This is a genomic window from Paracoccus aestuariivivens (assembly GCF_009711225.1).
GTDB lineage: Bacteria > Pseudomonadota > Alphaproteobacteria > Rhodobacterales > Rhodobacteraceae > Paracoccus > Paracoccus aestuariivivens.
On record NZ_WMIE01000024.1, the window covers coordinates 1 to 53,849 of the forward strand.

Genomic DNA, 53,849 nt, shown 5'->3' on the forward strand with positions numbered 1-53,849 from the left:
GTCTCGAGGAGTTGCCGGTCGATGATTGCCATGAAGCCCGGGTTCCCGGCGCTTTCTCCGCGCGGCCGATAGTAGCGCCAGCGACAACAGGCGGCATTGCCGCCGGACGCCGAGACCCTGATGATCCCGCTACGGCGCTCCCGTTCGTGTTCGGCGTGGCCTCGAACCAATGACGGCTTACGCCTCACTCCAGAAAATGCCATCCAGAACAGAACAATAATTCGTCGGCTTGCGCCTATTCGGGTGCCCAACCGCATCAATGAAACCCTCAAAGAAGGCCCATTCATCGTCAGTAATAAGATTGCGCGCCAAGATATTGACCCACCTAGAGATAACCGTGAATCACACATCGACGGCCAGAGGAATCTCATTGGTCAATACCGCCTAAATCCCGCCAGCGCTGCAACCGGAGTGGAATACTTTGCAGACGCGGTTTGGTCTTGGCTACAGAGCAGCCCCGAAATTGCGACACGGTGTGGGTGGTATTTGGATCGGGGCCGCTGTTTCCGCACCGACAGTCTGCGCGGGCTTTCCGATACTTTGGGTGGTGGCCGCGATGCCCTCCGTAGTGCGAAGCAGCCGGAATGGGATCTTGATCGTTCAAGTTCCACGGACCCTTCATTGATCGGGTGAACGAAAACGGCGGGGGGCTGACGTACATTAACTGCTCGATGTCCCAGTTACCAGACCGACCACATCCGCCTGAGAACGCCGCCACTCGTGTGAGCCTATTGCGACATCGTATATGCGCCGATGTCGCACCGCGTCTTCCGGTCTTTGCCCTGATCGAAATTTCAGGCATGAAGTAATTATGAATATTCGGAGAGACACCATGCTGACACAGGACGGAACGGATCTTGTCGAGACCGAGGCAGGGCTGGGAAAGCAGCGCCTGCGCCTGTGGTTGCAAATGCTCAAGGCCGTGCGCCATGTCGAAAGCGATCTGCGCGAAAGGCTTCGTTCGGGCTATGATATGACGCTGCCGCGTTTCGACGTTCTGGCCGCACTATTGGCCGCGCCGGAAGGGTTGAAGATGACAGAACTGTCGCAGCAATTGATGGTGTCGAATGGCAACGTGACTGGCATCGTTGACCGGTTGGTCTCGGATGGTCTGGCCGAGCGTGAAACCGTTGAAAGCGACCGCCGCGCCTTTCGCGTGCGCATCTCGGAGCAGGGTGCGATACAGATGCGCGAAATGGCCGCGCAGCATTTGTCCTGGATCGATGAACTTTTTGCCGATGTCAGCGAGGCCGACGCGGCGCGCGGGATCTCGATCATGCTGGATATCCGGCACAAGGTGCACCGGTAGGTTGGTGCGTCAATCGCGGGGCCAGCGCTATGCAGGCCCCGCTTTGCCGGATCAGAGAATACCGGTCTCGCTTGCGACGCGGCGATAGGCGGCGCCGCCGGTGAAACCGCCATCGATCACGAAATCCTCGCCCGTCACAAAGCCCGAGGCATCCGAGGCGAGGAACAGGACCAGCTGCGCCACTTCATCCGCCTCGCCGCTGCGGCCCATCGGCGTCATGCCGATCATCGGCGCAAGATGGGGAGAGTTGCGGTTGAGGTCGGTCACGATCAGGCCGGGACAGACCGCGTTCACCCGTACGCCTTGGCGGGCATATTCCATCGCAGCGCTGCGCGTCAGGCCGCGCAGGCCCCATTTCGACGCGGTATAGGCCGGGTCATAATGGCCCGAAAAGGCGCTGTTCGATGAGATATTGATGATGCTGCCGCCCTGCTGCATCGCCGGGGCTGCGGCTTGGATGCCCAGAAACGCGCCGGTCAGGTTGACGTCCAGAACGCGTCGCCATTCCTCGGGGGACATGTCGCGGATGACCTTGCGATTGATGATCCCGGCATTGTTGACCAGAATATCCAGCCGCCCGGTCCAATCCAGCGCCGTCTGGACCGCTGCCGCCCATTCCGCCGCATCGGTCACATCAAGCCGTAGGAAGCGCGCCTTGTGGCCTTCGCCGGTCAGTCGGGCGGCCAGCGCCTCGCCCTCGGCTTCCAGCACGTCGCAAATCAGGACGGCGGCAGCCGCAGCGGCCAGCAGCTCGGCCTCGACCGCGCCCTGACCACGCCCGCCGCCGGTGACGATGGCCGTCCTGCCCTGCAGGTCGGTCATCGCCTTGAGGCTGCGCATCGCGTTCATGCCAGCACCATGCGCTGGCGCTGCACGCCCAAGCCCGCCGCGCCCAAAGTGACGACCTGCCCCTCGCGCAGGAAAGTCGGAGGCTTCATGCCCAGCCCCACACCCGGAGGCGTGCCCGTGGCGATGATGTCGCCCGGCTCAAGCGTCATGAATTGCGAGATGTAGCTGACCAGATGCGCGACGCCAAAGATCATCGTGCGGGTATTGCCGGTCTGGCGGCGCTCGCCATCGACATCCAGCCACAGATCCAGCGCCTGCACATCGGCGATTTCATCGCGTGTCACCAGCCAAGGGCCGATCGGGCCGAAGGTGTCGTGGCTTTTGCCCTTGGTCCATTGACCGCCGCGCTCGGACTGGAATCGGCGCTCGGAAACGTCATTGACCAGCAGGTAGCCCGCGACATGCTCCAGAGCATCCGCCTCGGCGACGTATTTCGCGCGCGTGCCGATGACGATGCCCAGTTCGACCTCCCAGTCGGTGCGGTCCGAACCGCGCGGGATTTCCACATCGTCATGCGGGCCGCTGATCGCCGAGACCGCCTTGGCGAACAGGACCGGCTCGGGCGGGGGCTCCTTGCCGGTCTCGCGCGCATGATCGGCATAGTTCAGGCCGACGCACAGGAATTTGCGCGTCCCCGCGATGGGCGGGCCAAGCCGGGGCTGACCCTCGACCAGCGGCAGGTCTTCGGCGGTCAGGGCGGCGATGCGGGCCAGCCCCTCGGGCGACAGCGCCTCACCCTCGATGTCCGGGATATGGGCCGAGAGATCGCGGATCTGGCCTGCATCATCCATCAGGCCGGGGCGTTCGGCGCCGGGCGCGCCATAGCGAAGCAGTTTCATCGGTATTTCCTTTCGGGCTTAGGCGCGCCGATAGCCTTCAAGTTGATCGTCGGGCACGTCGTCGAAATTCGTGACGAGATTGTCCGGCGTGCGACAGGTCAGCCAGACCAGTTCCTCGGTCGTGCTCATGTTGACTTCGACATGCGGCATGAAGGGCGGCACAAAGACGAAATCGCCGTCATGAAGGTCGACGAATTCCTTGTAATCATCGCCGAAATAGATCCGGCCGTGGCCCTTCAGGACATAGCCGCCGGTCTCGCAATGCTCATGGTGGTGGGGCGGAGAGCGGTGACCCGGCTCATTCGAGACGCGCCCGAACCAGATGTTTTTCGCGGGGGTATGCTGGGGGCTGACGCCGGATTTGCGCACGCAATCGCCCGATTGCGCGGTCTGTGCGTCAAGCTCGCTTGCGCGGGTGACGACCGGAACAACTTTGGTCATGGGTTCTCCTTCCCTATTGGCTGGGTGGTGTTCTTTTCAGGCGACCAGCGCGCGCGGGCCGCCCTGTTCATCGATTGCAACCATGATGAAGCGCGCGGTGGCGATCAGGACCGGCGCATGGTCGGGATTGGCAAGCCCCACCAGTTCAAGCGTGAACGACGTCCGACCGCGCGAGATTTCACGGGCATGGACCGCAAAATCAGAGCCGACCGGCAATGCCGCGTGAAACTGCATCTCTTGTACGGCGCGGATCACGCATTGCCCGGCAATGCCCCGTCCGGCGCGCCCCGCCGCGTGGTCGAATTGCGCCATGATCCAACCGCCAAAGACGGTATTGCCACGGCCCGCTTCGGCTGGGCGGGCAACCGTCAGGATCGCCGGGCGGCTGTCGGGACCGGGCCAGTTTGCGTCATTCATGGGGGATCACGGCGGTAGCCTCGATCTCGATCTTGGCGGCATCTTCCATCAGCGAGACCACCTGCACGACAGCCATGGCGGGGAAATGCCGCCCCAGCACGCGCCGATAGGCTGCGCCGATCTCTTTGAGATTACCGAGATATTCAGACTTGTCGGTGATGTACCACGTCAGGCGGACCAGATGTTCGGGGCGCGCGCCAGCCTTCGCCAGAACCGCGACGATATTCTTCAACACCTGCTCGAACTGGCCGACCAGATCGGTATGTTCGAATTGCTGCTGGGCGTTCCAGCCGACCAAGCCGCCGGTAAAGACCATGCGACCTTCGGCCAGCATGCCATTGGCATAGCCCTTGGCGGGGACCCAGCCCTCGGGGTCCAGAAAACTATGCGGAGTCATCGCCGTCATCTCATATGCCTTGTTCAAATGGGTCAGCATGTCTCGCCGCCGGAAATGGAAATTGCTTGGCCCGTGACCATCGACGAGCCGGGACCGCAGAGCCAAAGCACGGCCTCGGCCACCTCGTCAGGGGGCACCAGACGCTGCATCGGATTGGTCGCGGCCAGCGAGGCACGGGCCTCATCCCGGCTGCGCCCGGTCTTGGCCACGATCTTGTCGATAGAGCGCTCGGTCATCTCGGTATCCAGAAAGCCGGGGCAGATAGCGTTGACCGTGATGCCCTTGCGCGCCTGCTCCAGCGCGGCGGATCGAACCAACCCCAGCACGCCATGCTTGGCCGCCGCATAGGGCGCGACATAGGCATAACCCTTGAGGCTGGCGGTCGAGGCGATGGCAATAACCCTGCCCCAATCGCGACCTTCCATGCCGCGCAACGCCTCGCGCAGGGTCAGGAAGGTTCCGGTCAGGTTGGTGTCGATCATGGCGCGGAACTGCGCGAGCGTCGTGCGGGTCAGTGGCGCGCTGTCCGAGATGCCCGCATTCGCGACCACGATGTCGAAGGGACCGCGCGCGAACAAAGCTTGCGTGGCATTCTCGTCGGTGATGTCGCAGACCTGCGCCGTAATCCCCGGGCCTGATGCGGCGACCGCAGCCAGCGTTTCGGCATTGCGGCCGCAGATTGTCACCACAGCCCCGGCCTCGGCCAGCTTGCGGGCGATGACTGCGCCCACGCCCGAGCCGCCGCCGGTGACCAATGCGCTGTGTCCGGTCAGCCTCATGCCATGGCCTTTGCGCGTTCGGCCAGGGTATTGGCCTGCCGCCTGCCGCCTTCATAGGGCGCGGGCCAAGCCTGCGCGGTATCGCCCAACTCGACCGCCGCGTGCAGCGTCCAATAGGGGTCGGCAAGGTGGGGCCGCGCCAGCAGGACCAGATCAGCGCGCCCGGCCATCAGGATAGAGTTGACGTGATCGGGTTCATAGATATTGCCCGCGACCAACGTCGGGACGCCCAGTTCGTTGCGAATACGGTCGCTGAAAGGCGCTTGGAACATGCGGCCATAGACCGGCTTTTCGTCCTTGCTGGTCTGCCCGGACGAGACGTTGATCGCATCCGCCCCGGCCTGATGGAACAGCGCTGCGATGCGCACGGCATCCTCGGGCGTCACACCGTCATCGCCCATCCAGTCATGCGCCGAGATCCGCACCGTCATCGGCTTCGACGCGGGCCAAGCACCACGCATGGCGGCAAACACCTCCAGCGGGTAGCGCATCCGGTTCTCCAGATCGCCGCCATATTCATCCTCGCGCAGGTTGGTCACCGGCGAGATGAACGAGGCCAGCAGATAGCCGTGGGCGGCATGCATCTCGATCATGTCGAAGCCCGCGCGATCCGCGGTCTGAACGGCGGCGACGAACTGCGCCTTGATGCGGTCCATATCGGCGCGGTCCATCGCCTTGGGCGTCTGGCTTTCCGGCAGATAAGGCAGGGCCGAGGCCGAAATCAGCGGCCAGTTCCCCTCAATCAGGGGCTTGTCGATGCCTTCCCATGCCAGCCGGGTCGAACCCTTGCGCCCGGCATGGCCGATCTGGGCGCAGATTTTGGCATCGGTCTCGGCATGGATGAAATCGTTCAGGCGACGCCATGCGGCTTCCTGATCCGGGCCGATGCAGGGACAGCCGGGGGTGATCCGGCCCTCGGGGCTGACACACAGCATCTCGGTAAAGACCAGACCCGCCCCGCCCTTGGCGCGTTCGGCGTAATGCACGAAATGCCAATCGGTCGGATTACCGTCCACGGCCTTGTATTGCGCCATGGGCGAGACGACGACGCGGTTTTCCAGCACCATGTCACGCAGTTTGAAGGGCGCGAACATCGGGCGGCGACGGGATTGGCTGCCCGCGCGGCTTTGGAACCAGCTTTCGGCATTGCCCAGCCATTCCGGGTCGCGCAGGCGCAAGTTCTCATGCCCGATGCGCTGGCTGCGGGTCAGCAGCGAATAGGTGAATTGGGTCAGGTCAAGGTCCAGATAACGTTCGACCTCTTCGAACCACTCGGTCGAGTTCCGCGCTGCCGAGGTCACCCGCAGCACCTGCAGCTGCCGCGCCTGCTGGTAATCCGCCAGCGCCTGCGAAAGCCGCTTACCAGCGTTCAGTTCATCCGCCAGTGCGATCGCGCTTTCCATCCCCAGTTTCGAGCCGGACCCGATCGAAAAATGAGCCGTCGCCGAGGCATCGCCCAGCAACACAACATTGTCGAAGTGCCAGCTCTCGCAGGTGACGCGCGGGAATTGGATCCAAGCCGAGCCGCGAATGTGATTGGCGTTGGTCATCAGGCTGTGGCCGCCCAGATGGCGGGCAAAGATCCGCTCGCATAGCGCAATGCTGTCGGCCTGCGACAGGGTGTCGAAACCAAAGGCGAGATAGGTCTCGGGGCCGCATTCGACGATGAAGGTCGCAGTGTCATCGTCGAACTGATAGGCATGGGCCCAGATCCAGCCATGCTCGGTCTGTTCAAAGATAAAGGTGAAGGCGTCGTCGAATTTCTGCTTGGTCCCAAGCCAGACGAAATGGTTGCGGCGCAGGTCGATCTGCGCACCGAAGCGGTCGGCATAGGTCTTGCGCACCCGCGAATTCAGCCCGTCCGCCGCGACGACCAGATCATGCGAGGCCTTGAGGTCAGCGATCCGCACCTCGTCCATCTCGGTCTCGAAATTCAGCGTGACGTCCAGATCGCGGGCTCGTTCCTGCAACAGCAGCAGCAGTTTCATCCGCCCGATGCCGCAGAAACCATGCCCGCCCGAGGTCATGCTGTCATCGCCCCGCACGACCTTGATGTCGTCCCAATAGGCGAAGTTCTGGCGGATCATCGCCTCGCTGACGGGATCGTTTTCGCCGAAATTCCCCATCGTCTCGTCCGACAGGACGACGCCCCAGCCAAAGGTGTCGTCAGGGCGGTTGCGCTCGTATACGGTGATCTCATGGGCTGCATCGCGCAGTTTCATCGAGATCGCAAAGTAAAGTCCGGCGGGTCCGCCCCCGAGAATGGCGATTTTCATGGCGTGCTTCCCTATGGGCAAATGCAGGTGACGCGATATATTTTATATGTAAAGCAAAATCGTTCCAGCAATGTCAAGCGACACAAGGTCCGAAAATGCACGGACATGAGTGTCCATTGCTATTCTGGATCTCCACGCCGTGGCAGGGATTGACAGGTCTGCCTTGTCACCTATTCTTTAAATATAAATTAAAGCCGCGCCGTGAGTTGGCGTGTCCAGCCCTTCCTTGAAAGTCAGAACCATGCCCTTCACGATTTCCAAGCCGCTGCGGTTCGGCGATTGCGACCTGACCGGAATCGCCTATCATCCCGCCTATCTTTCGATGCTGGTCGATGTGAACGAGGCGATGTTCGCCTCATTTGGCGTCACATGGAAAGAGATCATGTTCGAGCGCAAGCTGGGACTGCCGACGCTCAGCATGAACATCCTGTTCACCAAGCCTGCGATGTATGGCGATGTCCTGACCTTCAATGTGCATGTCCGTGCGATTGGCCGGTCTTCGCTGGACCTTGAAACGGTGGTGACGGTGGGGCCGGATGTCATCTGGACGATCCGGCAGAAGATCGTGCTGACCTCGCTGGAAAACCACAAATCCACGCCCTGGCCTGATGATATTCGCGCGGGCCTGTCGCGATATCTTGAACCCGCGCTGGCCGAGTAGCGACCCAATGCCGCGCCGCGCCGCTTCGACCTTGCGGGCGGCGCGTTGCGGCCCGACCCGAACAGGGCCCATCCAGAAATCCGATAAATACATGGCATTCATCGAAGCAATTTTTGAAATGCCCTAGCGCCGGTTACTCCCTCCTCAAACGGAATTCGCGCGTCACTGTTCTGGCGCGAAGGTGGAGGAAGATGCGATGCGGATTATCGGACCGGATTACCTGGTTTTCGGGGTGGACGATCTTGAGGGGGCCAAGACCTATCTTCAGGATTTCGGCCTGAAGCCCGTGCAGCTGGACGCAACCGGCTGGCTCTACGAGGCGCTCGACGGTACCGGCGTCGTTATCCGCCACCGCGACGATCCCAGGCTGCCTGCACCGCTTCCGACCAAGAACATGCTTCGCCAGCAGGTTTTCGGGGTCGAGGATGCAGCGACGCTGGACGTCATCGAGGCCGAGATGTCGAAGGATCGCCGCGTTAACCGTCTGGCCGATGGTGCGATCGAATTTCAGGACGTGCTGGGTTTCGAGCTTCGCTTCCAGATCACGACACGACGCGAACTGAACATGCCCGCCGAAAAGATCAACGCCCCCGGCGCGCCTGCCCAGCGTGGTCCGAACGAGCTTGGCGTCTGGGATGGCATGCCCGCTTTGCCGCGCAGCCTGAGCCATGTTGTGCTGTTCGTGCCAGATATCGACAAGATGGTTGAATTCTACACCCGGCGGCTGGGCTTCGTGATCACCGACATCCTGACCGGAGCAGGGCCCTTCCTGCGTCCTGCGGCGAATGACGATCACCACACGCATTTTTTCATCCGCACGCCCGCTTATATGCAGGGCTGCGAGCATCTCGCCTTCCATATGGGCGGGCCGACCGAGTTGATGGTTGCGGGCGACCGCTTCACCCGCAAGGGCTATCAAAGCTTCTGGGGTCCGGGGCGGCACAAATTCGGCTCGAACTGGTTCTGGTACTTCAACAGCCCGCTGGGCGTCCATTTCGAATATGACGCCGATATGGACAAACATGACGACGCGTGGGTCGCGCGCGAGGCCCCGAACGGCCCCGAGGCCTCGCAGATGTTCCTGCTGCAATGGCGCGAGAAATGGGCTCCGGGCGGCGGCCCCGAAGGTGGACCCAAGGGCTGATGGCCCTGCTGCCTTTGTGCCATCGCGACGAAATTCCCGATGGCGCGGCGCGCGGCTTTCTGCCTTTGCCCGAGGCGCTGCGCCGCGTCATCGTGGTGCGGCGCGGCCAACGTCTTGACGCCTATATGGATTCCTGCCCGCATTACACCGGCGGCACACCCATGGCATGGCGGCGTGACGCCTATCTGAACGGTGATGGCACGCATCTGGCCTGCCACGCTCATTGCGCGCTTTTCGACATCGATACGGGCGACTGCGTGTCCGGCCCCTGTCTGGGACGGAAACTGACCCGCGTGACCCTGACCGAAGATCAGGTCGGCTATCTGAGCGTGCCTGCGCATGTCGCCGGTTGCGCCGCAAGGAAGGAATGACATGGCCGCAGCAAGTAAGGTTCTGGTCATCGGCGGAGGCTTTTCCGGCATGTCCGCCGCGATCATGCTGGCACGGGGCGGGATCGAAACCGACCTCGTCGAGATCGACCCCGGTTGGCGCAGCTATGGCGCGGGCATCAGCCTGCATGGCGCAACGTTGCGGGTGCTCGCGCAACTAGGGGTGATCGAGGCTTTCAAAGCCACGGGTTCGATGACCAACGGGCTGGTGGTACGCCTGCAGCAAAATGACCGCGTCATCGCAACGATCCCGACCCCGCCCATGACGGGAACCGGTTTGCCGGGCAACGCCGCGATCATGCGTCCGGCCTTGGCCGCCATCCTGTCCAAGGCGACGCGGGCCGCGCGCGTCAATGTCCGCCTTGGCTGCAGCTTCGAGACTATTTCGCAGGATGATGACGGCGTCGCAGTCAGCTTCACCGATGGAATCAGCGCCCGATATGACGCGGTGATCGGGGCCGACGGGCTTTACTCCAAGACCCGCCAGACGCTGATGCCCGACGCGCCGAAACCTACCTATGTCGGCCAAGCCGTCTGGCGCGCGGAACTGCCGACGCCGGAAGGAATCGAGACGCTGAATATGTGGCTGGGCAAGGGCGTCAAGGTCGGCATCAATCCTGTCGCGCAGGGCCGTTCCTACATGTTCTTGACCGAGGATCGACCCACGAATGATTGGGTGGACGAGGAGGATCTGCTGCCCCGCCTGCAGGCGCTGCTGGACCGTTTCCCCTCGCCGATCCTGACGGCAGTCAAACAAGGGCTGGGCGTTGATAGCAAGCTGATCTATCGCCCGCTCGAAAAGCTGCTGGTTCCCCAACCGTGGAATGTCGGCCGCGTCATGCTGATTGGCGATGCGGTCCATGCCACCACGCCGCATCTGGGCGCGGGAGCCTGCATTGGCATGGAGGATGGCATTGTTCTGGCCGAAGAGCTGCTGCGCAACGGCAGCGTGGCCGAGGCTTATGCCGCCCATCAGGCGCGCCGCTGGGACCGCTGCGAGATGGTGGTAACGAATTCGGCTCGCCTCTCCCAGATCGAGATCACCGGTGGCGACCAGGCCGAACATAACGCGCTGATGGGCCGTTCAGTCGTGGCCCTGAACGAGCCCGTTTAAGCCGCAACGTCAGAATTTTTCCGGCCACAACTCGACCGGACCCAATTCGAAGGAGCCTGCCATGGCGATGTTCAATTATTTCCCCAATTACGTCTGGAACCTGACGGTCTCGATCGCGCTGGCAAGCGGTGCCGAGATCGGAGAGATCATGGATATGTGTCAGCCGCTTCTGGATCAGGCCAGGTCGGGCGAGGACGCAGGAACCCGTGATTTCATGGTCGAATGGGTTCGCATGGCCGACAAGCTGACCGCGATCGCCGCCGAGGAAGAGGCGCAGGGACGGCTGTTCTCGGCAGGCGACAAGCTGAAGCGCGCGGCGCTTTACTATATTCTGGCCGAGCGGATGCAGGGGCAGGGCGATCCGCAGCGCATGCAGACCTATCGCAAGGGCCTGATGAATTTCCTGAAGGGCACCGAATATTCCGGCGAAAAGGTCCGCCGCTTCGAAATCCCTTATGGCGACAAGGCGATCCCGGTTCTTTATACCCCCGCCGAGGGGGGAACAGGTCCGGCTCCGGCGGTGGTCTATCTGAACGGCCTCGATAGCTGCAAGGAGTTGCTTTACTGGTCCTTCCTGCCGCATGAACTGGCGAAACGCGGAATCGCCTCGCTTTGCGTCGACCAGCCGGGAACCGGAGAAAGCCTGCGCCTGCAAGACATGCACGCGCATTTCGACAGCGAGAGATGGGGCACGCCGGTCTATGACTGGCTGGCAGCCCGTCCCGAGATCGACCCCGCCCGCATCGGCATTACCGGCATTTCACTGGGGGGTTACTACGCGCCGCGCGTCTGCGCCTATGAGCCCCGTTATGCCAGCGGCGCGGTCTGGGGTGCGAACCACAATTGGGCCGAGGTCCAGCAAAAACGCCTGAAACGCGAGGGCGAGAACCCCGTGCCGCATTACTGGAACCATGTCCAATGGGTCTTTGACGCGCAGGATATGGACGAATTCCTCGCCAAGGCTGAAGGCTTCAACCTGAATGGCCAGATGGAAAAGATCCGCGTGCCCTTCCTTGTCACGCATGGCGCGAATGACCGCCAGATCGGCCTTGATTACGCGCATCAGGCTTATGACCAGTTGGTGAATGCGCCGCGTCGCGAGTTGAAGATCTTTACCGACCGCGAAGGCGGGGTAGAGCATGTCGGGGCCGACAACATGACCTATGGCCGGAACTTCATCGCGGATTGGTTCGCCGAGACGCTGGGCGGAAGGCTGTCCTGATGCGCTTTGCGACCCTGCCCGACGGCACCCGCGACGGTAGGCTGCATCTGGTCAGTCGCGACAATGCCCGCTGCATCCCCGCCGAAGGGGTGCAGACCTTGCTGGCCCTGATCGAGGATTGGGACGCCCAGGCCCCCGCGCTGCAGGCGCAATATGCAGCGCTGAACGCGGGAGGCGGATCGGCTTTCGACCCGACCACGGCCCTCGCGCCGCTACCGCGCACATGGCAGTGGCTGGATGGCTCGGCCTATGACAGCCATGGCGAGCTGATGCAGAAGGTCTTCGGCCTTGATCCGAACCCCAAAGGTCGCCCGCTGATGTATCAGGGCATGTCGGATCGTTTCTATGGCCCTTATGCCTGTATCCCCCTGCCCAGTACTGACGACGGCATCGACTTCGAGGGCGAGTTCGGCGTGATCTGCGATGCCGTGCCGATGGGGTCGGATGCGCGCGAGGCGGCCTCCCATATCCGCCTGCTGGTCCAGATCAACGATTGGTCTCTGCGCGCCATTGCCCCGATCGAAATGAAGACCGGCTTCGGCTGGGTGCAGGCCAAGCCCGCCTGCTCGGTCGCGCCGGTCGCGGTGACGCCGGACGAACTTGGGCCGGCATGGCGCGATGCCCGCATCGATCTGCCGCTGGAGGTCACGTTGAACGGCGAGACCTTCGGTCGGGCCGAGGGCCATGCCATGAGTTACGGTTTCGATGAACTAGTTGCCCATGCCGCCCGAACCCGCGATCTGGTGGCGGGGACGATCATCGGCTCGGGGACGGTCTCGAACGCCAATTACCGCGAGATCGGCTCGTCGTGTATTGCCGAACGCCGCGCCATCGAGATCCTGGACGATAGCGCGCCACGCACCCCTTACCTCAGCTTCGGCGACCGCGTGGCGATGGAATGCCGCAGCCGTGAGGGCGCGCCGGTTTTTGGTCGCCTCGATCAGATCGTCATCCAAGGGGGGCGACCATGACCCGTCGCATCATCGACCTTTCCGTGACCCTGACCGACCGGATCGTCGCCGACCCGCCCGGTCTTGGTCCGCAGATCAGCTATATGGCGCATGGGGCGGGTGCCCGGGAATATGAGCAGATGTTCGGCATTCCCGTCGAACACCAGCTTGACGGCGCGGGCGCGGCGGTCGAGCGTCTGACGTTGACCACCCATAACGGCACGCATCTGGACGCGCCTTGGCACTACCACCCGACGATGAACAAGGGCGAACGCGCCATCACCATCGACGAGGTGCCGCTGGAATGGTGCATCGGGCCGGGGGTGAAGCTGGATTTTCGCCATATGCCTGACGGCCATGTAGTGACCGCCGCCGAAATCGAGGCCGAATTCGACCGTATCGGCCATGATCTGCGCTCTGGCGAGATCGTGTTGGTCAATACCCGCGCCGGTGCGATTTACGGCCAGCCCGACTATCTTGCCGCTGGCTGCGGTATCGGGCGCGAGGCAACGCTGTGGCTGGCCGAGCGTGGCATGAAGGTCTGCGGTACCGACGCATGGAGTTGGGACGCGCCGCTGAAAGCCGTAGCCGAAAAGGCCCGCGCCACCGGGCAATGGGAACTGTTCTGGGAAGGCCACAAGGCCGGCGCCGAGACGATCTATTGCCATATGGAAAAGCTCGCCAATCTTGATCAACTGCCCGATCACGGCTTTCAGGTTATCTGCTTTCCGGTCAAGGTCGAGGCCAGTTCGGCCGGCTGGTGCCGACCCGTCGCCATCATCGAGGAATGACGAACCGCTTTGAAAAACCGCCCCGCACGCATACCGCGTCCGGGGCCTTTGGTTGTTGTTTCGTGAATATCAGTTGGCCCGACGTATTTCGCTATCAAATACAAGAATTAGAATTCAGGTTATTGATGGCGCGATCATCATTGGCTAGGTCTGACGGAAATTGACCGAACGGATTCGGCGCGGCGCAGGCCGTTATCCCGAGAAGTTCGGGCCAGTTTCACCTGCCCCAGCGACGGGCAGGGCAAGAGGACTGTTCTCAGGGAGGAGAACCACGATGATCAGAACGGCAGTTTCTGCCGCGGCCTTGGCATGCGCCTTCGCGACCATGGCCAGCGCCAATGGCACGCTTGCGACGGTCCCGACCGACGGCATCGCGAACCAGCCCAATTACGTCCGCAGCTGCGATGAAAAGGGTATCGGGTATTTCTATGTCCCCGGCACCGAAAGCTGCATCCGTTTTCAGGGGCTGATCCGCTTCGAACCGGCGGCGGGGGACTCGCTGGACGACACCCAGAAACTAGAGACATACCAGTCCACCTCGCGCTTTACCCTGCGCGTCGGCTCGACCACCGAAAGCGATTACGGCCCGATCACCACCATGGCCGAGGCCCGCTTCAGCTATGTCGATGGTGGCACGCTGGGAGTGCGGCTTTACCGCGCCTATATCGGAATCGGCGATTTCCTGTTCGGGGCCGAAGAATCTGCCTTCGTGCGCGCGGCAGGGGATCTTGGCCGCGTCGTGAACAACTCGCTGCTGCCTGCAGGCGGCTACACGACCGGACAGCTGGCCTACAGCTTTACGCCGGCCGAGGGCGTCAAAGGTATCGTCTCGCTGGAGCAGGGCAGCGACGATTATGCCGATGTGAATGGCGAGATCGACGGCGACATGCCGAACATTGTCCTTGGCCTGCGCAAGGATTGGGAGAATTTCAGCCTGAGCGGAGCAGGGGCCTACGACTCTCCCAATGACGCTCTGGTTGCCAAGGTTCGCGTCGATTACCGGCTTGAAGGCCGCACCACCTTCTGGGGGCAGGCTGCCTTCAAGGATCTGGACGACGTCTATGCCGCGCGCGAGGACGGCACGATGGAGCGCCAGATCAGCAGCTTTTATGGGACTTGGGGCGGCAAATCCGCTGTCTGGGCGGGTGGGACCTTCGGCATTCGCGAAGATCTGAGCGCGAACTTCCAGATGGGCTTTGACGACGCGAATACCTTCGCCGCTTCGGCCAACGTGATCTTCGAGCCGATCCGAACGCTCTCGATCATCCCGGAACTGACCTATATTTCCTATAATGACGAGAACGACTATCGCGACGGCAATGATGCCGTCCAAGCCATCGTCCGGATCGAGAAGCTCTTCTAAAGGCTGCCTTTTCCCTTCCCTCTACTTGCCCGCGCCCGTTCAAGGCGCGGGCTTTTTCTTTGCCGCGCCGTGCTTGACAGGATCATACCGTGATAAATATAGAATACATATTCTAATTCGATTCAGAATCGTCCATGGGAGGACCAGATGCGCTTTTCCTTGTTCCTGAATGCCCGGGCCACCGCGCCCGAACAGGACCGTTTCGTGATGCAGGCGATGGGCGCGCATGCGCTTGCCGCTGAGGCTGCCGGCTTCGAGGCAATCTTCACGCCCGACCACCATTTCACCGGCTATGCGCCCTGGGCCTCGGACCCGATGATGTTCGCGGCATGGCTTGCGCCGCAATTCCGCAAGAAGACGACGCTGGGCTTCTCGGTGACCTCGGTGCCGCTGCACAGCCCCGTCCGCTTCGCCGAGCGCGTGAACCTGCTCGACCAGCTGAATGACGGGCGGGTGCTGATCGGCGTGGGCTCGGGTACCACGCCCGAGGAAATGATCGGCTTTGGCGTGAACTATCGCGAGGCCTCGGCCATCTCGGATCGCAACCTTGAGATCGCCGAGCAGCTTTGGGCCAAGGCGCCCGAGGACCCGCCCATCGAATTCGAGAACGGCCCGTGGAAGGGGCGCGTCGTCCAGCGCATCGCGCCCGCGCCCTACAGCAAGGGCCATGCGCCGCTGATGCCGGTGGCCTTCAAGGAGGCCTCGGTCCGGCGCGCCGCCGAACATGGCTGGCCCGCCTTCATTCCGGCCTTCGGCCCGCCGGTCATCAACAACCTCGAGCCGCTGAACCATGTAACCAAGCATTTCAGCAAATATCGCGATCTGCTGCTGGCGGCGGGTCATGATCAGGCGAGGCTGGATCATGCGCTTGGCTGGACCACGCATACCTATCAATGCGTCCATGTCGCGCCCTCAGCCGATCAGGCCCGCGAGGAGTTGGAGACCATCCTGCGCGCCTATCAGTACGCGGTGAACCGCGAGAACGAATTTGCGGCCAAGGCCGAGGCCGACGAGGCGAACAAGAAGAAAGACATCAATCTTGACGCGCTGACCGATGAATGGATCGCGACCTGGTGCCTTTACGGCACGCCCGATCAGGTGATCGAGCATCTTGAACCCTATGCCCGGCTTGGCATCGGCAACATACTTTGCGGCACCACCACCGGCCCGCTGACCGAACAGCGGCTGGCCCTTGCCGAGCAGACCGTCTCGCTGATGGGCCAGCATGTCATCCCGCATTTCGCGGCCCAGCGTCGGGCGGCAGCATGACGCGGCCTTTCATCATCGGTTTCGGCGGCACCACCCGCGCGGGCTCGTCCAGCGAAAAGCTGGTCCGCGCGGTGCTGACCGCCTGCGAAAACGAAGGGGCGCAAACGCGCCTTTTCGACGGGGCCTTCCTTGCCCGCCTGCCACATTACGCCCCCGAAAAACCCGAGCGCACCGTCGAACAGCGCGAATTCGTCGAGGCCGTGCGACAATGCAACGGGTTGGTGATCGGCACGCCCGCCTATCACGGCGGCATCTCGGGGCTGGTCAAGAACGCGCTGGACCTGCTCGAAGATCTGCGCGGCGATCCCCGCGTCTATTTCGACGATTGTCCTGTGGGGCTCGTCGTTTCGGCGGCGGGTTGGCAGGGCACGGGCATCACGCTTTCGGCGCTGCGCGACATGGTTCATGCCATGCGCGGCTGGCCGACGCCGATCGGGATTTCGGTGAACACTCTGGCGGGCCCGCTGTTTGACGCTTCGGGGGCGATTACCGAACCGCAACTGGATGCGACCATTGCAGGGCAGGCCAGCCAGATTATGCGCTTCACTTCGGCCTTTCGCGGCCCGCAGGTGTTGAAGGGGGCGGCGTGATGCGCGATCAGACCGAAACCGGCTTTTCGGATCAGGACAAGGCGCTTCTGACCGCTGGCGGCGCGATGTGGAGCACCGCTACGGTGGCGGGTTTGCCGCCACTCAACATGGCCGATGGCCCGATGGGCGTGGCGAGCGGTCGCGTGGATGAACGCGATATCGCCGTGCTGACCCCGGCCCCCGTCGCATTGGGGGCAAGCTGGGACGACGACCTCGTGCGCCGCGTGGGCCGGGTGGTCGGTGCCGAGGCGGCGCGTTCAGGTGTCGATGCGCTGCTGGCGCCGAACCTGAACCTGCCGCGCTCGCCCCTTGCCGGACGGGCTTTCGAGTATTTCTCGGAAGACCCCTTCCTGACCGGCGCGCTTGGCCGCGCTTGGGCCGAGGGGCTGCAATCGCAAGGCGTCGGCGCGATCCCCAAACACCTGACCTGCAATGACAGCGAGACCGAGCGCCACGCGGTCGATATCCAGATCTCGGAAGCCACCCTGCGCGAGGTCTATCTGCTGCCCTTCGAGATGGCACTGGCCGCGCAGCCCGCAGGTTTCCTGATGGCCTATAATCGCGTCAACGGTTCCTATTGCTCGGAACATGCGCTGTTGATGAACCAGATCATCAAGAGCGAATGGCAGTTTTCTGGGCTGCTGGTCTCGGATTGGTTCGGGGTCATGGAGGGCACCGCTGCCATGCAGGCGGGACTGGATCTGGAAATGCCGGGGCCGGGCCGGCAGATGGGTGGGCATTGTCTGGACATGCTGGTGCGCGGCGAAATCGATGCGGCGCGGCTGGACGATGCCGCGGCCCGCGTCGCTGCCACGGCGCGCCGTTTCGCGGGGCAGGGCAAGCCCGCCCCACTTGACCGCGCGACCCTGATCGAGGCCGCCGCCGCAGGTATGGTGCTGCTGAAAAACGAGGGGGCTGCCTTGCCGCTCGATCCGACCCGTCACAAGCGCGTGGCGTTGATCGGGCCGAACTGGACCGCCCCCTGCTATCAGGGTGGAACCTTTGCCAAGATCGCCGTCGATCCCAGCCTGCCGACCCCGCGCGAGGCTGTCGAGGCAGCGCTCTCGGATCGTTTCGATCTGCGCTTCGCACAAGGCTGCCTGCCTGAACCGATCCTGCCGCCCATGCCGGTGACGCCGGTCGGGCAAGACGATCAGCGTGGCATGTTGGTCAGCTACTTCGACAGCCACGACTTCTCCGTGGTTCCGATTGCCATCGAGATCCGCGACACCAATTCGCTGACATGGTTCGCACGGACCGGCATTGCAGCGGCGGTGGATCGTGCTGCGGGCGTCTGTGCTGCGGGCATCTTTACGCCACTGCATACCGGTCCGCACCGCATCTATGCTGGCGGAACCGGCGCAATCCGCGTGCTGGTTGATGGTGTCGAGGTCCATGCCAATGACACCGTCTACGCCCCCGCCGATATCATGGGGCGCCTGAAATCCGGCGAGGCTGATTGCGTCGAGCTTGATTTCCCCGATCTGAGCCCGCGCCGGATCCAGATCGAATTGCGCCATGTCCCAGCCCATGTGCAGGGTCTTTGGTACGGCATCGAAGGCCCCGACCGGACCGAGGCGCTTTATGCCGAGGCCGAAACCGTGGCCGCAAATGCCGATCTGGTGTTGCTGATGGTGGGCGAGACCTCGGATGCCAGCGTCGAATCCAAGGACCGGCAGGATACGCAGCTTTCCACGCGGCAGTTGGACCTGATCGCGCGGGTCCGTGCGTCCAATCCGGCCACGGTGGTGATCGTCAATGTCGGCCATGCGCTGGATCTGGGCTTTGCCGAGGATGTCGCGGGCCTGATGCTGGCACTTTATCCGGGGCAGGCGTTCGGACCTGCATTGGCCGAAGTGCTGGATGGACAGCGCGAGCCGGGCGGGCGGCTGGCCTTTACCATCGCGCGGCAGGACACGGATTATCCGGCCCTCAACCTGACCCCGCAACCTGACGGTCGCCTGTCCTATGACGAGGGCAGCCTGATCGGCTATCGCAGCTTTCTGGCAAATGGGACCACCCCGCGCTTCGGGCTGGGCGAGGGTATGGGCTATGCCGCCCCTGCATTGCTGGGGGCGAGCCTTGATAAGGATGGCGCTGTCCGCCTTCGCATGGCGAATGCCGCCAATCGCTCCGGCAAGGCCGTATTGCAGGTCTATGCCGCATGGCCCGAGGATCGCCATGTTGCGCTGGTGGGCTACGCTGCCCCTGTCGTTGCCGCGAACAGCGAGCAGTACGTGGAAATCGGTCTTGATCTGCGGCCTTTGCGGCGCTGGCGGGACGGATGCTGGCTGATGCCGCAAACCATCCGGTTCTATGCCGGTCTGTCACTTGACGACGCCCTGTCACGTCCGGAATTCGCCAGCCTCGCGATCTGAGACAGGCAACATGCGAAAGAAAAGGCCCCCGATCGGGGGCCTTTTTCATTGTCAGGACGCGGCAGCGGTGGCTTGCGGGCTTGGCCGATGGGCATCCGAGGGCAAAAGCCTGCTCAATCCCGCAATGACCAGCAGCGCTGCCACCTGCCATAGCGCTAGTAGCCAAATTGCCTCGGCCGCGTTCACCTCGCTGCGCGACAGGAAGAACCCGCCAAGCGAAGCGATGCCGATCGCCATGCCCAATTGCTGCGAGGCGCGGAATACGCCCGATGCAGCTCCGGCATGTTCGGACGGAATGCGGGCGAAGGCAAAGGCCGGCAGCGGGGCCGAGATCAGCCCCATCCCACAGCCGCAAAGCGCGAAACCTGCGGTCAGCAGCGCGTAATCCGAGCCACCCTGCCAGTCGCCCAGCACATGCGCCATCAAAAGGATGCCCGCGATCTGGCCTACGACTCCGATCAGGGGCATCTGCCGCCCCATGAGCGGCAGCAACCTGCGACCCAGTACGGCAATCGACAAAGCGGCGCCAACCGCGAAGGGGACGTGCAGCAGCGCGGTTTTCAGCGCATCGAATCCGAGATGGCTTTGTAACATGACCGAGACCGCGATCAGCAGCGCCCCTGTCACCAGTTGATAGATCATCGCGATGGACAGTCCCGCGACGAAGATCCCGCTGCGAAAGACGCTCGGGGGAACCAAAACCGCTTCTCCGGCGCTCTCGCGCCGCATCAGGTGCCATGCGGTAGCGGCCAGCAGGATCATACCCAGCAAGGGCATCAGGCGCAGCCAGATCGGCCAGCCAAGCGCTGGCCCTTCGATCAGCGGAAGCAGGAATGCCGCAAAGGCGGGGACGATCAGCGCCGCTCCGGTCAGGTCAAGGCGCGGCCTTTGTGCCGAGCCACCCTCGGGCAGCACGCGCAGGGCCAGAACCAGCGCCACGGCAACGACCGGCACGTTGATCAGGAAGATCGGTCTCCAGCCCAGTCCGAAAATATCGGCGCGGATCAGCACACCGCCCAAGATCGGACCAAGAATGCCCGCAACCCCGCCCAGAAGGCCAAAGATGCCCATCACCTTGAAACGCTCGTGCGGGGCGTAAAGCACCTGCACCAGCGACAGGATCTGTGGCCCCATCAGCGCACCCGAAGCGCCCTGCAATATGCGCATGCCGATCAGCGTCCGCGCATCGGGAGCCAAGCCGCAGCCCGCCGAGGCCAGTGCAAAGCCGATCATCCCCAGCATGAACATCCGGCGATAGCCGAAAATATCACCCATCCTGCCGCCGGGGATCAGCATCACGGCGAAGAAAAAGGCATAGCCCGCCGAGATCCATTCGATCTGCGCGGTCGTCGCGCCAAAGCTGTCCCTAAAATGCGGGATAGCTACGTTCACCACCGATCCGTCGATGATTTCCAGCATCAGGGCCACCGTGACGACGGCGACCGCCAAAGTCCTTTCCCGGTCCGTCACCGGGCGCTCGTCCGAGCGGGTCATGTTCTCACCATTTTTTCGATTGAGGCGGCTCTGCACCCTGTTGACAGCCAAAGCGTGCCTGCCGTAATACGAATAAGTATTCTAATTCATGTCGCAAGACAAGGTTTTTCGGCCGTCGGGGAGGGGCGGGCGATAGCCCTCTTGCCTGCTGACCCAGCGCCTTCCCCGCATATCCATCGGAGAACTCTCATGTTCCTCTCTGCCTGCGTCGAATGGCTATATCAGGATATCCATCCCCGCCTTGCCGACCGTGTCCGCGCCGCCAAGGCCGATGGTCTGGACCATGTCGAGTTCCATCTGTGGCGCGACAAGGACATCGACGATGTGGCCAAGGCGCTGCGGGAAACCGGCGTGCGCCTGACCAGCTTCGTGGTCGAACCACGCCGCAGTCTGGTCGATCCGGCCCAGCACGGAGAGTTCCTGCAAGCGGTGCGCGAATCGCTCGTCACCGCCGCGCGCCTAGGTAATCCGCCTCTGGTCGTGGCCTCGGGCTTTACCCGCGACGGCGTCTCGCGAGAGGAACAACGTGCCGAGGCGGTCAAGGCGCTGAAACAAGCCGCAAGCCTCGCCGAAGCGGCGGGCGTGATGCTGGTGCTGGAACCTTTGAACACCAAGGTCGAACATCCCGGTATGTTCCTGTCGAGCACAAGCGAGGGGCTGGACATCGTCGAGGCAGTGGGCAGCCTGAACCTGAAGCTGCTGTTCGATCTCTATCATTCCGCGGTCATGGAGGAGGATCTGGAACAGGTCCTGCGAGGCCGCATGCATCTGGTCCACCATGTCCAGATCGCCGACATGCCCGGTCGCAACGAGCCTGGCACTGGCGTGATCGACTGGCAGGACCAATTGGGACGCCTGCGGGCGCTGGGTTACTCGGGCGCGGTCGGGCTGGAATACAAGCCGACCTTGCCTGCCACGGAATCGCTCAAGGCGGCGCGTCAGGCGACGGGCCTCTGACCGAGAGGGCGGCCAAGCCGCCCGCCTCACATCATCAGCGGAGAAATTGATGACATACGACATCAAGCGGGGCGTCAGCCTTTACAGCTTCCAGAACGACACGTTCCTTGGGCGCATGAACCTCGAGGATTGCATTCGCACCTGCGCCGAAATGGGCGCGACGGGGATCGAGATCATCGGCGAGCAGACCTTCTGGGGTTGGCCCGAGGTCGGCGTCGCCCCCGAAAAGATCGCGGAATGGCACGCGCTCATGGCGAAATACGGAACGACGCCGGTCTGCCATGACTTCATGCTGGACTATAAACGCTACAAGGGCCAGCCGATGCCCTTTGCCGAGCAGGTCGCAAGCGTCAAGAAGGACATCGAATTCGGCGCGCTACTGGGGATGAAATTCATCCGCTCGCTCGTCTCGGTCGATCCCGAAGTGCTGGTCGCGGCCGCCCCCTTTGCCGAGGAAAAGGGTATCAAGATCCTGCTTGAGGTCCATGCGCCTTTGCATTTCGACCATCCGTGGATTCTGCGCCATGCCGAGGCCTATGAAAAGGCCGGGACCGACGCGCTGGGATTCCTGCCGGATATGGGCGTGTTCCTGTATCGCTACCCCCGCGTCTGGAAGGAACGCTTCATCCGCAATGGCGTGCCGCGCGAGGCCGCCGATTTCATCGAAGCGGGCTTCAACGATCGGCGTCTGGCGGAATATGTCGTCAATGACGTGATGCTGAAATGGGGCCCCGGCCCGCAGATGGGCATGGTCGAAACCCTGCGCCACAACGCTGCCTTCAGCCCGAAACGGATGCTGGATTTCATGCCGCGCATCCATAACATCCACGCCAAATTCTACGAGATGACCGAGGATCTGGTGGAATTCTCGATCCCCTATGATGAGGTCTTCGCGGTCCTGAAACAGGGCGGCTACAAAGGCCATATCTGTTCGGAATACGAGGGCAACCGCTGGGTCGAGGACGCGCAAGAGGTCGAAAGCGTCGAGCAGGTCCGCCGCCAGCAACTGATGTTCTGCAACCTTCTGGGCGAGACCATGCCCCAGACCCTCGTCGCCTGAAAGGACAGACCATGTTTGATCACCGCATCATCTGCGAAGAAGGCTTCCGCAATGTCTCGGACGCGGGCGAGGTCACCGGCTTCGAGTTCCTTGCCCGGCTGCCCTATTACCGCGGCCTCGGCCTTTCCATGGTCGAGAACCTTGCCGTGACCGTTGATGGCGAAGAGATCCCGCGCGAGGATGTCCGCTTCTCGGTTCGTGGCCGCAGCTGGACGCTGGATGAGCTTGAGACCTGCTATGACGACCGCTGGAACTTCGGCGAAAAGGCCACGATCACCGTCAAGCGGGCAGGGGGGCTGCCTGCCGGTCGGCACAAGCTGAAGCTGGCCGAGCGGCTGCGGATTTCCTATCTGCCCTTCGTGCCGACCACCACGTTCGAAACTGAACTGGAACTGGCTGCCTGAGAGTGGCTTGGCGGCGCCCGATGCGGCGCCGCCTATCCCTAGTATCGGCCCAAATCTTCGGCCACGACGATTTCGCCGTCGAAACCCTGTCTGATCTTGTCGATCAGCCCGTCGAGATCCTGAACCTGAAACGCGCCGGGTACGAAGTGGGTCAGCACCAGCTTGCTTGCGCCTGCGTCCTGCAACATCTGAGCGATCTCTTCCGGATCAAGATGGTTCTTGCCGATATTGTCGATGATCCCTTGCCGCAGGTCCGTGGGGGCATTGGCGAGATTTTTTTCCAGAACGGGCACAATGTCGTCCATGCTCACGATCTCCGAAATAACCACATCTGCGCCCTTGACGAAGTTTGCGAGGTTGTCGCTGGCTCCGGTATCGCCGGTAAAAACATAGGTTCTGTCCTTGGTCTCGGCGCGAAAGGCTACTGCCTCGGGCATACGGTCCAAGTCGATCACCGGCGAAACCTGATAGTGCGAAACCGAAACAGCACTCACCTTGATGTTCTCATCCTCGTAGACGGGTATCGCGGTTTCGCTGGGAATAATGTCGCTGGCGACCGCCGCCCGAGTCATCGAAGGCTTGGGCTTTCCACCGACGGGGAATGAGGCGCGCTCGATCTCGGTGCTGGCAGCCAGAAGCTTTTCGACCAGATCCACCGTGCCCTTGGCACCATAAACTGGCAGCGGCTTCCCTTCATTGTCGAAAAGCCAATGCGAGATCATCAGCGGCTGCAGATCGGCCACATGATCCAAATGGTGATGGCTTAGGAACACCGCCCGCAGCGAAGGGACTGCCAACCCGGCCTTGGCCATCTGTCGCAGCGTGTCATTGCCTGTGTCGAACAGATAGGTTTGACCATTCACCACAAGCGCATTTGCGATCTGCGCCCCCTCGGCATGGATTGGTGGACCGCCCACCGTCCCCAACGTAATCCATTCGGTATTTTCTGCCCCGAGTGCCGGTACGCCGATGCCGATCGCAATCGACAGGAACGCGGCTTTTATTCGTTTTTTAGGCAAAGGTCCTCTCCTTCTTCATGGTCAGGTGCGGGTCTAGCCGCGGTCACGACGCGGCGGAAACGCATGTTGTGAATGGGCCGATTTGGCAAAATGATGCCTGCTTGCCCCAGATTGAATAATGCAGGTAGAAATCTGCCAAATAATAAAATACGAATTCATATTCGTGTCTACTGGGGGAGAGGATGCGTTACAAAAAACTCGATATGAACCTGCTTGCAGCGCTGGATGTGTTGTTGCGGACGCGCAGCGTATCGATGGCGGCGGACGAGATGTTCATCACCCAATCCGCAATGAGCAACGCATTGGGGCGACTGAGGCAGTATTTCTCGGACCCGCTTCTGGTTCAGGTCGGCCGACAGATGGAATTGTCACCGCTGGCGCTGAACCTGCAGGAACCGCTGCGCGATATCATCATGCAGGTCGATGGCTCGATCATTTCCAGCCCCTCGTTCAAGCCAGCGACCAGCGAGCGCGAATTCAGTATCGTGCTGTCGGATTATTCGCTCGCTGTTCTGGGCGAGCGGCTGACGCGCCGGATCGTCGCCGAGGCTCCGGGGATCCGGGTGAATTTCCGCCCACAAATGGCCTCGCCCGCGAAGCTGTTGGAGCGTGGAGAAGTGGATTTACTGATCATTCCCGACTCGATCGCAATGGACAGCCATAGCAGCGAGCCGTTGTTTGATGACCGTTTGGTGGTTCTGGCATCGACCGAATACGAGGGCCCCGATCATCTGGATCGTGAGCGCTTCTGCAAGGCGCGAATGGTCGTGATGGAACCGTGCTTCGGACAGGAAAGCTATGCGATCATCGCGATGCGCAATGCCGGATTGGAGCCACGCAGCGCGATCTCGACCTTCGGCTTCACGTCGATCGCGGATCTGGTGCATGGCCCCGATCATCTGGCCCTGTTGCAAGAGCGTCTGGCATTCCGCGCGGCGGCATCGGGCCGTTTCCGGCTGCTGGAACCGCCCGTCGCATTCCCGCCTTTGCGCCAGACCGTGCGCTGGCACAGGCACCGCTCGCGCGATCCGGGGCTGATCTGGCTGCGTGGCTTGCTGAGGGATTGCGTCGCAAACTGAGGCTCAGAGGTAAAGCCCGTAACCGACGATAGTCGGAGATTCCGGCTTTGCCTCGGCCACCAGCGGCGCGTAACCGGCCCCCGACAGGGACAGAAACCGCATGATCCGGCGCAGGGTATTGTCATTCCGGGGCAGGCCGCTGGTAATCGTCGCTTCAAAGGTCTTCATCGTCTCACCTATAGAAACTTGTGACCCCTCCCTGCCGTAAGTCATAGAGCAGACTGCGAGAAAATAGAAATATAGATTCTGAATACTAGTTTTGCACGGACTGCATGCCATGGGTGGCCAGATAGGCAAGCAGCATGCAGTTGGTCTCGAGTTTGAGCCAATCCCAGCTCATCTGGTCGATCTCGCCGCGGGTCGAGCCAAGGCCAAGGAAGTTGCCATAGGTCGAATAGGACGACATCAGGCAATAGCGGAAGATCTGATCGGGGTTCTCGGACTGCAACTGATCGGCGCGGGTCATCAGCAAGGCGACGATGCGCTCGACGAATTGCCAATAGGACTTGCTGCCGGTCTCTGAGATGACGGGATCATTGATCGCGCGGATCATGAAGGCGCGCAGAAGCGGGGCATTGGCGCGGAATATCTCGGCGATGCGGTCAAAAAGCAGCGGCACCATCCGTTGCAGCGGCATTCCCGCCCATGCCGGATCGGAGATCAGTTTCTCATGTGCGGCGTCCATCTCGTCCAGCAGGGTACGATGGACGAAATGCGCCAACTCGTCCTTGCCGGTGAATCGCCCGTAAATCGAGCCGATCGAGACTCCGGATTCCGCCGAGACCTGTTGTAGTGTGAACCCGTCATAGCCGTTTTCCGCCATTAGCTTGCGCGCGGCGGTCACGACCTTGGCTTGGCTCAGGCGGCTGCGCTGCTGTTTCGGTTCGCTTTTCAGTCCTGCGCTCTCGGCCATGTCGTCTTTCGTCACTGATATCATCGGGTTCGTTCGGGTAAGATATTAGAACATCCGTTTCATTATTCAACACGCGATATTAAAAAGGCCGCGACGAGTTGCCGCGGCCTTCCAATTTCAGACACTGGATCAGGCTGCCTTGGCCAGTCGCAGTGCGCGTCCCTGCTTTGAGGCGGCAAAGGCGAACATCAGCGCCGCAACGATCAGTGCGATGGGGCCGATGACGCGGAACGGGTACAGCACGTCATCGCCGGCCCAGCCACGAAGCGCGCTGAAGATCAGCGGGCTGACGAACATGCCCGCGAAAAACGCGCTGGACCAAGCCCCCATGGCGCGGCCGCGATGCGCGGGACCAAACAGCGATGAGACCCAGAAGATCATCGCGCTGACAGCCATGCCGGCTCCGATCTGCTGGATAAAGGCCGACGCCCCCATGCTGACCTCGTCTTTTGCGAAGCCGACACCCAACATGCCAAGGCCGATGAAGGTCATGACAAGGCCGAGAACCTGCTCGGGGGTCAGGCGCTTCGAAGCGAAGCCAAAGACCAGCGCCCCGATCGGAACCGCCAGTGAGACGACGGACAGGATCATCCCGATGCGTGCAGGCGAGGCACCATTCAGCGAATGGAAGGCCGAACCGCCGTTGATCGTGTAGATGTAATAGATGATCGCCAAGGCAAAGGTGATCGAAACCACGGTCGCGACGCGCGGCCAGGGGAAGGTCGAATCGTCGATTTCGGGCTCGTCGGCGTGGCGGGCGACGGTCTCGGGTTCGAACATCCAGACCAGCATGGCAAGAAACAGCGGGAAGGACACGGCGTAGATCCAGAACGCGCCGTTCCACTGGATTGCAGTCAGATAGCCCGAACCCGCCATGACGGCGCTGGCGGCCAGCGGCCCGATCACGCCCTGCACGGTCAGCCAGAAGCGGCGCTCGCGCATTCCGAAATAATCCATCATCATGGTGTTTGCGATGGTCAGCACGATGGCCTCGGCCAGACCAACGCCCAGACGGCTGATGAAAATCGCAACCAGATCATGCAGGTAAAGCGGCATGGTCCCGCAGATGCCGTACAGCAGCGTCGAACCCAGCAGCAGCTTGCGCCGCCCCACCGCATCCGCCGCCCAACCTACGAATGGCGCCGAGATCGCGATCATCAACCCCGGCGCGGTCAGCATCAGGGGGATCAGCGTCATCGCATGGGGCGTCTGGGAAAAATGCTGGATCAGCGTCGGCACGGCGGGCACCAACGAGATTATCGCCATGATCGGCAGGAACGCGGTCAGGGCCATGACGATGCCCTGTGGCACGCCTGCCTTTCTTGGCGTAACGATGGACGGGTTGGCAGTGTTCAAGACATTCTCCTCCTCTTGCCTTGATACCGTTTCCTCTGCGGCACAAGAACAACAATTTCAATTCTAATTTTTGCGCGGCTGTTACTTTCCGTGGCAATCTTCCGGCTTATCTGCACCACGGGTCGCGGTCCTGTCGGATAAACTAGCCAAACCGGAGGGCCGCACTGAAATGGGAAAACGGCATCCAGCTATTCAGCGCGTGAATGCAGGCGCCGGATCAAGCTGCTGAATGGCAGTATGACCCGAATGAATTACCGCTTCGGTGGGCAAGGCGTTAAGGCCGAGGCAAAGGAATGCGGGGGAGGGACAGGATGTCCGAGCGTTTTGATGTTGTGATCGTGGGCAGCGGCCCGGTTGGCGCGGCCTTTGCGCGACGACTGGCCGAAACGACCCGGATGAGCATCCTGATCGTCGAGGCGGGCCGCGACCTGATGGGCAGCGGTGGGACGAATATCCGAAATCTCGCGCCAGCTGATCGCGAGATCGCCTATACCGAGGCGCGGGATTTTGCGTTGGCCCGTACCGACGGTCTTGCGATCCCAGATGCCGCGTTGAAGGCTCGTCCGGGAACCTTCCTTTTGCGCCATGACGCATTATCCACACCCGACGATCGGGGTATGCCTGCGGCGGCGATGTCCAGCAACCTTGGCGGCATGGGGGCCCATTGGACCTGCGCCTGCCCGCGTCCGGGCGATAGCGAACGGATCGGTTTTATCCCCGATACGGTGATGGACGCGGCTTTTGATATCGCAGAAAGCTATCTGAACGTCATTCAGGACGGCTTTCCGGCCAATGCCACAACCTCGTTCGTGGTCGAGGCCCTCCGCCGCGATTTTGGTGCGGATCGCGCATCGGACCGCCAGCCCCAGCCGATGCCGCTTGCCTGCCGCAAGGGGCAAGGCGGTCCGATTTGGTCAGGAGTGGATGTTGTTCTTGGGCCGCTTGACTCGCCCGAGGGACGGGCTGCGCGCCGAACCACGCTGCTGACCGAAACCCTGTGCCGAAGGGTCGTCATGGACGACAACCGGGCAACGGGTGTGGAGTTGCAAAACCTGACGACCGGCGAAATCAGCGTGGTTGAGGCCGGTTTCGTCGTCATCGCCGCCGATGCGCTTCGTACTCCGCAGTTGCTGTTTGCTTCAGGCGTGCGTCCTGATGCGTTAGGGCGCTATCTGAACGACCAGCCGCAGGTGATTTCGCTGATCGAACTGGCTCCTGATCGCGATTGGCAGGGCGATTCCGCCCGCGAGACGACCGATCAGCGTGATAATGTTACCGGCGTCAGTTGGCTTCCCTTCAAGGACGGTAATTTCCCCTTCCATGCGCAGTTGATGCAGATGGATACCTCGCCCATTCCGCTAGAGCCCCGTGCCGATGGTAATGGGCGCCCTGTGGTCGGCCTCGGGCTGTTTGCTGCCAAGGAAATCCGCGCCGAGGATCGCATCGTCTTTGACGGCGAGGACGCGCTCGGTCTGCCCAGAATGCGGCTCGAATACGGCCTGACGGCGGCAGATCGAGAAAAGCTGCGGCTGGCCTCGGATATCGTGGCCGCGGTGGGGGCGTCACTGGGGCAAGTGATCGGAGATCCGATCGTCCTGCCCGCCGGAACTTCGCTGCATTACCAAGGTACGCATCGCATCGGCCCCAGCGACGATGGCACGAGTGTCTGCGATCCCGCGTCAAAGGTCTGGGGCACGAGCAATCTTTACCTTGGCGGCAATGGCAGCATTCCGACCGCTACCGCCTGCAACCCGACGCTGACAGCCGTGGCTCTGGCGGTAATCGCCGCCGACGATATAGCATCCCGACATGCAGGCTGATGGTGATCGTTCAGAGCGCGGCCCTTGCCCGCATTTTCGGCTAATCTGACCACAACCGAGCCGCCAGAGCTTCCGATTGAGCCGCATGGAGGCCTGATCGAGGCGCTGGCGGCATTGGAAGTCACTCGTCACGACGGACATCGGGCCGGCCTTGTGGTTCTGGCGACGGGCCTTGCTAAACAGGGCTTTCCGTCTTTGACGGTCGTGCATTCGAACGCGAGCTTTTCGTGGCCCATCTTGACGAGATATTGGCTCAGCCCATGGCACCTATGGCCGTGTCCGTCTGGACGCGCGATTCGATCGCTGTTTTGGCGGCGCAAAGGAGGAGGGCCAGATTGTATTTGCGACGATCCAGACACCGGGTCGCGCCGAGCACCTGTGCCGTTTCCAGCTCGATGATTTCGACTACATCAACATCGATAGATTTTATTATAAACTGCCATAAGTTATCTCAGTTTTTCCGAATATTTCTTGCTCCGGTATCGGCTAGCCTACGAGCTAGATTATGGACAGATCCCGTTTAGACGCGGTGGCGCTGACGCAGGCGGTGCCGATGGCAATCCGCTCGTGCGCCCAAATTGCTTTGGAACAGTTACAACGCCATGGCAGCGGCCCGGCAATCGGATTTTGTGTCTCGACCAGCCATTTCGATTTCATGGCATGGTTTTTTCAGCGATGCCGGTTTGGGTACCGTAGCCGTTCATTCCGGCTAGCGATCGGAACCGCGCGCCTCGCCGCTCGATGTCCTCGGCAAAAGTGAGTTGGACATCCTTTTGGCCGAGGACATGTTGCGCCCGACGGAAAGCACGATCCTGTTTCTGCAGCAGCGGGGTCGGGGATCGCGCCGTTTCGGTGACAAAGTACTGCGGAAGATCGGCTATATCGGCAACCATCGCTCGTTTCTGACCAAGGCACGGGTGCTGCTGGGCGCGGGCAGCAACGATGCCGAAGCCTGAATCGTGTTATCCGGACTCGGATGGGTCAGCGTCCCGCAGCGGCCGAGCTTGCTCGTACGGGTTTGCTTCCGTGCATACCGGTCACGGCGGTTGGTTCGCCTATGTGCGCGAAATGGGTGATGCGGTCCCGGCAGCCGCGCAGGCTCACAGGACACTTCTCCTGACCCGACCATCTCTTGTTGTTGTTCGCGCTTCTTTTCAATCTTGAGCAAGGTGAGAGCAAAGATCGCCTGATCCAGATGGCCATGCAAGTCTTGTCACGTCGCAGTCGGTCAGTCGGCCCGGATCGTCTGGAGGCTGCATGAGTGCAATGGTCACCGAGCCCCGAATTTAGAAGTGACGGGACAGACTGATCTTGCGGCGTCCTGCGGCAGCAGAACTCACCGATCAGGCGCGGGATTTGACCGATTGGCGGCTTGCGGATCTTGCCAGTGCGTCCAACGTACGGCACGGTTTGGACCAAGCCGCGGCAGGGGCAGCATTCTATCGGGCCGAATACCCATACATCCGGTGCGTCTGTTCGTGCGCATCCAAAAACTGCTGGGCAGGGCGGCCGCGCCTTTTCCCTGTCTTGGCTTGCCGCACATCGCGGGCGGGCACGGGGAAAAACCGATCACCATAGAATGGGATCTGCCAGAGTCGGCGCCTGCGCATTTTTGTCAGATGCTGAGCCTGCCTGCGGTTGAAAATCGCGGCGGCTTTGGGCGCGCCCGACACATTGCGATCAAAAGCTGGCGTTTGCGGCGCGGGCTTACCGAATTAACCTCTCCAGTGCAGCGCGTCTAGCAGCAGACGGAAGGCCGGAGTGACCTGCCGTCTGCTGGGGTAGTAGATGTGATAGCCCGGAAATGGTGGACACCAATCCGCCAGAACTCGGATCAGTCGGCCCGCCTCGACATGCGGTCCCAGATGGTCCGAGGGCAGACAGACCAACCCGCGCCCGGCCAAGGCTGCCTCGACCGCGAGATCGGAATCCGTGCAGGTGAATTGGCCATCAACCCGGACATTCAGCGTGCGCCCTGCTTTCTCGAACTCCCAGACATATAGCCCTCCGGCTGTCTGCATGCGCAGGTTGATACAATTATGCGCGGTCAGATCATGCGGAGTCCGTGGCGCCGGACGGACGCGGAAATATTCGGGCACCGCCGCGACGATCATCTGCAATTCCGGCCCGATGCGCAGACCGATCATGTCCTTATCCAGACTTTCGCCCAGCCGGACTCCTGCGTCGAAACCCTCTTTCGCGATGTCGGTGAAGCGGGCATCCACGCTTAGTTCGACCTTGACGTCAGGATAGTCGGCCATCAGGCGGGAAATGACCGGCATCAGGATCCGCCGCGCGGCCGCGCGACTGGTCGTCAGGCGGATCGTTCCGGCGGGGCGACTGCGCATTTCGTCAAGCTGTACGAGTTCTGCCTCGATCCCGTCGAAGGCCGGACGTAGCGTGTCGACCAGCCGCTGACCCGCTTCGGTCGGCGAGACCGAACGTGTCGTGCGGGTCAGCAGCCGGACGTCAAGCCGTTCCTCCAGCCGCCGCACCACGGCACTGATCGCACTTTGCGACGTGCCCAGCCTTGCGGCGGCGCGGGTGAAGCTGCGTTCCTCGGCGACGGCGAGGAAGGTCATCAGATCGCTCATCTCTTCGCGGCGCATTTATATTTCCTGAAGATAAGTTCAATCCAGATCTAGCATTTCAGTTTCGGGTCCGCAGCCCGTAACTTCATCGGCATCTGACCTGACGCGCCGACCAGCGCCGGAACGCGACACGACAGTGCCGGACCCGATGAAAGGAAACCCAGATGAAGACCCGCAAACTTGGCCGCAATGGCCCCGAAGTCTCGGTCCTTGGTTATGGCTGCATGGGGCTGAGCTATGGCTACGGTCCCGCAATCGAGCGCCCGCGTGGCATCGACATGATCCGAGCCGCCTACGCGCGCGGCGTGACCTTCTTCGACACTGCCGAGGCCTATGCCCAAGGCGCCAACGAAGACCTGCTGGGCGAGGCGTTGGCCCCGATGCGCGATCAGGTCGTGATCGCCACGAAATTCGGCTTTCAGGATGGCGACCCCGCCAAAGGGCTGGATTCGCGGCCCGAACGCATCCGCGCTGTCTGCGAGGCCGCGCTGAAACGTCTGCGCAGCGAACGGATCGACCTGCTCTACCAGCATCGCGTCGATCCGAACGTCCCGATCGAGGATGTCGCCGGCACCGTCCGTGACTTGATCGCCGAGGGTAAGGTCGGGCATTTCGGCCTCTCGGAAGCGGGGGTAGAAACCATCCGCCGCGCCCATGCCGTCCAGCCCGTCGCCGCGCTGCAAAGCGAATACTCACTGTGGTGGCGCGAACCCGAGCAGGACATCCTGCCCTTGCTTGAGGAACTCGGCATCGGCTTTGTGCCCTTTAGTCCTCTGGGCAAGGGATTCCTGACGGGGGCGATAGACGCCTCGACCAGTTTCGGGGCCAGTGATTTCCGCAATTCGGTGCCCCGTTTTTCAGAAGAGAACCGCCGCGCCAATCTGGCGCTGATCGACCGCATTGGGGAAATCGCCGGGGCCAAAGGCGTGACCAAGGCCCAGATCGCACTGGCATGGCTATTGGCGCAGCGCCCTTGGATCGTCCCCATCCCCGGCACCACCAAGCTGCACCGGCTTGAGGAAAATCTGGACGCGGCCACGGTTACGCTGGACCGAAGCGACCTTGCCCGCATCGCTGACGCCTTGCAGCAAATCGAAATCGTGGGCGCTCGCTACAACGCTCACGCTCAGGCCCGCATCAACCGCTAAGGAGAGAACCATGTACGCAACCGTCATGCACGGCCCCGGCGATGTCCGCTACGAGCGCGTCGAGGACCCCAAGATCCTGAAACCCACCGACGCCATCATCAAGCTGTCCGCGACCTGCATCTGCGGCTCGGATCTGTGGCCCTATCGCGGGTTGCAGCCACAAAACGGCCCCTCGCATATGGGCCATGAATATTGCGGCGTCGTAGTCGAGGTCGGTTCGGAAGTCCGCACCATCAAGCCGGGCCAGTTCGTCGTGGGCAGCTTCTGCCTGTCGGACAATACCTGTCCGCATTGCCAGTTCGGCTTCCAGTCCTCGTGCCGGAGCCGCGAATTCATGTCCGGCGCGCAGGCCCCTTATGCCCGCGTCGCGTTGGCAGATGGCACGCTGGTTGCCACGAACGAGATGCCCGATGCCGACATGATCCCGCATATGCTGGCGGTCTCGGATGTGCTGGGCACGGGCTGGTATGGCGCGGATGCCGCGCAGGTACTCAAGGGCGGTACGGTCGTCGTCGTCGGTGACGGCGCGGTGGGCTTGATGGGTATTCTCGCAGCCAGCCAGATGGGAGCGGGCCGGATCATCGCCATGAGCAGCCACAAGGACCGCCAGAAGCTCGCCCTTGAATTCGGCGCGACCGATATTGTCGCCGCCCGTGGCGAGGACGGCATCGGCGAGATCATGGAGCTGACCAATGGGGTCGGCGCGGAATCCGTCCTTGAATGCGTCGGAATGGAGCAATCCATGCAACAGGCCATCGGCGTCTGCCGCCCCGGCGGCACCATCGGCTATGTCGGCGTGCCGCATGGCGTCACCTTCGAAGGCCGCGATATGTTCTTTGCGCAAAAGCGCATGCTGGGCGGCCCCGCTCCGGTGCGGCGCTTCCTGCCCGACCTGATGGACCGCGTGCTGCAAGGCAAGATCCAGCCCGGCAAGGTCTTTGATCTGGTGCTGCCGATCGAACAGGTAGCCGAGGGATACAAGGCCATGGATGAGCGCCGCGCCATCAAGACCATGCTACAGGTCGCGGAATGACTGACCTTACCGTGGTCATCGGCGCCGGGGGCATCGGCCAGGCCATTGCCCGTCGCATCAGCAGCGGGCGGCATATCCTTGTTGCCAATCATACGCAGGCATCCGCGGATGAGGCCGCGGGTACCCTCGCCCGGGCCGGGTTCGAAGTAACGGCGATGCAGGCCGATATCTCGGACCGCGCGGCGGTTCAGGCGGTGGTCGAAAAGGCGCAGGGGACCGGCCCGATCAAGGCGCTGGTACAGGCTGCGGGGGTATCGCCCTCGCAGGCCCCGATCGAGGCGATCCTGAAGGTCGATCTCTAGGGCTCCGCCGTAGTCCTTGAGGAGTTCGGCAAGGTCATGGCCGAGGGTGGCTCGGGCGTGGTGATCTCGTCGCAATCGGGCTATCGAATGCCCGCGCTCAGCGCCGAACAAGATGCGGTGCTGGCGACAGCCCCCACCGATGACCTGCTGGCGCTTGATTTCGTCAAGAGTGTCTGCGATACGCTGCACGCCTATCAGATGTCGAAGCGTTGCAATTCGCTGCGTGTTCGCGGCGAGGCGATCAACTGGGCCAAGCGCGGCGCGCGGATCAATGCGATCAGGCTGCCAAGTGGATTGAAGAGAACGCGCCTCGCATCGCTGGGCGGTTGTAATCGACAACTCGGAAAGCTGCGAATTTCTGAAGTGAGCGCGGCTTCGCTGCGTCCTACGAAAGCATCCGGCGATGGACCGCCAAATTCGCCGCGCGGATCGCTCATGGCCGTCGTCGCCGACAAGCGTCGCTCGGCGATGTGGGGCACTTGGACGAGGTGCTGGTGAAGACCGTCGGCCGGAGATTCTGTCTGTGGTGGGCGGTCGATCAGCATGGCGTCCTGCTGGAGAAAATCCCGCAGCGCAAGCGGGATACGCGGGCGGCCAGACGCCTGCTCGCCAAGTTGATGAAGCGGCAGGATTTTGTGCCAAGGTGCATCGCGTGACGGATAAATTAGCGTCATACGGCGCGGCCCGGCGCGAGGTTTGGACCATCGCTCTCACAAGTGTCTCAACAACCGGGCCGAAAACAGCCACCTGCCATTCCGGAAACGGGAACGAACAATGTAGGGCTTCCGCTCTCCTGGCGGATTGCAGCGCTTCGTGTCGGGTGAAATCCGCCATCCGCAATCGCTTCTCCGTCCCCGCCAGCCGTAGCGCTATCACCACCCGTTCGAGGTAGAATCAGATTCTAGGCGCGGGAAGGGCCGGTCAGGACGCACCGATATCGATGAGAACGGATTTTTCCCGTCGGTTCGCGCGATAGGCAGCGCGGCCCAGATCCTTGCCAAGGCCAGAGTTGCCAAAGCCGCCTGTGGGCAGAATGTGATCCCAAGACCTCCCGTAACGATTGACCCAAAGCGTCCCGGCTGGCAGTGCCTGTGTCATGCGCAGGGCGCGTCCCAGATCGCGGGTGAACACCCCGGCCGCGAGGCCGTATTCGGGATGCGCGGCCAGCGACAGCGCCTCGTCTTCCCCGTTGTCAAAGGTCTGGATCGTCAGGACCGGGCCGAAAATTTCCTCTCGCACCGCGGGGGAGGCGGGGTCCACTCCGGCGATAAGCGTGGGCTGGTAGTAACTGCCGGCGCAGTCCATCTTGCCACCCCCGATGAGGCATTCGCCGCCTACGGTCCTTGTGCGCGTGACAATGTCATCGATCCGCCCGATCTGGAGCGTCGAAATGATAGGTGAATAGGTCGAGGTTTCGTCCCAGGTCGGGTGGGCCAGCGCTCCGGACATGCGGGTTTGCAGTTGTCCGACTAGATCTTCGGCAACGGAGCGGGCGACGATGAGCCGGCTTCCCGCGACGCAGACCTGTCCGGCATTGCCCATGATGTTGCGCGCGATGCAGTTTGCGGCCAATTCAATGTCGGCATCGGCAAAGACGACCTGTGGCGACTTGCCGCCCAGTTCCAGAGTCATCGGTTTGATGCCATTTTGTGCCACATTCCCCATGATGGCACGACCTGCGCGGGTCGATCCGGTAAAGCTGATCTTCGCGGCGAGCGGATGCCCCGCCATGGCGACGCCGGTTGTCGCGCCATCACCCAGCACGACGTTCAGCACGCCGGGGGGCAGACCGGCCCGCACGGCAAGATCGGCGATGAACAGCGTGGAATGCGGCGTCATCTCGGAGGGCTTGATGACCACGGCGTTGCCTGCCGCGAGCGCCGGACCAAGCTTCCACGCCGCCATGATAAGCGGAAAATTCCACGGCGCGATGGCCGCGACGACACCATATGGCTCGGTCAGGATCATGCCCATCTGATCCTCGGCCGTGGGGACAAGTGCGCCCCCTTCCTTGTCGGCCATTTCGGCAAAGAAGCGGATTTGCTCGGTCGCCATCGGAATGTCGACCTCGCGAACTTGCGTGATGGGTCGGGTCGAGGACAGCGCCTCGATCCGTGCAAGGGGTTCCGCGTGCGCATCGATCAAATCGGCCCAAGCATGCAGGACCTTGACCCGCTCTCTTGGACGGACTTTGCTCCAGCCGCTGGAGATCCGGGCGCGGGCAGCGCTTTGCATCGCGCGGTCCACGGTCTCGGGACCGGCAATCGGGCAGGCCGCAAAAGCGATGCCATCCGAAGGGCGGAACAGTTGGATTTCGGTGCTGCCAGCGGTGGCTATGAAGGCGCCGTCGATGAAGTGGCCCTGCGGCAGTGCTACCGCTGCGGGATCAAAGGTTAGACCCATCTGCCCGTCCTCAATTGTAATGTGCGCCAGCGTTCAGACCGATGGTCTGACCGCTGATGAACCGGCTTTCATCCGAGGCGAGGAACAAGGCGATGCCGACCATATCTTCCACGCTGCCTTTCTTGCGGATCGCTTGCGAGGCGATGACACCTGCCCATTGATCCTCGGTGATTGTCTTGCGGGGGATCTCGGTCGCGATGCCATGTGGACTGATCGCGTTCACGTTGATGTCCCATGGGCCAAGCTCGGTGGCCAGCACGCGGGTGAGGCCCACGACTGCGGCTTTCGAGGCGACGTAATGGGCGTAGCCCGCCCGTCCGGTATCCACGACCACCGAGGACATGTTGATGATCTTGCCGTACCGCTGCGCCTTCATCGAGGGGGTGACGGCGCGAGCGGCCAGAAAGACGCCTCTGGTGTTGATGGCGAACATGCGATCCCAGTCTTCGACTGCGATCTCGTCGAACGGCGTCAGGGTCAGGGTCGAGAACAATGCGGCATTGTTGATGAGTACGTCGATCCGGCCAAAGGCCTGCAATGCGGTTGCCGCCATGTCCTGCGTGCTGGCCTCGTCCGCGACATCCGTCACAGTCGAGATTGCACGGCCATTTGCAGCAGTGATCTCGTTGGCCACTGCGGCACCGGTCGCGGGGTTCAGGTCGGCAATGACGACAGCGGCTCCTTGCTGTGCAAAGGCATGCGCATAGGCACGCCCGATGCCTTGACCAGCGCCGGTGATGACGACAACACGATCTTTGTAAAGCATTCTCATTCCTCTCAGACAGCAGGGATCACCCGCCAGCAGCGGTGGTTCCGAAAGTTAAAACGAAGAGAGCGGTTCCGGCCGTCAGCCGTGACCAAAGATGGATTTGACTTCGAGGTAGCCCTCGAACCCGTATCGGCCCCATTCCGAGCCGTTGCCCGAGGCCTTGTAGCCGCCGAAGGGGGCTGCGAAATCCGAGGGGGCACCGTTGATATGCACCATCCCGGCGCGCAGGCCGCGGGCAAAGCGGCGTGCGCGATCAGGGTCTGCCGAACTGACATAGGACGAAAGGCCATATGGCGTGTCATTCGCCAGACGCAGCGCATCGGCTTCGCTGGTATATCCCTGAAGGCACAGCACTGGACCGAAGACTTCCTCGCACAGAATCCGCATGTCGGATGTCAGGCCGGAAAACACCGTGGGGCGGACGTAATAGCCCTTGCCAAGCCCTTCAGGTCGTCCCGGACCGCCTGCCACAATCCGCGCGCCTTCGGCGATGCCCGAAGCGATCATCGCCTGAACCCGGTCGAACTGCGCGGCATTGGCGACCGGACCCATGAAGGTTTCAGCATCTTGGGGATCGCCGACCCTCAGCGCGTTGGCGGCATTTGTGGCAAGCGCTTCGGCCTCGGCGAGACGGTCCTGCGGCACAAGCAGCCGCGTGGGGGCGTCGCAGCTTTGACCGCTGTTCGCGAAGCAGGCCCGCACCGCCGCAGGGACGGCTTTCGCCAGATCGACATCATCGAGCAGTATGTTCGGGGATTTGCCGCCCAGTTCCAGATGCAGACGCTTAACCGTAGTGGCCGCAGCCTGCGCGATGGCCGTGCCTGCCCTGTTCGATCCCGTAAAGGACACAAGATCCACCGCCGGATGGGCAGAGAGCGCCGCGCCCACGCCGTCGCCCGTGCCATTGACAAGGTTGAATACACCCGGAGGAAGTCCCGCTTCGTCCAGAATTTCGGCAAACAGCAGTGCCGAGAGGGGGCTGAGCTCCGATGGCTTCAGCACCATGGTACAACCAGCTGCAAGTGCAGGCGCAACCTTGCAGGCGATCTGGTTCATGGGCCAGTTCCACGGGGTGATCAGCGCGCACACCCCGATGGGCTCGCGTGTGACAAGGGTCGTGCCCATCTGCTCATCTGGATCGAAGCCCTCCAGAACGCGGACGGCCTCTTGCAAGTGGGCCAGACCGGATGCCGCCTGCGCCCGCAGTGCAATCCGGCTCGGTGCGCCCATCTCTGCCGTGATCAAAGCGGCCATTTCGGGCATCCGCCGCTCGTAGGCGGCGCAGATCCGTTCCAGTAGGGCGATCCGCTCTGTCCGGTGTAGCGCCGCCCATGCCGGAAAGGCCCGTCCGGCGGCAGATACCGCCTTATCGACATCCTTGGCCGTGCCAAGAGCCACGGTTGCAATTCTGGTTTCGGTTGCCGGGTCAACCACGGCACCTTGCGCGCCGCCAGGCGCAGGGCACCACCTACCGTCGATGTAGAAGGCGTCGCAGTGGAGCGATGCAGTCAGCCCGGAGCATTCGTCATAAGGCATGATCAGCGCGCCGCGACGACGATCACTTCGACATCAAGGCCGGGGCGGTTCAGGGGTGCCTGAAAGCAGGCCCGGCCCGGTGCCTGTCCCGGTGCAACCCAAGCATCCCAGATGGTGTTCATCTCGTCAAAGCCCGCCATGTCGGTCAGCAGGATGGTTGCCTGCAGGATGTTTTCCTTGGTGCTGCCGGCGGCGGCGAGATGGGTGTCTATATTAGCGAGAATTTCGGCCATCTGCTCACGGACAGGGGCGCCGGCTGCGGTCTTGGCCACCTGACCGGCCAGATAGATAGTTTCGCCACGGGCAATGTTCACTTGCGACATGCGGGGGCCGACACCGAGACGTTCCACAGCGGAAGGATTGGTCATTCTGGTTCCGATCAGTTTGGGAGGAGGATGGGAAGGGGTGAGGAAGGTTAAGTCGTGGCTTCGGTCTGAAGCGAGGCCAGAAGGGTAGGGCGGTTCTGTTCAAGAAATCCGGTGCTGATCTGGCCCGAGATCATCCCGTCATGGGACAGGCAGGCGATCATCAGTTCGATGTTCGTCTTCACGCCGTCGATCCTGATCGCGCGAAGTGCCTGCCGTGCCCGCGCAAGTGCGGCCTGCCGGTCCGGCCCGTGGACGATGGCCTTGGCGATCATCGGGTCGTAATGGGGGGTGATCGTATCCCCCGAGCCGTAAGCCGCGTCGATGCGTAACCAATCGGCGGCAGGAGGCAGGTCGAAACGGTCGATCACCCCGGGCGAGGGTAGAAACATCCGCGCCGGATCCTCGGCGTAGATCCGGCATTCGATAGCATGGCCCGTGCTCGCGACCTGCGTCTGGTCCAGCCGGTCAGGCGCGCCTGCTGCAAGTTCGATTTGCATGCGGACGAGATCTGTTCCTGTAACTGCTTCGGTGACGGGATGCTCCACCTGAATGCGGGTATTCATCTCGAGGAAGAAGAACTCGCCTGTTGCGACGTCCAGGATGAATTCTACCGTTCCCGCGCCCCGATAGCGCGTCGTGCGGCACAGACGCAGCGCAGCTTCTGCCATAGCGGAGCGGGTCGCGTCCGGCAGGTTGGGGGCGGGACTTTCCTCGATCACCTTCTGGAATCGGCGCTGAAGCGAGCAGTCCCGTTCGTGAAGGTGGATCGCGGTGCCGTCGCCGTAGCCGAATACCTGCACCTCGATATGGCGGGCCAATGGGACATACCGCTCAAGGTAGATCGTGCCGTTGCCAAATGCCTTTTCAGCCATCGAGCGCGTGGTTTCGGCGACTTGAACCAGCTTGTCCGCGGTGTCGACACGGCGCATGCCGATCCCTCCGCCCCCGGCCGCCGCCTTGACCAGAAGCGGGTAGCCCACCTCCTCGGCAGCGGAGACAAGACCCGTAAGATCGTCGGTAAACCGCAGGCTGCCGGGCACCACCGGTACGCCGGCGGCACGGGCCAAATCACGCGCGCTTTGCTTGTCTCCCATGGCGCGGATCGACTCGGGCGTGGGGCCTATCCAGACCAGACCGGCGGCCTCGACGGCTTCGGCGAAGTCCGCGTTCTCGGAGAGAAAGCCGTAACCGGGATGAATCGCATCGGCACCGCAGGTCGTGGCGGCCTCGAGCACCAGATCGGTGCGCAGATAGCTTTCCCGCGCGGGCGGCGGGCCGAGGCGCACCGCCTCGTCGGCCTCGGTCACATGGGCAAGGGTTGCATCGGCGTCTGAATGGACAGCCACGGTGCCGATCCCGAGGATACGGCATGAGCGTTGGATACGACGTGCTATTTCGCCGCGATTGGCGATCAGCACCTTGCGAAAAGGCGCAGACATAGGATTTCCCTGTTCAGATGTGGCAGCGGATCTTGCGCCCGCTTTTTGCCGACACGATGGAGGTTATTGGCGCGACGGCGCCCTGCCGGCAGAGGCCGGTGGTGTCACGACCCAGATGACGCGCGATTCCTCGTCGGAATCATTGTCGACCCGGTGCCGCAGCATGCTGGAAAAGCGGAAACTGTCCCCTTCGTTCAGTTCATGGATGTCGTCACCGATCAGAAGCTTGATCTTCCCCTTGATGACGACGCCGGCTTTCTCGCCCTGATGGTTGTAAAGTGCGCCACCCGAGGTACCGCCCGGCTCGAACCGGAACTCCCACATCTCCAGCAGGCTGGCGCCGGGCGGCATCAGGAACATCTTGTTGATACCCGTTGCCTTGAGGTCGAGGCAGTGGCGTTGATTGGCACGGACGATGAAGGGGTTCTGCGATTCGGGCACGGAATCGCCAGCGAAGAACTCGGTGATCGGCACGTCCAGCGCCCCGGCCAGCAATCGCAGGGTGCGCAGCGACGGCGTTGCAAGGCCGCGCTCGATCTGGCTGAGCATCCCGATCGAGATCTGCGCTTGTTCGGCCAGCTGCCCCAGAGACCAGGAGCGCCGCAGCCTTTCGCTACGGACAACCGCACCGACACGCGCGTCTTCCTGCGCGTGCAACTCATCCGCTGTGGGTTCTGATGTTCCGGGCTGGGTCTCAACAGCATTGGCTGCGCGGCCAGTGCCGCGCTTGCGCTTGGTTTTTTGAATATCGTCGTTGCTCATGGGTCCTCTGCGGCAAGCGTGAGGTGCGGGGTTGTTCCGGCTCGTATGGGGCCGATTGCATCGCTTGCTAGAAATATTAGCAACACTAAAAAATTTAAGTCAAGTTTTGACTGTGTTTAAATTTTGAGGTTGACAGAAAATTTTACTGTTTCGAATATCCGAGCATGGATTTTAACCATATCGAACCCTTCGCCTCGACCGAAGCATGGTTTGATCCGCACGAACACGAAAAGATCGGATGGCGTAAGATGCTCCCAGAGAATCTGAAATCCGCGCGGCGGATGAAAAAAGGAAATAGATTCGAAGACTTCCAGATCGGCAGGATCTTCGAACACCATTGGGGGCGCACCGTCCGGGCAAGCGAGTCCATCTTGTTCTCGACGCTGACGCTGAACTTCAATCCCACCTATTTCAACAAGTGCTATGCCGAAGCCTTGGGCCATCAGGAATGCCCGGTTAACCCATGCTTCGTCTTCACTCTGGTGCAGGGGCTTTCGGTCGAGGATCTTTCCGAGCCGGGTGGTGCTTTTCTGGGCATTGACGATCTAGAGTACGGCGCTTCGGTATATCCCGAAGACACGATCACTGCCCGCAGCACGGTGAAGGCGCTGCGTGCCTCGAATTCCAATCCCGGAACCGGGATCGTCACCTGGCATACCGAGGGGTTCAATCAGCGGGGCGAGCGGGTCATCAGCTTCATGCGTACCAATCAGGTGCTGCGGGCCGAGGTGGCAGCATGACCGGTATGACCGAGGACCGTCAGGCCATTCAGGATGCCGCGCGCGAGTTTGCCCGGCGCGAGATCATGCCGCACGCCCCGACGCTGGATGCCGCTCAAGCCGATATCCCGATGGCCATGCGCGACAAGCTGGCCGAGATGGGCTTCTTCGGGATTTTGATTCCGCAGGAATATGGCGGGCTGGGGCTGGGCTGCTATGAATACTGCCTGGTCTCGGAAGAACTGGCACGGGCCTGGATGTCGGTCGGCTCGATCATCGTGCGGGGCAACCTGCTGATCGGTAGCCAGTTCATGAGCGAGGAGCAGCGCCGCCGCTATTTGCCCCGAATGGCGATAGGCGAGATGGTTGGCGCTTTCGCGATGTCGGAGCCGAACGCCGGTTCCGATGTGGCGGGGCTGACCACCCGCGCGGTCAAGGATGGCGACAGTTATCTGATCACCGGCAACAAATACTGGTGCACCTTCGCCAAGGAGGCCGACTTCCTGATCGTGGTCGCGCGCACATCGCCCGCACCCGAGGGAAAGCGGCACCGTGGTCTGTCGATGTTCATGGTGGAAAAGCCACGCGGTGCATTCCCCGCGGGACTGCAGGGGGCGGCAATCCCCAAGATCGGTTATTTCGGGATGAAGACCTATGAATTAGCCTTCGACAACCTGCGGGTGCCCGCCGAAAACATGATCGGTGAAGAAGGCAAGGGTTTCTACTACGCTACGCAGGGGTTGGAATGCGCCCGCGCGCAAACCGGGGCGCGGGCCGTGGGCGTCGCGCGTGGTGCGCTGGAAGACGCCGTCACATATTCCCACGAGCGGGCGCAGTTCGGAAAGCCGATTTCGGCGTTTCAGGAAACCCGTTTCAAGATCGCCCGCATGGCGACCGAGATCGAGGCCGCGCGCACGCTGGTCTATGATGTGGCCGACAAGATCGATACGGGCCTGCGCTGCGACCGCGAGGCGGCGATGGCAAAGTATTTCGCCAGCGAAATGGCCGAACGCGTGGCGTCCGATGCGCTGCAGATCCATGGCGGCGCGGGCTACACCAAACTTCATGACGTTGAACGCCACTGGCGCGACGCGCGGTTGACCAAAGTGTTCGAGGGCACCTCGGAAATCCAGCTGCGCGTGATCTCTGACAGCATTTTGGGGAGGGGCTGAGATGCTCGATACCGAAGCCCTTACCGGCAATGAGACCTATTTCGAGAACTTCACCGTCGGCGACGTGATGAAGCACGCGCGTGGCAAGACGGTAGAGCCGCTGGAGAATGTCCTGTTCACCAACCTGACGATGAATACCGCAGCCGCGCATTTCGACGAAGCCACGATGGCATCGGCACCCTTCGGCCAGCGGGTGGTCTACGGTGGGGTCACCGCTTCGCTGATGATCGGGCTTGCCAGTCAGGACACCTCCGAGAACGGCCTGTCCGAGCTTTCAATGACCGGACTGCGGTTCAGGTCGCCGGTGTTCCATGGCGATACGGTCTATGCCTTCACGCAGGTTCTGGCCGTCGAGGGCAGTGACCGCGAAGACGCGGGAATCGTCACCTTCCACCACTGGGGTGTGAACCAGAAGGATGTCGTCGTTTGCGAATGCCAGCGCCGCGTGCTGATCAAGCGGCACAGCCACTGGGGCAAACGCCGGTGATCGGGGCGCTTTCCGATCTGCGCGTGATCGACCTGACACATTTTCTGGCTGGTCCCTACTGCACGCAGATGCTGGCCGATCAGGGGGCCGATGTCATCAAGGTCGAGCCGCCGGGTGGGGACGTGACCCGAACCTTCGGGCCCTTCCTGCCCGACGACGATTTGCAGGCCTTTGCGGGTTACTTTGGATCGGTCAACCGGAACAAGCGGTCGATCACGCTGGACATGAAGTCCGAGGCTGGACGCGAGGCCTTGCTGCGCCTGATCGACGGGGCCGATGTGGTCGTCGAGAACTACCGCGCGGGCGTCATGGAACGGCACGGCCTTTCCTACGAAACGCTGACCGCGCGGAACCCGCGTCTGGTCTATGCCGCCGTACGCGGTTTCGGCGACAAGCGCGGCGGCGAAAGCCCCTATGGCGACTGGCCTGCCTATGATGTGGTGGCACAGGCTTTCGGTGGCATCATGGCGATCACCGGCCCCGAAGGAGGGGAAGCGACCAAGATCGGTCCCGGCGTGGGCGATATCATCCCGGCGATGTTCGCGGCTTTTGGCGTTCTGGCGGCTGTGCTTCATGCGCGGCGGACCGGACAGGGGCAGTTCGTCGATATCTCGATGGTAGATTCGATCCTCGCGATCTGCGAGCGGGTAATCCATCAGCATTCCTTCGCCGGAGTCGTGCCTAAACCGCAGGGCAACCAGCATCCGTTTCTGGCGCCCTTTGGCACTTTCCCGACACTCGACGGGCTTTGCACCATTACCGCCTATGACGACCGGATGTTCGGCCTGCTCTGCGATCTTCTGGAACTGACAGATGTGCCGCAGGATGTCCGTTTCTCCACCTGGCAGACCCGATACGAAAACCGCGTTGCTCTGATCGATGTGATTTCGGCCGTGACGCGGCTGAAGACCAAGGCCGAGTTGATGACACTTCTGGGGGGCAAGGTGCCTTTCGGGCCGGTCTATGACGTGTCCGAGATCGTGCAGGATCCTCATTTCATCGCGCGGCAGATGATCGTGCCGGTCGACCAACCGGGCACCGACAAACAGGTTTTGCTGGCCGGTATACCGGTGAAGCTGACCGAAACGCCAGGTGCTGTGCGCAGGGCCGCACCGGTTCTGGGCCAGCATACCAATGAAATTCTGACCGAGGCGGGGTTCTCCCCCGACCGGATCGAAACAATGCGGCAGTCGGGTGCCTTTGGGCCCGTTGTGCGCAAGACGAAAGAGAGAGCCTGATGAATACCTCCCTTCGCCCTCAACGTTTGCGCCGGGTTCAGTTGGCTGTTCCCGGATCCTCGGAAAAGATGATCCGCAAGGCGGCTGCATCTGATGCCGACCATGTCTTTCTGGATCTGGAAGATGCCGTCGCCCCCAGCCAGAAGGTTGAGGCCCGCAAAAACGTCGTAGAGGCGCTCAACACGCTTGATTGGGGCAAGAAGACCCGCTGCGTCCGCATCAACGATCTATCGACCAAGTATACATACGAGGACATCATCACCGTCGTCAGCGGTGCGCGTGAAAATGTCGATACCTTGATGCTGACCAAGGTCAAATCGGTCTCGGACGTGCTGTTTGCCGACACGTTGTTGCGTCAGCTGGAAGAGACGCTGGGCCTGACCAAACGCATCGGGCTTGAAGCCCTGATCGAAGAGGTCGAGGGGCTGCAGAATGTGGAAGAGATCGCCAAATCCTGTGACCGGCTCGAGGCGCTGATCTTCGGCATGGGCGATTTCTCGGCATCGATGGGCGTTTTGATCAAGCCCGATGGCAAGGTCGGCCCCTATCCGGGCGATGTCTGGCATTATTCACGCTTCCGCATGGTCATGGCCTGCCGAGCGGCGGGCATCGATCCGGTTGACGGCCCCTATGCCGATTTCCGCGATCCCGAGGGCTATACCGAGGAATGTTCTCGGTCGCTGACGCTAGGATGCGTCGGCAAATGGGCGCTGCATCCCGCCCAGATCCCGCTGGCCATCGATGTCTTCACTCCGGATGCCGATGTTGTTTCCCGGGCCCGCAAACTCGCCGCCGCCTATGACGAGGCGTCCAAACAAGGGCTGGGCGCCATCAACTTCGAGGGGACGGTCGTCGATTTGGCCTCGATCCGCATGTTCGGGGCAATCCTGAAACAGGCCGATCTGATCGGCATGTAACCCGCTGAAAGAAAAAGGGGGAAGGCGGCAAAGATCGCCACCCTTGTCTACCAACATAGAGGATAGATGATGAACCTGACACGACGTAAATTGCTGGGCACCGGCGCGGCTGCGCTTTCCGTTGCCATGATCGCGCGACCGGACGTTGCGCGCGCTGCGACCACGCTCAAGATGTCGATCGATACCGGCCCGGGGCACCACCGGACCGTTGTGACCGAGCGCTGGGTCGAGATCGTTAACAAGGCAAGCGGCGGCGAACTGACGATCGAGCTTTATCACTCGGCACAGCTGTTCAAGGATTCCGACCTGCCTCGCGCCTTGCGTCAGGGTGCCATCGACATCGGCATGCCGGGCAATTGGGTTCTGGGCGGCGTCGATCCGAACAACGATATCTTTCTGATGCCGATGTTCTTCGGGGTTCCGCAGGACAAGATGCACCTGATCAGTGATGGTGAAGTGGGGGCCAAGCTGGGTGCGAAGCTGGAAACCAACCTGGGTGTCAAGATGGTTGGCCGCTGGCTGGACCATGGCTACAGCGATCTTCACGCCACCTATCCGGTGCAGGGCAGTCAGGATCTGAAGGGCAAGCGCGTCCGCAGCTTTGGCGGCGCCGGCACCGAAGCCCGCATCCGTTATTTCGGCGGCGACCCTGTGCTAATTCCGTGGGCAGATGTGCCTTTGGCGTTGAGCCAGGGCAACTTCGACGCGATGTATTCGGTTTCGGCAGGGGTCGCCTCGTCGAAGCTGTGGGAAGCGGGCGTGACGCATACCGTGGTCGAGCCCCAGTTCTTCCACCAGTATTTGCCAATGATCGGCAATGCCGCGCTGGCCAAATTGCCCGAGGAAATGCAGGCGCTGATCTTTTCGACTTGGGAAGACAACATCGTCGCTTTCCGCGCCTCGACCATGGCGGCACAGGCGGCGGCGCATGGCCTGCTGGAAGAAAAAGGCGTGACTGTCGTTCGCCCCGATCCGGCAGGATATGTGACGATCAGCGAGGGTCTGATGAAGACGCAGGACAAGCTGACGACCGACCTGAAGATCGATCCCGAACTTGTCGCGCTTTCGATGAAGGCGCTGAATCCTTCCAGCTGATCTGCAGAGGGTGGTCCCTGCGGGGGCCGCTTCCTTTCTCGTCGGAGGTTCTCCTATGCTCTCCAAAATCTTGCGCCAGCTGACAGGTGTGATCGGTCTTCTGTCGCTGTTGCTCTACTTTTACCAGATCGTGTCGTCCTGGCTGTTTCACGCCTGGTCGATTCCCTGGTTCGCCGAAGTCGCGGTTTATGCGATCACATGGGCCATGTTCCTCGCGGTCAGCGAACTGGTGGCTCAGGACGGCCATATACGCGCGGATTTCGTGATCTCGCGGCTATCGGTGCCGGCACAACGCCGCTGCGAGCTGATCAATTGTGGCTTTGGTGTCGGCTTTTCGGCCTTGATGCTGTGGTACGGCTGGCTGCTGACCTGGGATGCCTGGATCTGGGATGACCGCAGCCCAACCGGCATCGCTTTCCCGCTGTGGATCTACTACAGCTGCGCGCCGATCAGCGGTGCGCTGATGCTCTATCGCTATTGCATCCGCCTTGGCCAGTATCTGTTCGCCTTCAATCCCACCACCATGAAACTTGTTTCGAACGAGGTGATGTAGCCATGACTATCCAGGCGATAGGTCTTGTCTTCTTTGGGCTTCTGGCGATCGGAATGCCGCTTTACCTAGTGCTCGGCTCGACAGCCGTCGTCATGTACGGGCTGAACGGTGATCCTTTGGTCGGCGTGTTCCAGAAGATGCTGGACGGGCTGAACTCCGAGACGCTGCTGGCGGTGCCGTTTTTCGTGATGGCGGCAGCCTTCATGGAAAAAGGCGGCGTGGCCAAGGCGATGATCGATCTGGTGGCACTGGCTGTCGGACGGGTCCGGGGCGGGATGGCGATTGTCTCGATCCTAGCCTGCACGCTGTTCGCGGCAATCTGTGGCTCGTCCGTCGCTACCGCGATGGCGATGGGGGCGATCCTTGTTCCAGCAATGAAAAGCCGTGGCTATCCGATGCCGTTCTCGTTGGGCGTGCTGGCGGCTGCGGGCACGTTGGGCATTCTGATTCCACCCAGCCTTGCAATGATCCTTTATGCGCTGATCGCCGAGGAATCCGTGCCGCGTCTGTTCCTTGCCGGAGTGATCCCGGGGGCAATTCAGGCGGCGTTGTTCATCGGCTATTCAATGTTTTACGCCTACCGGCACAAGCTGCCGCGCGAGGCGTCGATCCAGCGCGCGCGCGGTGAACGCCGGCGAATCCTGTTACGTGCCCTGCCTGCATTGTCGCTTCCGGCGATCGTTGGCATCGGCATTTATGGCGGCTTTACTACTGTGACAGAAGCCTCTGTCCTGACCGCCATGGCGGCGCTGCTGATCGGAGCCTTCGTCTACAAGGGCTTTCCCATCAGTGACACGCTGGGCCAGGTGGCGGATGCGGTTAAATCAGCAGCTGTGATCACGATCATCATCGCGACAGCTTTGGCCTTTGCGCAGTGGCTGACCTCATCCGGCGTCCCCGCGGCGATTGTCGAGTTCATCACCGAGATCGGCCTGAAGCCTTGGCAGTTCCTGCTGATCATCAATGTGCTGTTGATTGTCATGGGAATGTTCCTTGAGACCGTAAGCATCATGCTGATCACCCTGCCGATCCTTGTGCCGCTTCTGGGGCCGCTTGGAATCGACCCGGTTCACTTCGCGGTGGTGATGACGATCAACATGGAGCTAGCGCTGTTGACCGCACCGGTGGGGCTGAACCTTTTTGTGCTGAGCAACGTGTCGAAGACGCCGCTCAGCGTGGTCACGAAGGGGGTTTTCCCGCTGGAATGTCTGCTGTTCGGCTTGCTGATGCTGGTCACCTATATCCCCGAGCTTTCACTTTGGCTGCCCAATCTCGTCTACGGCGAATGATCTGATCTGCGCAAAGGGCGGTCCGCCCTCGGCGCAGAACCAATTTCAAAAGGTTTCTCCCCATGAACAGAACCCCCGTTATCTCTGAACTTTCCGGCCTGATCTGGGAGCTTTGTCTGGCCCCCGGCGACGCTGTCGAGGAAGGGCAGGCAGTGCTGCTGCTTGAATCGATGAAGATGGAAATTCCCGCCCTTGCTCCGGTTGCCGGACGGATCAGCGAGATTCTGGTCGCCAAGGATGATGTCGTCGAGACCGCCCAGATACTTGCTTGGATTGAATAACATGAGCTTTGAAGATCAGATCGCCGAACTGAAGGTCCGTCGGGAACAGGCGCGCGCCATGGGGCCTGTCGCACGGCACGACAAGCGGCGCGAGCAAGGCATGATGAACGCACGCGAACGGGTTGCAGCCCTGACCGACGATGACAGCTTTACGGAATGGGGACTCTTGGCGGTCTCGAGCCGGTCCGAAGACCGCAACCGCTCCGCCGCCGACGGCTATGTCAGCGGCTACGCGACCATCGACGGGCGGGATGTGGTCATTCATGCGGCGGATTTCACGACGCTGGGTGCTTCTACCTCGGCCATCGGTGACAAAAAATTTCACCACGCCAAGGATAATGCCAATAAGAACGGAGTTCCCTTGGTGCTGCTGAACGAATGCGCGGGATCACGTATCCCGGACATCATGGGTGCGCAGGGTCTGCACCGCGCCGGTGAGCATTCCGAGCTATGGCGCGATCGGTCAAGCCCTTGGGCAGCGGCCGTGCTGGGGCTGACCTATGGCGACGGTTCTTTCTACGCCTCGATGTCGGATTTCGTGGTGATGCGGAAGGGTGCTGTTCTGGCGGTGTCGAGCGAGCATGTCACCTCGGTCGCGCTGGCTGAAAGCGCAGACCCGGCCGAATTCGGCGGTTGGGAGGTACAGACCACCGTCACCGGCGTCGTCGACCGTGCGGTCGATACCGAGGAAGAGGCGCTGGAAGCAATCCGTCGCTTCCTGTCCTACATGCCGTCCCATGCGGGCGAATTGCCGCCCAGGGCCGAACGACGCGAGGCCGGAGGAGATCCAGAAGAGCTGCTGACCCTGCTGCCCGAAAGCCCGAAGCGCGCCTATGATGTGCGCCGTATCCTCAACGTGATTTTCGACAAGGATACGATCTTTCCATTGAAGGAACGCTTTGCACCGGTGGCTTTCACCGGCCTTGCGAGACTTGCTGGTGAGGTCGTGGGCGTCATTGCCATTAACCCGCAGTTCAAGGGCGGTGCACTGGACGCCGATGCCTGCAACAAGATCATCAGCCTGATCGTGCTGTGTGACAGCTTCAACATCCCGATCATCACCTTTGGCGATACGCCCGGCTTCATGGTCGGCGCAGCGGGTGAACGGCAGAAGATGCCGGGAAGGATCATGAACTACCTTCAGGCCTTAGGAGCGGCGACCGTGCCCAAGCTGTCCGTCATCATGCGGAAGTCCTATGGGCAGGCACATCTGAATATGGGCGCGGGCTATTGCGACGAGATGGCGGCCTGGTTCACGGCCGAAATCAGCCTGATGGGGCGCCAGCCTGCGATGAATGTGCTGCACCGCCTTCGCCCGGGCGACACGCCCGAAGAATACGAACGGCTTGAAGCACAGATTGCCCGCGATACCTCGGCCTATGCGCTGGCCGATGCCTTTATGGCGCAGACGGTGATCGACCCGCGCGAGACGCGGGACTGGCTGATCCGGATGCGCCGTCTTCACCAGCGCAAGCTGACCGGCGGCATCGGTGCGCGCCGGCTTGCCTGCTGGCCGACAACCTGGTGAGGCAGCGATGAATAGGATGCACCCGTCCGCCCCCGACCTGCGCGACCGCGCCGTCTTTGGCTTCTTCACCGAGGAAAGCTTGCGGATCGCGGACCTCGACATAAATGGCCATGTGAATAACGTTGCCTTCATCCAGCTGATGGAAAACGCGCGCAACCAGTTTATCGACACGCAGACGCCGCTGAAGCGGAGCGAAAAGATGACCTTCATGCTTGTGAAGTTCGACGTGAATTTCATCGGGCAACTGCACTATCCCGGAAAGGTGGAATCAGCCTGTCGTGTGCTGGAACTGGGGCGTTCGTCGCTGACCTTCGGACAGGCGCTGTTTGATGGAGCCCGATGTGCCGCGACTGCGCGTGCCGTGATTGTCAACGTAGACCGCGCCGCCCAAAAGGCTACGCCGTTCACCGAAAGCGGTCGCCTTGCGCTGGAGGCGTTGTTGTCTATCGGCGGCGTGCGATGAGGAGCGGGGTTGATCAGGTCGCGGAGGAGTAAATGCCAAGTTTCGCGCATTGATTTGGACCAGCCAGATCGTGGCCGTGCGATATTTCACAGTACGCGAAAGGTTTGCGACACACCTTCAACGCCTGCCCAGCTTCGTTGGTGAGCGCAAGAGCTGCTATACGCCTTAGCGGATATTTCAAATTTATACGCCAAGCCGCATAAAGTGTTCTGATACGGTGTAGCGAATATTTACAATTTATGCGCCTTGGCGTATATGAATCACATGAGTGATTTAGCACGCACGCCAAGACAGATCGGGACTATCATCCAGCGAGCACGCAAGAAGCGCGACTGGACACAGATGAAGCTCGCCGAACGGGCAGGCCTGCGCCAAGCGACGATCTCGATAATAGAAAGCGGGGAAAGACCCGCAAAGCTTGAATCCATCCTCGCTGTCCTTGCGGCTCTCGATCTGGAATTCAGGATCGAAGAGCGCTCCAAGGGACATGGCAGCGACATCGAGGACCTGTTCTGATGGGGCGGCGGCCAGCCTATGCGCCGTTGCGGGTCTATCTGAACAATCGACGCGTCGGCACCTTGAGCCGCGCGGCAAGCGGTGCCATCGGGTTTTCATACGAAGCGGACTGGTTGGGCTGGGAACATGCTCTACCAGTCTCTTTGTCACTGCCGCTGCGGGAAACGCCCTATCGCGGCGAACCCGTCTCTGCCGTCTTCGAGAACCTGCTGCCTGACTCGGACAGGCTGCGCCGCCTCGTCGCCGAAAAGGTCGGCGCTCGCGGAACTGATGCCTATAGCATGCTGACCAAGATCGGCCGCGACTGCGTGGGTGCTCTGCAGTTCATCGCAGGAGACGACGAAGTCCCTGACGCTACCAGCAAGATAGAAGGTGAAGCGGTCGATGCTGCCGCCATCGAGAAAATCCTGAACGGATTGAGCCAGGCACCGCTTGGCCTAGCCAGCGATGACGGCTTCCGGATTTCAGTGGCAGGCGCGCAAGAAAAGACCGCCCTGCTTTGGCACGACGGTCAGTGGATCAAGCCCCATGGCACGACGCCGACCACGCATCTGATCAAGACCCAAATCGGAAAACTGCCTGATGGCATTGATCTCTCGGACAGCGTCGAGAACGAGTACTATTGCCTGAAACTCACCGCAGCATTTGGTCTGCCCGTGAACACTGCCATCATCGAAACCTTCGGCGAGACCAAGGCTCTGGTCATCGAGCGCTTTGATCGCCGCTGGACGAAAGACGGGCGATTGCTGCGCCTGCCACAGGAAGATTGCTGTCAGGCACTCTCTGTCCCGCCGACGCTAAAATACCAGAACGAGGGCGGTCCCGGCATGATAGATGTTCTGGGTTTGCTCAAGGGCAGCGATACACCGATCGAAGATCAGGACATCTTTCTCAAGGCCCAGCTCATCTTCTGGCTGATGGGCGCGACGGATGCCCATGCCAAGAACTTCAGCGTATTCCTGAGCCCCAGCGGTAGCTACCGGATGACCCCGCTCTATGACATCTTGACAGCGCAAGTGGCACTGGACGCCCGCCAGATCGAACGCAAACAGATGAAGATGGCGATGTCGGTCGGAGACAGCCGCCACTATCGCTTCGATCAGATTCACGGACGGCATTTTATGCAGACGGCCATGCGCGCCGGCTTTTCAAAAAAGCGCGCCACCGCCATCATCGAGGAGATCGCGGCAAGAGCCCCCGCGGCTCTCGATACTGCCGCCAAAGCCCTACCAAAAACGTTCCCGCAAGCCATTGTCGAGACCGTCGGCAAAGCTGTCATGGAGCGGCTAGGCTGCCTTAAGCTATCTGACGCCGTGCAAGGTGTGCTTTCAGGCTGAGCCGCGACCCTGACGCAGATGAAATTAGGGCAGGGGTTCCACCTCGGTCACCAGCTTCTCGCCGGAATCGTCCGCTGGGGTGCGATAGCCAAGGCATTTTCTTGGCATGGTATTGAGCAGGAGACAAATGGCGGTGATCTGGCGGCTGTCCAGCAATGTGCGATCGACATCGCGCGGCAGCCAATGTCGGACCCGGCCATTGGTGCTTTCGACCGTGCCTTTCTGCCAAGGCGCCTGCGAGTCACCGCCGATGCCGCGCCGAAACGAAGATGCACTGCGTCAAGCTGCTGAGCCATCGCCTGTCCGCGCGCGATTTCGACCGTCAGGTCGCCGAGTTGCACGTTCGCGTGGCCGTCCTGAACGGCTTCACCGCGCTTGATATCCTCGTCACGGAAGACGTGGGAAAAATCGGTCCGGGGCAAGGGGAAAGAGGTGGTCGCACGAATTCGGATCGGGGGCTAAGCTTTAGCGCCTGAGGAAGAATGACCCGAAATGCCGAAACGCAGACGCTATTCTGCAGAGTTCAGGGCGAAGGTGGCTCTTGAGGCCATCCGCGGGGAACTGACGACGGCCGGGTTGGCCAAGAAGTTGAACGGCGAACGCCACCGGTTCGGGAGAGCCGT

General features: G+C 61.6%; 53 protein-coding genes and 4 pseudogenes. 36 read left to right on the forward strand and 21 right to left on the reverse strand.

Features of this window, described 5'->3' with window-relative positions; genetic code table 11:
* Nucleotides 1-189: 189 nt before the first annotated feature.
* A pseudogene (locus GL286_RS19880) lies at nt 190-315 on the reverse strand (IS5/IS1182 family transposase); the annotation flags it as partial.
* 496 nt (nt 316-811) lie between these two features.
* On the opposite strand from GL286_RS19880, the gene GL286_RS19885 reads away from it, so the two are divergent.
* The gene (locus tag GL286_RS19885) at nt 812-1,309 is read left to right on the forward strand and encodes a MarR family winged helix-turn-helix transcriptional regulator (RefSeq protein ID WP_246185038.1); all 498 of its coding nucleotides are present in this window, start codon (nt 812-814) and stop codon (nt 1,307-1,309) included.
* 51 nt (nt 1,310-1,360) lie between these two features.
* Here the strand turns inward: GL286_RS19885 and GL286_RS19890 are convergent, their stop codons facing one another.
* From GL286_RS19890 to GL286_RS19920, 7 genes are read right to left on the reverse strand one after another with little or no spacing between them, the layout of a single operon-like run.
* A complete protein-coding gene (locus GL286_RS19890; RefSeq protein WP_155097320.1) occupies nt 1,361-2,158 on the reverse strand; it encodes an SDR family NAD(P)-dependent oxidoreductase in 798 nt (265 codons plus the stop codon).
* Nucleotides 2,155-2,997, reverse strand: a complete 843-nt coding sequence (locus tag GL286_RS19895) for a fumarylacetoacetate hydrolase family protein (RefSeq protein WP_155097321.1) — start codon at nt 2,995-2,997, stop codon at nt 2,155-2,157. The genes GL286_RS19890 and GL286_RS19895 overlap by 4 nt, the downstream gene beginning before the upstream one ends.
* Nucleotides 2,998-3,015: 18 nt before the next feature.
* Nucleotides 3,016-3,438, reverse strand: coding sequence for a cupin domain-containing protein (locus tag GL286_RS19900; protein WP_155097322.1), 423 nt, complete (start codon nt 3,436-3,438; stop codon nt 3,016-3,018).
* 36 nt (nt 3,439-3,474) lie between these two features.
* The gene (locus GL286_RS19905) at nt 3,475-3,855 is read right to left on the reverse strand and encodes an acyl-CoA thioesterase (RefSeq protein ID WP_155097323.1); all 381 of its coding nucleotides are present in this window, start codon (nt 3,853-3,855) and stop codon (nt 3,475-3,477) included.
* Nucleotides 3,848-4,291, reverse strand: a complete 444-nt coding sequence (locus GL286_RS19910; protein WP_425496104.1) for a RidA family protein — start codon at nt 4,289-4,291, stop codon at nt 3,848-3,850. Before GL286_RS19910 ends, GL286_RS19905 begins: the two co-directional genes overlap by 8 nt.
* The gene (locus GL286_RS19915) at nt 4,285-5,031 is read right to left on the reverse strand and encodes an SDR family NAD(P)-dependent oxidoreductase (protein ID WP_155097325.1); all 747 of its coding nucleotides are present in this window, start codon (nt 5,029-5,031) and stop codon (nt 4,285-4,287) included. Before GL286_RS19915 ends, GL286_RS19910 begins: the two co-directional genes overlap by 7 nt.
* Nucleotides 5,028-7,307, reverse strand: a complete 2,280-nt coding sequence (locus GL286_RS19920; protein ID WP_155097326.1) for a bifunctional salicylyl-CoA 5-hydroxylase/oxidoreductase — start codon at nt 7,305-7,307, stop codon at nt 5,028-5,030. The genes GL286_RS19915 and GL286_RS19920 overlap by 4 nt, the downstream gene beginning before the upstream one ends.
* 241 nt (nt 7,308-7,548) lie before the next feature.
* On the opposite strand from GL286_RS19920, the gene GL286_RS19925 reads away from it, so the two are divergent.
* The 11 genes from GL286_RS19925 (at nt 7,549) to GL286_RS19975 (ending at nt 19,178) form a co-directional block, all read left to right on the forward strand.
* Nucleotides 7,549-7,968 (forward strand): acyl-CoA thioesterase, encoded by a 420-nt coding sequence (locus tag GL286_RS19925; RefSeq protein ID WP_155097327.1) that lies wholly within the window; start codon nt 7,549-7,551, stop codon nt 7,966-7,968.
* 196 nt (nt 7,969-8,164) lie between these two features.
* Nucleotides 8,165-9,112, forward strand: a complete 948-nt coding sequence (locus GL286_RS19930; RefSeq protein WP_155097328.1) for a VOC family protein — start codon at nt 8,165-8,167, stop codon at nt 9,110-9,112.
* A complete protein-coding gene (locus GL286_RS19935; protein WP_155097329.1) occupies nt 9,112-9,483 on the forward strand; it encodes a Rieske (2Fe-2S) protein in 372 nt (123 codons plus the stop codon). The genes GL286_RS19930 and GL286_RS19935 overlap by 1 nt, the downstream gene beginning before the upstream one ends.
* Nucleotide 9,484: 1 nt before the next feature.
* Complete coding sequence (locus tag GL286_RS19940) at nt 9,485-10,615, forward strand: FAD-dependent oxidoreductase (protein ID WP_155097330.1); 1,131 nt, start codon at nt 9,485-9,487, stop codon at nt 10,613-10,615.
* A 61-nt stretch (nt 10,616-10,676) separates the two neighbouring features.
* On the forward strand, nt 10,677-11,837 hold the full coding sequence (locus GL286_RS19945) for an alpha/beta hydrolase family protein (protein WP_155097331.1): 1,161 nt from the start codon (nt 10,677-10,679) through the stop codon (nt 11,835-11,837).
* Nucleotides 11,837-12,808 (forward strand): fumarylacetoacetate hydrolase family protein, encoded by a 972-nt coding sequence (locus GL286_RS19950; protein ID WP_155097332.1) that lies wholly within the window; start codon nt 11,837-11,839, stop codon nt 12,806-12,808. The genes GL286_RS19945 and GL286_RS19950 overlap by 1 nt, the downstream gene beginning before the upstream one ends.
* Nucleotides 12,805-13,578: a cyclase family protein gene (locus tag GL286_RS19955; protein ID WP_155097333.1), complete on the forward strand. Its 774-nt coding sequence runs from the start codon at nt 12,805-12,807 to the stop codon at nt 13,576-13,578. The genes GL286_RS19950 and GL286_RS19955 overlap by 4 nt, the downstream gene beginning before the upstream one ends.
* A 274-nt stretch (nt 13,579-13,852) precedes the next feature.
* The gene (locus GL286_RS19960; protein WP_155097334.1) at nt 13,853-14,941 is read left to right on the forward strand and encodes a porin; all 1,089 of its coding nucleotides are present in this window, start codon (nt 13,853-13,855) and stop codon (nt 14,939-14,941) included.
* Between the two features lie 147 nt (nt 14,942-15,088).
* Nucleotides 15,089-16,210, forward strand: a complete 1,122-nt coding sequence (locus GL286_RS19965; protein WP_155097335.1) for an LLM class flavin-dependent oxidoreductase — start codon at nt 15,089-15,091, stop codon at nt 16,208-16,210.
* Complete coding sequence (locus GL286_RS19970; protein ID WP_155097336.1) at nt 16,207-16,800, forward strand: NADPH-dependent FMN reductase; 594 nt, start codon at nt 16,207-16,209, stop codon at nt 16,798-16,800. Before GL286_RS19965 ends, GL286_RS19970 begins: the two co-directional genes overlap by 4 nt.
* Entirely contained in the window at nt 16,800-19,178 is a 2,379-nt protein-coding gene (locus GL286_RS19975; RefSeq protein WP_155097337.1) for a beta-glucosidase, read from the forward strand. The genes GL286_RS19970 and GL286_RS19975 overlap by 1 nt, the downstream gene beginning before the upstream one ends.
* Nucleotides 19,179-19,229: 51 nt before the next feature.
* On the opposite strand, the gene GL286_RS19980 is transcribed toward GL286_RS19975, so the two are convergent.
* A complete protein-coding gene (locus GL286_RS19980; RefSeq protein ID WP_155097338.1) occupies nt 19,230-20,672 on the reverse strand; it encodes an MFS transporter in 1,443 nt (480 codons plus the stop codon).
* 189 nt (nt 20,673-20,861) lie between these two features.
* Between GL286_RS19980 and GL286_RS19985 the strand changes: the two genes are divergently transcribed.
* From GL286_RS19985 to GL286_RS19995, 3 genes are read left to right on the forward strand one after another with little or no spacing between them, the layout of a single operon-like run.
* A complete protein-coding gene (locus GL286_RS19985; protein WP_155097339.1) occupies nt 20,862-21,629 on the forward strand; it encodes a hydroxypyruvate isomerase family protein in 768 nt (255 codons plus the stop codon).
* Between the two features lie 49 nt (nt 21,630-21,678).
* Nucleotides 21,679-22,689 carry a sugar phosphate isomerase/epimerase family protein gene (locus tag GL286_RS19990; protein ID WP_155097340.1) on the forward strand — a complete coding sequence of 337 codons (1,011 nt, stop codon included), beginning with the start codon at nt 21,679-21,681 and terminating at the stop codon, nt 22,687-22,689.
* A gap of 11 nt (nt 22,690-22,700) precedes the next feature.
* On the forward strand, nt 22,701-23,093 hold the full coding sequence (locus GL286_RS19995) for a C-glycoside deglycosidase beta subunit domain-containing protein (RefSeq protein WP_155097341.1): 393 nt from the start codon (nt 22,701-22,703) through the stop codon (nt 23,091-23,093).
* Nucleotides 23,094-23,131: 38 nt separating this feature from the next.
* On the opposite strand, the gene GL286_RS20000 is transcribed toward GL286_RS19995, so the two are convergent.
* The gene (locus GL286_RS20000; protein WP_155097342.1) at nt 23,132-24,112 is read right to left on the reverse strand and encodes an MBL fold metallo-hydrolase; all 981 of its coding nucleotides are present in this window, start codon (nt 24,110-24,112) and stop codon (nt 23,132-23,134) included.
* Nucleotides 24,113-24,294: 182 nt separating this feature from the next.
* Here GL286_RS20000 and GL286_RS20005 point away from each other — a divergent pair, with 182 nt between their 5' ends.
* On the forward strand, nt 24,295-25,191 hold the full coding sequence (locus tag GL286_RS20005) for a LysR family transcriptional regulator (RefSeq protein ID WP_155097343.1): 897 nt from the start codon (nt 24,295-24,297) through the stop codon (nt 25,189-25,191).
* Between the two features lie 3 nt (nt 25,192-25,194).
* On the opposite strand, the gene GL286_RS20010 is transcribed toward GL286_RS20005, so the two are convergent.
* The 3 genes from GL286_RS20010 to GL286_RS20020 form a co-directional block, all read right to left on the reverse strand.
* Nucleotides 25,195-25,359, reverse strand: coding sequence for a hypothetical protein (locus GL286_RS20010; protein ID WP_155097344.1), 165 nt, complete (start codon nt 25,357-25,359; stop codon nt 25,195-25,197).
* Between the two features lie 85 nt (nt 25,360-25,444).
* On the reverse strand, nt 25,445-26,104 hold the full coding sequence (locus GL286_RS20015) for a TetR/AcrR family transcriptional regulator (protein WP_170295320.1): 660 nt from the start codon (nt 26,102-26,104) through the stop codon (nt 25,445-25,447).
* A 129-nt stretch (nt 26,105-26,233) separates the two neighbouring features.
* Entirely contained in the window at nt 26,234-27,460 is a 1,227-nt protein-coding gene (locus tag GL286_RS20020; RefSeq protein ID WP_211596448.1) for an MFS transporter, read from the reverse strand.
* Between the two features lie 311 nt (nt 27,461-27,771).
* Here GL286_RS20020 and GL286_RS20025 point away from each other — a divergent pair, with 311 nt between their 5' ends.
* Nucleotides 27,772-29,280 carry a GMC oxidoreductase gene (locus tag GL286_RS20025; RefSeq protein WP_155097346.1) on the forward strand — a complete coding sequence of 503 codons (1,509 nt, stop codon included), beginning with the start codon at nt 27,772-27,774 and terminating at the stop codon, nt 29,278-29,280.
* A gap of 761 nt (nt 29,281-30,041) precedes the next feature.
* On the forward strand, nt 30,042-30,236 hold the full coding sequence (locus tag GL286_RS20030) for a P-loop NTPase family protein (protein ID WP_155097347.1): 195 nt from the start codon (nt 30,042-30,044) through the stop codon (nt 30,234-30,236).
* 759 nt (nt 30,237-30,995) lie between these two features.
* Here the strand turns inward: GL286_RS20030 and GL286_RS20035 are convergent.
* Nucleotides 30,996-31,889, reverse strand: coding sequence for a LysR family transcriptional regulator (locus GL286_RS20035; protein WP_155097348.1), 894 nt, complete (start codon nt 31,887-31,889; stop codon nt 30,996-30,998).
* A gap of 146 nt (nt 31,890-32,035) precedes the next feature.
* Between GL286_RS20035 and GL286_RS20040 the strand changes: the two genes are divergently transcribed.
* The 4 genes and pseudogenes from GL286_RS20040 to GL286_RS22970 all read left to right on the forward strand — a co-directional run.
* Nucleotides 32,036-33,019 carry an aldo/keto reductase gene (locus tag GL286_RS20040; protein ID WP_155097349.1) on the forward strand — a complete coding sequence of 328 codons (984 nt, stop codon included), beginning with the start codon at nt 32,036-32,038 and terminating at the stop codon, nt 33,017-33,019.
* Nucleotides 33,020-33,029: 10 nt separating this feature from the next.
* Nucleotides 33,030-34,052: a zinc-dependent alcohol dehydrogenase family protein gene (locus GL286_RS20045; RefSeq protein ID WP_155097350.1), complete on the forward strand. Its 1,023-nt coding sequence runs from the start codon at nt 33,030-33,032 to the stop codon at nt 34,050-34,052.
* The gene (locus tag GL286_RS22365) at nt 34,049-34,354 is read left to right on the forward strand and encodes an SDR family NAD(P)-dependent oxidoreductase (protein ID WP_211596450.1); all 306 of its coding nucleotides are present in this window, start codon (nt 34,049-34,051) and stop codon (nt 34,352-34,354) included. Before GL286_RS20045 ends, GL286_RS22365 begins: the two co-directional genes overlap by 4 nt.
* A gap of 365 nt (nt 34,355-34,719) precedes the next feature.
* A pseudogene (locus GL286_RS22970) lies at nt 34,720-35,246 on the forward strand (IS6 family transposase); the annotation flags it as partial.
* 29 nt (nt 35,247-35,275) lie between these two features.
* On the opposite strand, the gene GL286_RS20060 reads toward GL286_RS22970, so the two are convergent.
* From GL286_RS20060 to GL286_RS20085, 6 genes are all read right to left on the reverse strand, one after another.
* Nucleotides 35,276-36,757: an aldehyde dehydrogenase family protein gene (locus tag GL286_RS20060; protein ID WP_155097351.1), complete on the reverse strand. Its 1,482-nt coding sequence runs from the start codon at nt 36,755-36,757 to the stop codon at nt 35,276-35,278.
* 10 nt (nt 36,758-36,767) lie between these two features.
* On the reverse strand, nt 36,768-37,523 hold the full coding sequence (locus tag GL286_RS20065; RefSeq protein WP_155097352.1) for an SDR family NAD(P)-dependent oxidoreductase: 756 nt from the start codon (nt 37,521-37,523) through the stop codon (nt 36,768-36,770).
* A gap of 81 nt (nt 37,524-37,604) precedes the next feature.
* On the reverse strand, nt 37,605-39,062 hold the full coding sequence (locus tag GL286_RS20070) for an aldehyde dehydrogenase family protein (protein WP_155097353.1): 1,458 nt from the start codon (nt 39,060-39,062) through the stop codon (nt 37,605-37,607).
* Between the two features lie 2 nt (nt 39,063-39,064).
* Nucleotides 39,065-39,430 carry a RidA family protein gene (locus tag GL286_RS20075; protein ID WP_155097354.1) on the reverse strand — a complete coding sequence of 122 codons (366 nt, stop codon included), beginning with the start codon at nt 39,428-39,430 and terminating at the stop codon, nt 39,065-39,067.
* Nucleotides 39,431-39,477: 47 nt separating this feature from the next.
* Nucleotides 39,478-40,869, reverse strand: coding sequence for an acetyl-CoA carboxylase biotin carboxylase subunit (locus tag GL286_RS20080; protein WP_155097355.1), 1,392 nt, complete (start codon nt 40,867-40,869; stop codon nt 39,478-39,480).
* 63 nt (nt 40,870-40,932) lie between these two features.
* Entirely contained in the window at nt 40,933-41,631 is a 699-nt protein-coding gene (locus GL286_RS20085) for a helix-turn-helix domain-containing protein (protein WP_155097356.1), read from the reverse strand.
* 248 nt (nt 41,632-41,879) lie between these two features.
* Here GL286_RS20085 and GL286_RS20090 point away from each other — a divergent pair, with 248 nt between their 5' ends.
* From GL286_RS20090 to GL286_RS20150, 13 genes are all read left to right on the forward strand, one after another.
* Complete coding sequence (locus GL286_RS20090; RefSeq protein ID WP_155097357.1) at nt 41,880-42,371, forward strand: MaoC family dehydratase; 492 nt, start codon at nt 41,880-41,882, stop codon at nt 42,369-42,371.
* Entirely contained in the window at nt 42,368-43,522 is a 1,155-nt protein-coding gene (locus GL286_RS20095; RefSeq protein WP_155097358.1) for an acyl-CoA dehydrogenase family protein, read from the forward strand. The genes GL286_RS20090 and GL286_RS20095 overlap by 4 nt, the downstream gene beginning before the upstream one ends.
* Before the next feature lies 1 nt (nt 43,523).
* Nucleotides 43,524-44,009: a MaoC family dehydratase gene (locus GL286_RS20100; protein WP_155097359.1), complete on the forward strand. Its 486-nt coding sequence runs from the start codon at nt 43,524-43,526 to the stop codon at nt 44,007-44,009.
* Nucleotides 43,955-45,247, forward strand: a complete 1,293-nt coding sequence (locus tag GL286_RS20105; protein WP_155097360.1) for a CaiB/BaiF CoA transferase family protein — start codon at nt 43,955-43,957, stop codon at nt 45,245-45,247. Before GL286_RS20100 ends, GL286_RS20105 begins: the two co-directional genes overlap by 55 nt.
* On the forward strand, nt 45,247-46,164 hold the full coding sequence (locus GL286_RS20110) for an HpcH/HpaI aldolase/citrate lyase family protein (protein WP_155097361.1): 918 nt from the start codon (nt 45,247-45,249) through the stop codon (nt 46,162-46,164). The genes GL286_RS20105 and GL286_RS20110 overlap by 1 nt, the downstream gene beginning before the upstream one ends.
* Nucleotides 46,165-46,233: 69 nt before the next feature.
* Nucleotides 46,234-47,259, forward strand: a complete 1,026-nt coding sequence (gene dctP / locus GL286_RS20115; protein WP_170295321.1) for a TRAP transporter substrate-binding protein DctP — start codon at nt 46,234-46,236, stop codon at nt 47,257-47,259.
* Nucleotides 47,260-47,314: 55 nt separating this feature from the next.
* The gene (locus GL286_RS20120; RefSeq protein WP_155097363.1) at nt 47,315-47,812 is read left to right on the forward strand and encodes a TRAP transporter small permease; all 498 of its coding nucleotides are present in this window, start codon (nt 47,315-47,317) and stop codon (nt 47,810-47,812) included.
* A 2-nt stretch (nt 47,813-47,814) separates the two neighbouring features.
* Nucleotides 47,815-49,101, forward strand: coding sequence for a TRAP transporter large permease (locus GL286_RS20125; RefSeq protein WP_155097364.1), 1,287 nt, complete (start codon nt 47,815-47,817; stop codon nt 49,099-49,101).
* Nucleotides 49,102-49,163: 62 nt separating this feature from the next.
* The gene (locus GL286_RS20130) at nt 49,164-49,382 is read left to right on the forward strand and encodes an acyl-CoA carboxylase biotin carboxyl carrier protein subunit (protein WP_155097365.1); all 219 of its coding nucleotides are present in this window, start codon (nt 49,164-49,166) and stop codon (nt 49,380-49,382) included.
* A gap of 1 nt (nt 49,383) precedes the next feature.
* Entirely contained in the window at nt 49,384-50,910 is a 1,527-nt protein-coding gene (locus tag GL286_RS20135; RefSeq protein WP_170295322.1) for an acyl-CoA carboxylase subunit beta, read from the forward strand.
* Complete coding sequence (locus tag GL286_RS20140) at nt 50,873-51,373, forward strand: thioesterase family protein (protein ID WP_155097367.1); 501 nt, start codon at nt 50,873-50,875, stop codon at nt 51,371-51,373. The genes GL286_RS20135 and GL286_RS20140 overlap by 38 nt, the downstream gene beginning before the upstream one ends.
* 264 nt (nt 51,374-51,637) lie before the next feature.
* Complete coding sequence (locus GL286_RS20145) at nt 51,638-51,889, forward strand: helix-turn-helix domain-containing protein (protein ID WP_155097368.1); 252 nt, start codon at nt 51,638-51,640, stop codon at nt 51,887-51,889.
* Nucleotides 51,889-53,226, forward strand: coding sequence for a type II toxin-antitoxin system HipA family toxin (locus GL286_RS20150; protein WP_155097369.1), 1,338 nt, complete (start codon nt 51,889-51,891; stop codon nt 53,224-53,226). The genes GL286_RS20145 and GL286_RS20150 overlap by 1 nt, the downstream gene beginning before the upstream one ends.
* 24 nt (nt 53,227-53,250) lie before the next feature.
* On the opposite strand, the pseudogene GL286_RS22975 reads toward GL286_RS20150, so the two are convergent.
* Nucleotides 53,251-53,481: pseudogene (locus GL286_RS22975) on the reverse strand (IS30 family transposase); the annotation flags it as partial.
* On the opposite strand from GL286_RS22975, the pseudogene GL286_RS20155 reads away from it, so the two are divergent.
* Nucleotides 53,469-53,630 (forward strand): annotated as a pseudogene (locus tag GL286_RS20155) (IS5/IS1182 family transposase); the annotation flags it as partial. The pseudogenes GL286_RS22975 and GL286_RS20155 overlap by 13 nt on opposite strands.
* Nucleotides 53,631-53,849: the final 219 nt, after the last annotated feature.

Coding starts and splice junctions, on each gene's coding strand:
- GL286_RS19885 (WP_246185038.1), top strand. CDS start 812: ATGAATATTCGGAGAGACACCATGCTGACACAGGACGGAACGGATCTT.
- GL286_RS19890 (WP_155097320.1), bottom strand. CDS start 2,158: ATGAACGCGATGCGCAGCCTCAAGGCGATGACCGACCTGCAGGGCAGG.
- GL286_RS19895 (WP_155097321.1), bottom strand. CDS start 2,997: ATGAAACTGCTTCGCTATGGCGCGCCCGGCGCCGAACGCCCCGGCCTG.
- GL286_RS19900 (WP_155097322.1), bottom strand. CDS start 3,438: ATGACCAAAGTTGTTCCGGTCGTCACCCGCGCAAGCGAGCTTGACGCA.
- GL286_RS19905 (WP_155097323.1), bottom strand. CDS start 3,855: ATGAATGACGCAAACTGGCCCGGTCCCGACAGCCGCCCGGCGATCCTG.
- GL286_RS19910 (WP_425496104.1), bottom strand. CDS start 4,291: ATGCTGACCCATTTGAACAAGGCATATGAGATGACGGCGATGACTCCG.
- GL286_RS19915 (WP_155097325.1), bottom strand. CDS start 5,031: ATGAGGCTGACCGGACACAGCGCATTGGTCACCGGCGGCGGCTCGGGC.
- GL286_RS19920 (WP_155097326.1), bottom strand. CDS start 7,307: ATGAAAATCGCCATTCTCGGGGGCGGACCCGCCGGACTTTACTTTGCG.
- GL286_RS19925 (WP_155097327.1), top strand. CDS start 7,549: ATGCCCTTCACGATTTCCAAGCCGCTGCGGTTCGGCGATTGCGACCTG.
- GL286_RS19930 (WP_155097328.1), top strand. CDS start 8,165: ATGCGGATTATCGGACCGGATTACCTGGTTTTCGGGGTGGACGATCTT.
- GL286_RS19935 (WP_155097329.1), top strand. CDS start 9,112: ATGGCCCTGCTGCCTTTGTGCCATCGCGACGAAATTCCCGATGGCGCG.
- GL286_RS19940 (WP_155097330.1), top strand. CDS start 9,485: ATGGCCGCAGCAAGTAAGGTTCTGGTCATCGGCGGAGGCTTTTCCGGC.
- GL286_RS19945 (WP_155097331.1), top strand. CDS start 10,677: ATGGCGATGTTCAATTATTTCCCCAATTACGTCTGGAACCTGACGGTC.
- GL286_RS19950 (WP_155097332.1), top strand. CDS start 11,837: ATGCGCTTTGCGACCCTGCCCGACGGCACCCGCGACGGTAGGCTGCAT.
- GL286_RS19955 (WP_155097333.1), top strand. CDS start 12,805: ATGACCCGTCGCATCATCGACCTTTCCGTGACCCTGACCGACCGGATC.
- GL286_RS19960 (WP_155097334.1), top strand. CDS start 13,853: ATGATCAGAACGGCAGTTTCTGCCGCGGCCTTGGCATGCGCCTTCGCG.
- GL286_RS19965 (WP_155097335.1), top strand. CDS start 15,089: ATGCGCTTTTCCTTGTTCCTGAATGCCCGGGCCACCGCGCCCGAACAG.
- GL286_RS19970 (WP_155097336.1), top strand. CDS start 16,207: ATGACGCGGCCTTTCATCATCGGTTTCGGCGGCACCACCCGCGCGGGC.
- GL286_RS19975 (WP_155097337.1), top strand. CDS start 16,800: ATGCGCGATCAGACCGAAACCGGCTTTTCGGATCAGGACAAGGCGCTT.
- GL286_RS19980 (WP_155097338.1), bottom strand. CDS start 20,672: ATGACCCGCTCGGACGAGCGCCCGGTGACGGACCGGGAAAGGACTTTG.
- GL286_RS19985 (WP_155097339.1), top strand. CDS start 20,862: ATGTTCCTCTCTGCCTGCGTCGAATGGCTATATCAGGATATCCATCCC.
- GL286_RS19990 (WP_155097340.1), top strand. CDS start 21,679: ATGACATACGACATCAAGCGGGGCGTCAGCCTTTACAGCTTCCAGAAC.
- GL286_RS19995 (WP_155097341.1), top strand. CDS start 22,701: ATGTTTGATCACCGCATCATCTGCGAAGAAGGCTTCCGCAATGTCTCG.
- GL286_RS20005 (WP_155097343.1), top strand. CDS start 24,295: ATGCGTTACAAAAAACTCGATATGAACCTGCTTGCAGCGCTGGATGTG.
- GL286_RS20010 (WP_155097344.1), bottom strand. CDS start 25,359: ATGAAGACCTTTGAAGCGACGATTACCAGCGGCCTGCCCCGGAATGAC.
- GL286_RS20015 (WP_170295320.1), bottom strand. CDS start 26,104: ATGGCCGAGAGCGCAGGACTGAAAAGCGAACCGAAACAGCAGCGCAGC.
- GL286_RS20025 (WP_155097346.1), top strand. CDS start 27,772: ATGTCCGAGCGTTTTGATGTTGTGATCGTGGGCAGCGGCCCGGTTGGC.
- GL286_RS20035 (WP_155097348.1), bottom strand. CDS start 31,889: ATGCGCCGCGAAGAGATGAGCGATCTGATGACCTTCCTCGCCGTCGCC.
- GL286_RS20040 (WP_155097349.1), top strand. CDS start 32,036: ATGAAGACCCGCAAACTTGGCCGCAATGGCCCCGAAGTCTCGGTCCTT.
- GL286_RS20045 (WP_155097350.1), top strand. CDS start 33,030: ATGTACGCAACCGTCATGCACGGCCCCGGCGATGTCCGCTACGAGCGC.
- GL286_RS22365 (WP_211596450.1), top strand. CDS start 34,049: ATGACTGACCTTACCGTGGTCATCGGCGCCGGGGGCATCGGCCAGGCC.
- GL286_RS20060 (WP_155097351.1), bottom strand. CDS start 36,757: ATGGGTCTAACCTTTGATCCCGCAGCGGTAGCACTGCCGCAGGGCCAC.
- GL286_RS20065 (WP_155097352.1), bottom strand. CDS start 37,523: ATGCTTTACAAAGATCGTGTTGTCGTCATCACCGGCGCTGGTCAAGGC.
- GL286_RS20070 (WP_155097353.1), bottom strand. CDS start 39,062: ATGCCTTATGACGAATGCTCCGGGCTGACTGCATCGCTCCACTGCGAC.
- GL286_RS20075 (WP_155097354.1), bottom strand. CDS start 39,430: ATGACCAATCCTTCCGCTGTGGAACGTCTCGGTGTCGGCCCCCGCATG.
- GL286_RS20080 (WP_155097355.1), bottom strand. CDS start 40,869: ATGTCTGCGCCTTTTCGCAAGGTGCTGATCGCCAATCGCGGCGAAATA.
- GL286_RS20085 (WP_155097356.1), bottom strand. CDS start 41,631: ATGAGCAACGACGATATTCAAAAAACCAAGCGCAAGCGCGGCACTGGC.
- GL286_RS20090 (WP_155097357.1), top strand. CDS start 41,880: ATGCTCCCAGAGAATCTGAAATCCGCGCGGCGGATGAAAAAAGGAAAT.
- GL286_RS20095 (WP_155097358.1), top strand. CDS start 42,368: ATGACCGGTATGACCGAGGACCGTCAGGCCATTCAGGATGCCGCGCGC.
- GL286_RS20100 (WP_155097359.1), top strand. CDS start 43,524: ATGCTCGATACCGAAGCCCTTACCGGCAATGAGACCTATTTCGAGAAC.
- GL286_RS20105 (WP_155097360.1), top strand. CDS start 43,955: ATGCCAGCGCCGCGTGCTGATCAAGCGGCACAGCCACTGGGGCAAACG.
- GL286_RS20110 (WP_155097361.1), top strand. CDS start 45,247: ATGAATACCTCCCTTCGCCCTCAACGTTTGCGCCGGGTTCAGTTGGCT.
- dctP (WP_170295321.1), top strand. CDS start 46,234: ATGAACCTGACACGACGTAAATTGCTGGGCACCGGCGCGGCTGCGCTT.
- GL286_RS20120 (WP_155097363.1), top strand. CDS start 47,315: ATGCTCTCCAAAATCTTGCGCCAGCTGACAGGTGTGATCGGTCTTCTG.
- GL286_RS20125 (WP_155097364.1), top strand. CDS start 47,815: ATGACTATCCAGGCGATAGGTCTTGTCTTCTTTGGGCTTCTGGCGATC.
- GL286_RS20130 (WP_155097365.1), top strand. CDS start 49,164: ATGAACAGAACCCCCGTTATCTCTGAACTTTCCGGCCTGATCTGGGAG.
- GL286_RS20135 (WP_170295322.1), top strand. CDS start 49,384: ATGAGCTTTGAAGATCAGATCGCCGAACTGAAGGTCCGTCGGGAACAG.
- GL286_RS20145 (WP_155097368.1), top strand. CDS start 51,638: ATGAGTGATTTAGCACGCACGCCAAGACAGATCGGGACTATCATCCAG.
- GL286_RS20150 (WP_155097369.1), top strand. CDS start 51,889: ATGGGGCGGCGGCCAGCCTATGCGCCGTTGCGGGTCTATCTGAACAAT.